Source organism: Paraburkholderia sp. GAS32 (assembly GCF_050434225.1).
Classification (GTDB): domain Bacteria; phylum Pseudomonadota; class Gammaproteobacteria; order Burkholderiales; family Burkholderiaceae; genus Paraburkholderia; species Paraburkholderia madseniana.
Map to the genome: position 1 here is coordinate 400,523 of NZ_JBNPVS010000001.1, position 46,676 is coordinate 447,198.

The 46,676-nt window shown below is 61.0% G+C and carries 45 protein-coding genes (1 of these 45 cut by a window edge); 17 read left to right on the forward strand and 28 right to left on the reverse strand.

Annotated features, from left to right (window positions below; translation table 11 throughout):
* Positions 1 to 1,194 carry the 5' portion of an undecaprenyl-phosphate glucose phosphotransferase gene (locus tag P3T25_RS01805; protein WP_429357327.1) on the reverse strand. It extends 222 nt beyond the left edge of the window, so the window shows 1,194 of its 1,416 coding nt (coding positions 1-1,194); the start codon lies at positions 1,192 to 1,194; the stop codon falls past the left edge of the window.
* A 917-nt stretch (positions 1,195 to 2,111) separates the two neighbouring features.
* Here P3T25_RS01805 and P3T25_RS01810 point away from each other — a divergent pair.
* The 3 genes from P3T25_RS01810 to P3T25_RS01820 all read left to right on the forward strand — a co-directional run bounded on the left by P3T25_RS01810 (position 2,112) and on the right by P3T25_RS01820 (position 3,937).
* Positions 2,112 to 2,267 (forward strand): DUF3309 family protein, encoded by a 156-nt coding sequence (locus P3T25_RS01810; RefSeq protein ID WP_154562399.1) that lies wholly within the window; start codon positions 2,112 to 2,114, stop codon positions 2,265 to 2,267.
* Positions 2,268 to 2,692: 425 nt separating this feature from the next.
* Positions 2,693 to 3,064, forward strand: coding sequence for a hypothetical protein (locus tag P3T25_RS01815; protein WP_154562397.1), 372 nt, complete (start codon positions 2,693 to 2,695; stop codon positions 3,062 to 3,064).
* Positions 3,065 to 3,463: 399 nt separating this feature from the next.
* Positions 3,464 to 3,937, forward strand: coding sequence for an Lrp/AsnC family transcriptional regulator (locus tag P3T25_RS01820; protein WP_429357328.1), 474 nt, complete (start codon positions 3,464 to 3,466; stop codon positions 3,935 to 3,937).
* A 118-nt stretch (positions 3,938 to 4,055) separates the two neighbouring features.
* Here P3T25_RS01820 and P3T25_RS01825 read toward each other — a convergent pair whose 3' ends face one another.
* The 3 genes from P3T25_RS01825 to P3T25_RS01835 form a co-directional block, all read right to left on the reverse strand.
* Positions 4,056 to 4,214 (reverse strand): hypothetical protein, encoded by a 159-nt coding sequence (locus P3T25_RS01825; protein WP_179839489.1) that lies wholly within the window; start codon positions 4,212 to 4,214, stop codon positions 4,056 to 4,058.
* A 68-nt stretch (positions 4,215 to 4,282) separates the two neighbouring features.
* Complete coding sequence (locus tag P3T25_RS01830) at positions 4,283 to 5,197, reverse strand: ATP adenylyltransferase family protein (RefSeq protein WP_429357329.1); 915 nt, start codon at positions 5,195 to 5,197, stop codon at positions 4,283 to 4,285.
* A 77-nt stretch (positions 5,198 to 5,274) separates the two neighbouring features.
* Complete coding sequence (locus tag P3T25_RS01835; protein WP_429357330.1) at positions 5,275 to 5,760, reverse strand: adenosine-specific kinase; 486 nt, start codon at positions 5,758 to 5,760, stop codon at positions 5,275 to 5,277.
* A gap of 292 nt (positions 5,761 to 6,052) precedes the next feature.
* Here P3T25_RS01835 and P3T25_RS01840 point away from each other — a divergent pair, with 292 nt between their 5' ends.
* Genes P3T25_RS01840 through P3T25_RS01850 form a run of 3 tightly spaced genes read left to right on the forward strand, consistent with a single transcriptional unit; the run spans position 6,053 to position 9,274 of the window.
* The gene (locus P3T25_RS01840) at positions 6,053 to 6,217 is read left to right on the forward strand and encodes an FmdB family zinc ribbon protein (protein WP_154562389.1); all 165 of its coding nucleotides are present in this window, start codon (positions 6,053 to 6,055) and stop codon (positions 6,215 to 6,217) included.
* Positions 6,218 to 6,227: 10 nt separating this feature from the next.
* Positions 6,228 to 7,517: an MFS transporter gene (locus tag P3T25_RS01845; protein WP_408516953.1), complete on the forward strand. Its 1,290-nt coding sequence runs from the start codon at positions 6,228 to 6,230 to the stop codon at positions 7,515 to 7,517.
* Complete coding sequence (locus tag P3T25_RS01850) at positions 7,514 to 9,274, forward strand: winged helix-turn-helix domain-containing protein (RefSeq protein ID WP_154562385.1); 1,761 nt, start codon at positions 7,514 to 7,516, stop codon at positions 9,272 to 9,274. Before P3T25_RS01845 ends, P3T25_RS01850 begins: the two co-directional genes overlap by 4 nt.
* A gap of 146 nt (positions 9,275 to 9,420) precedes the next feature.
* On the opposite strand, the gene P3T25_RS01855 is transcribed toward P3T25_RS01850, so the two are convergent.
* Positions 9,421 to 9,672 (reverse strand): hypothetical protein, encoded by a 252-nt coding sequence (locus P3T25_RS01855; RefSeq protein ID WP_266239106.1) that lies wholly within the window; start codon positions 9,670 to 9,672, stop codon positions 9,421 to 9,423.
* Positions 9,673 to 10,012: 340 nt separating this feature from the next.
* On the opposite strand from P3T25_RS01855, the gene otsA reads away from it, so the two are divergent.
* Positions 10,013 to 11,440, forward strand: coding sequence for an alpha,alpha-trehalose-phosphate synthase (UDP-forming) (otsA, locus tag P3T25_RS01860; protein ID WP_429357331.1), 1,428 nt, complete (start codon positions 10,013 to 10,015; stop codon positions 11,438 to 11,440).
* 46 nt (positions 11,441 to 11,486) lie between these two features.
* Here the strand turns inward: otsA and P3T25_RS01865 are convergent, their stop codons facing one another.
* Complete coding sequence (locus P3T25_RS01865) at positions 11,487 to 12,632, reverse strand: alpha-hydroxy acid oxidase (RefSeq protein WP_429357332.1); 1,146 nt, start codon at positions 12,630 to 12,632, stop codon at positions 11,487 to 11,489.
* Between the two features lie 87 nt (positions 12,633 to 12,719).
* The gene (locus P3T25_RS01870) at positions 12,720 to 13,955 is read right to left on the reverse strand and encodes a YbfB/YjiJ family MFS transporter (protein WP_429357333.1); all 1,236 of its coding nucleotides are present in this window, start codon (positions 13,953 to 13,955) and stop codon (positions 12,720 to 12,722) included.
* A 257-nt stretch (positions 13,956 to 14,212) separates the two neighbouring features.
* On the opposite strand from P3T25_RS01870, the gene P3T25_RS01875 reads away from it, so the two are divergent.
* The 3 genes from P3T25_RS01875 to P3T25_RS01885 all read left to right on the forward strand — a co-directional run bounded on the left by P3T25_RS01875 (position 14,213) and on the right by P3T25_RS01885 (position 16,346).
* The gene (locus P3T25_RS01875; RefSeq protein WP_429357350.1) at positions 14,213 to 14,881 is read left to right on the forward strand and encodes a nitroreductase family protein; all 669 of its coding nucleotides are present in this window, start codon (positions 14,213 to 14,215) and stop codon (positions 14,879 to 14,881) included.
* 127 nt (positions 14,882 to 15,008) lie between these two features.
* Positions 15,009 to 15,488, forward strand: coding sequence for a hypothetical protein (locus P3T25_RS01880; protein ID WP_429357334.1), 480 nt, complete (start codon positions 15,009 to 15,011; stop codon positions 15,486 to 15,488).
* Between the two features lie 12 nt (positions 15,489 to 15,500).
* Positions 15,501 to 16,346: a hypothetical protein gene (locus tag P3T25_RS01885; protein ID WP_429357335.1), complete on the forward strand. Its 846-nt coding sequence runs from the start codon at positions 15,501 to 15,503 to the stop codon at positions 16,344 to 16,346.
* On the opposite strand, the gene P3T25_RS01890 is transcribed toward P3T25_RS01885, so the two are convergent.
* From P3T25_RS01890 to P3T25_RS01910, 5 genes are all read right to left on the reverse strand, one after another.
* The gene (locus P3T25_RS01890) at positions 16,343 to 17,041 is read right to left on the reverse strand and encodes a 4'-phosphopantetheinyl transferase family protein (RefSeq protein ID WP_429357336.1); all 699 of its coding nucleotides are present in this window, start codon (positions 17,039 to 17,041) and stop codon (positions 16,343 to 16,345) included. The genes P3T25_RS01885 and P3T25_RS01890 overlap by 4 nt on opposite strands.
* Before the next feature lie 81 nt (positions 17,042 to 17,122).
* Positions 17,123 to 18,451, reverse strand: coding sequence for an MFS transporter (locus P3T25_RS01895; protein ID WP_429357337.1), 1,329 nt, complete (start codon positions 18,449 to 18,451; stop codon positions 17,123 to 17,125).
* Positions 18,452 to 18,638: 187 nt separating this feature from the next.
* Positions 18,639 to 18,875 carry a DUF2783 domain-containing protein gene (locus tag P3T25_RS01900; protein WP_154562371.1) on the reverse strand — a complete coding sequence of 79 codons (237 nt, stop codon included), beginning with the start codon at positions 18,873 to 18,875 and terminating at the stop codon, positions 18,639 to 18,641.
* Between the two features lie 50 nt (positions 18,876 to 18,925).
* Positions 18,926 to 20,635, reverse strand: a complete 1,710-nt coding sequence (locus P3T25_RS01905; protein WP_429357338.1) for an FAD-dependent oxidoreductase — start codon at positions 20,633 to 20,635, stop codon at positions 18,926 to 18,928.
* Positions 20,636 to 20,698: 63 nt separating this feature from the next.
* The gene (locus P3T25_RS01910; RefSeq protein ID WP_054035596.1) at positions 20,699 to 21,658 is read right to left on the reverse strand and encodes an MBL fold metallo-hydrolase; all 960 of its coding nucleotides are present in this window, start codon (positions 21,656 to 21,658) and stop codon (positions 20,699 to 20,701) included.
* A 285-nt stretch (positions 21,659 to 21,943) separates the two neighbouring features.
* Between P3T25_RS01910 and P3T25_RS01915 the strand changes: the two genes are divergently transcribed.
* The 4 genes from P3T25_RS01915 to P3T25_RS01930 all read left to right on the forward strand — a co-directional run bounded on the left by P3T25_RS01915 (position 21,944) and on the right by P3T25_RS01930 (position 26,548).
* Positions 21,944 to 22,801 carry an IclR family transcriptional regulator gene (locus tag P3T25_RS01915; RefSeq protein WP_168435779.1) on the forward strand — a complete coding sequence of 286 codons (858 nt, stop codon included), beginning with the start codon at positions 21,944 to 21,946 and terminating at the stop codon, positions 22,799 to 22,801.
* On the forward strand, positions 22,798 to 23,631 hold the full coding sequence (locus P3T25_RS01920; protein WP_168435778.1) for an IclR family transcriptional regulator: 834 nt from the start codon (positions 22,798 to 22,800) through the stop codon (positions 23,629 to 23,631). The genes P3T25_RS01915 and P3T25_RS01920 overlap by 4 nt, the downstream gene beginning before the upstream one ends.
* Positions 23,632 to 23,845: 214 nt before the next feature.
* On the forward strand, positions 23,846 to 25,384 hold the full coding sequence (locus P3T25_RS01925; RefSeq protein WP_429357339.1) for a Fic family protein: 1,539 nt from the start codon (positions 23,846 to 23,848) through the stop codon (positions 25,382 to 25,384).
* Positions 25,385 to 25,510: 126 nt separating this feature from the next.
* Positions 25,511 to 26,548, forward strand: a complete 1,038-nt coding sequence (locus P3T25_RS01930) for a MerR family transcriptional regulator (protein WP_429357340.1) — start codon at positions 25,511 to 25,513, stop codon at positions 26,546 to 26,548.
* A gap of 49 nt (positions 26,549 to 26,597) precedes the next feature.
* Here the strand turns inward: P3T25_RS01930 and P3T25_RS01935 are convergent, their stop codons facing one another.
* The 3 genes from P3T25_RS01935 to P3T25_RS01945 all read right to left on the reverse strand — a co-directional run bounded on the left by P3T25_RS01935 (position 26,598) and on the right by P3T25_RS01945 (position 29,508).
* Positions 26,598 to 27,461 carry a MurR/RpiR family transcriptional regulator gene (locus tag P3T25_RS01935; RefSeq protein ID WP_054035598.1) on the reverse strand — a complete coding sequence of 288 codons (864 nt, stop codon included), beginning with the start codon at positions 27,459 to 27,461 and terminating at the stop codon, positions 26,598 to 26,600.
* A gap of 84 nt (positions 27,462 to 27,545) precedes the next feature.
* Positions 27,546 to 28,628: an ABC transporter ATP-binding protein gene (locus P3T25_RS01940; protein ID WP_429357341.1), complete on the reverse strand. Its 1,083-nt coding sequence runs from the start codon at positions 28,626 to 28,628 to the stop codon at positions 27,546 to 27,548.
* 106 nt (positions 28,629 to 28,734) lie between these two features.
* On the reverse strand, positions 28,735 to 29,508 hold the full coding sequence (locus P3T25_RS01945; protein WP_154562355.1) for an SDR family oxidoreductase: 774 nt from the start codon (positions 29,506 to 29,508) through the stop codon (positions 28,735 to 28,737).
* A gap of 334 nt (positions 29,509 to 29,842) precedes the next feature.
* On the opposite strand from P3T25_RS01945, the gene P3T25_RS01950 reads away from it, so the two are divergent.
* The 3 genes from P3T25_RS01950 (at position 29,843) to P3T25_RS01960 (ending at position 32,964) form a co-directional block, all read left to right on the forward strand.
* A complete protein-coding gene (locus P3T25_RS01950; RefSeq protein ID WP_154562353.1) occupies positions 29,843 to 31,075 on the forward strand; it encodes an ABC transporter substrate-binding protein in 1,233 nt (410 codons plus the stop codon).
* Positions 31,076 to 31,225: 150 nt separating this feature from the next.
* Positions 31,226 to 32,116, forward strand: a complete 891-nt coding sequence (locus P3T25_RS01955; protein WP_154562351.1) for a carbohydrate ABC transporter permease — start codon at positions 31,226 to 31,228, stop codon at positions 32,114 to 32,116.
* Positions 32,113 to 32,964 carry a carbohydrate ABC transporter permease gene (locus tag P3T25_RS01960; protein WP_154562349.1) on the forward strand — a complete coding sequence of 284 codons (852 nt, stop codon included), beginning with the start codon at positions 32,113 to 32,115 and terminating at the stop codon, positions 32,962 to 32,964. The genes P3T25_RS01955 and P3T25_RS01960 overlap by 4 nt, the downstream gene beginning before the upstream one ends.
* 544 nt (positions 32,965 to 33,508) lie before the next feature.
* Here the strand turns inward: P3T25_RS01960 and P3T25_RS01965 are convergent.
* The 13 genes from P3T25_RS01965 to P3T25_RS02025 all read right to left on the reverse strand — a co-directional run bounded on the left by P3T25_RS01965 (position 33,509) and on the right by P3T25_RS02025 (position 44,820).
* Positions 33,509 to 34,222: a methyltransferase family protein gene (locus P3T25_RS01965; RefSeq protein WP_233464937.1), complete on the reverse strand. Its 714-nt coding sequence runs from the start codon at positions 34,220 to 34,222 to the stop codon at positions 33,509 to 33,511.
* Between the two features lie 70 nt (positions 34,223 to 34,292).
* Complete coding sequence (locus P3T25_RS01970) at positions 34,293 to 35,345, reverse strand: pilus assembly protein TadG-related protein (protein ID WP_154562307.1); 1,053 nt, start codon at positions 35,343 to 35,345, stop codon at positions 34,293 to 34,295.
* Between the two features lie 8 nt (positions 35,346 to 35,353).
* Complete coding sequence (locus P3T25_RS01975; RefSeq protein WP_154562309.1) at positions 35,354 to 35,827, reverse strand: TadE/TadG family type IV pilus assembly protein; 474 nt, start codon at positions 35,825 to 35,827, stop codon at positions 35,354 to 35,356.
* Positions 35,824 to 36,687, reverse strand: coding sequence for a tetratricopeptide repeat protein (locus P3T25_RS01980; protein ID WP_154562311.1), 864 nt, complete (start codon positions 36,685 to 36,687; stop codon positions 35,824 to 35,826). The genes P3T25_RS01975 and P3T25_RS01980 overlap by 4 nt, the downstream gene beginning before the upstream one ends.
* On the reverse strand, positions 36,684 to 37,634 hold the full coding sequence (locus tag P3T25_RS01985; RefSeq protein ID WP_154562313.1) for a type II secretion system F family protein: 951 nt from the start codon (positions 37,632 to 37,634) through the stop codon (positions 36,684 to 36,686). The genes P3T25_RS01980 and P3T25_RS01985 overlap by 4 nt, the downstream gene beginning before the upstream one ends.
* Complete coding sequence (locus tag P3T25_RS01990; RefSeq protein ID WP_154562315.1) at positions 37,631 to 38,608, reverse strand: type II secretion system F family protein; 978 nt, start codon at positions 38,606 to 38,608, stop codon at positions 37,631 to 37,633. The genes P3T25_RS01985 and P3T25_RS01990 overlap by 4 nt, the downstream gene beginning before the upstream one ends.
* Positions 38,605 to 39,981, reverse strand: a complete 1,377-nt coding sequence (locus P3T25_RS01995) for a CpaF family protein (RefSeq protein WP_429357342.1) — start codon at positions 39,979 to 39,981, stop codon at positions 38,605 to 38,607. Before P3T25_RS01995 ends, P3T25_RS01990 begins: the two co-directional genes overlap by 4 nt.
* On the reverse strand, positions 39,981 to 41,198 hold the full coding sequence (locus P3T25_RS02000; RefSeq protein ID WP_154562319.1) for an AAA family ATPase: 1,218 nt from the start codon (positions 41,196 to 41,198) through the stop codon (positions 39,981 to 39,983). Before P3T25_RS02000 ends, P3T25_RS01995 begins: the two co-directional genes overlap by 1 nt.
* A gap of 10 nt (positions 41,199 to 41,208) precedes the next feature.
* The gene (locus tag P3T25_RS02005) at positions 41,209 to 41,583 is read right to left on the reverse strand and encodes a CpaD family pilus assembly lipoprotein (protein WP_154562321.1); all 375 of its coding nucleotides are present in this window, start codon (positions 41,581 to 41,583) and stop codon (positions 41,209 to 41,211) included.
* Positions 41,584 to 41,601: 18 nt separating this feature from the next.
* Entirely contained in the window at positions 41,602 to 42,897 is a 1,296-nt protein-coding gene (locus P3T25_RS02010) for a type II and III secretion system protein family protein (protein ID WP_154562407.1), read from the reverse strand.
* A 118-nt stretch (positions 42,898 to 43,015) separates the two neighbouring features.
* Positions 43,016 to 44,023 (reverse strand): Flp pilus assembly protein CpaB, encoded by a 1,008-nt coding sequence (cpaB, locus tag P3T25_RS02015; protein ID WP_154562323.1) that lies wholly within the window; start codon positions 44,021 to 44,023, stop codon positions 43,016 to 43,018.
* 27 nt (positions 44,024 to 44,050) lie between these two features.
* Complete coding sequence (locus tag P3T25_RS02020; protein ID WP_154562325.1) at positions 44,051 to 44,536, reverse strand: A24 family peptidase; 486 nt, start codon at positions 44,534 to 44,536, stop codon at positions 44,051 to 44,053.
* Between the two features lie 98 nt (positions 44,537 to 44,634).
* A complete protein-coding gene (locus P3T25_RS02025) occupies positions 44,635 to 44,820 on the reverse strand; it encodes a Flp family type IVb pilin (protein WP_154562327.1) in 186 nt (61 codons plus the stop codon).
* Positions 44,821 to 46,676 lie beyond the last annotated feature (1,856 nt).

Sequence of the window (46,676 nt, forward strand, 5' to 3'; positions counted from 1 at the left end):
ATAAAGCTCGTCATGTTCAATCGCATGAGGCCGCGGCCCCACTACCGACATATCGCCGCGCAGTACATTGAAGAACTGCGGCAACTCATCCAGGCTAGTACGCCTGAGAAACGCACCCACTCGCGTAATACGCGGGTCCCCTCGTGTGGCCTGTTTCACCACGCCCGTTTCTACGGCGTGAGGACGCATCGAGCGAAACTTATAGATCTTGAAGATGCGTCCATCCGCACCCTTGCGCTTCTGCGTGAAGAACACGGGTCCACGCGAAGACAGCTTGACGGCAATCGCAATCGCGATCAGCAACGGGGCAAGCGCAGCCAGCGCGCAAGCCGCGAATGCACGATCGAAAATCTCTTTCTTCACTAAGGCGCGAGCCGGCACCGGCGACGCAACCAGGTTGATCGCGGGCATACCGATCAAATCGATCATGCCGCTATCGAACAGCGCAACGCTGCGCATATCAGGTACAAAGCGCACGTTCACGAGGTCGTCGCGAAACTCAGCCACAAAGCGCGACAGCGTGCGTTCCTCGGAAAGCGGTAACGCAAGCCACAACTCCTGCACATCGTTGGATCTCACGTAGGCGGCGAACTTGGTGATGTCGTCGTACACCGGCACACCTGAACCTATCGTCCCCATCACCGGCCGCACATCAAAGGCCGCCACTGCACGAAATCCACTAGTCGTCGAGCCCTCGATATTGCGCACGACCTGGTGGCAATGCGACCCACATCCCACAACCGCAACCCGGCGGAGATTCATCCCTGCGTGCCGGACGCGTGCGAGCACGGCGCGCACAGCCAGACGCGACCCAATCAGCGCACCGCCCGTCATTGCCATCCAATAGGCAAACCAGAGGCGCGAGATGAAATCCGTACGATGCAGCGAGAACATCAGTGCGAGACCACAGCCTTGAACCACGAACCACGCTAGCGATACCTGACCGGCCATGCGCAGCATTGCCCGTCCACGCCATGAGCCGTACACGCCGAATGCGGGGAACAGAACCAACGTAAACGCCGCAGCAAACGCAACGAAGGCGGTATCGATACGGCTTTGCATGAGATCTTCAAATCGCACTTGCGAAGCGGCCACCGCCCCGGCGACGACGAGCATCACGTCGAGCAAGCGCGCGATCAGGCTTTGCAACCCCGGTATCGTTCTTCTTTGCTGCGCAAAATTCGCCGTATCCATTTTTATCCCCCACGCTGGTCTCTCGCGCCAAACGTTCTTGTCGAGCTGCTCAACTTGTGTTCGCTTCAACAGCTCATGTCGCTCGTACTTCCACCACCACGCTCTTCGCAACAACACCACCCCGGCACGCGAAGAAGCACGCAATGCAAAACAACCTGGATGTCACTCATCCAGCGCGAAACCAAGCGACTGGACGTTCCTGAACAACGATGGGGGATTGACTACCAGCCATTCGCACCCGTCCAACCTGGGTACTCAGGCAAAACGCCGCCACGATGAATCCGAACAAAAGATCACACCGCTTGTGCGTTGAGGAAACCGACCTGATAACCCCCGACCAGGCCAGTCGTTGATTCGAACTTCACCAACACTTACTGCTTGTCTTGTCAGTCTTGTGCACCGCACACCCTATAAAGCAGCAAGCATGCCAATCTTTAAATTTCTTTCACAATTGGTCCGGGCACATCGGGCAAGCGCTTGTTAGATATAAGTTTTCGTCCGAACCAGTTGTTCGGAAAACGAGTGAAAAAAGACGCGGAATCGTGTGCGGTAACGCGCCCGTTACGTAACACCGCCCGTAACGGTCTCGATCGATTGGGGGACGTCAGTGGGAAGTTGCGAAGCGCGGTAAATGTCTGAGGAAAGGAGAGTGGAGAGGGGCTTTTGTGCAGCGCGAGCAGCGCTCTAAATGTGAGTCGAATCGCCTCGACGGTCGATTCATCAGAGCAGCACGCGTCGATACGGTCGCGAGCAGTCACCGGTCGTTTTAAACAATTCGCGTCAAGACTTCTACTTTGGGCACATGGTTTGCTCAACCCCAAGGCATCGATACTGCCTTTTCGCAAGCTCGCCTAAACCGCGTGCTCCATGGCTGTCGTGACAGGCGGGTCCTGTGAACCTAAGCGGAGGTTATTAATATGTTGGGAACCATTCTTCTGATTGTGCTGATCCTTATCCTCATCGGTGCGTTTCCGACGTGGCCGCATAGCCGTTCATGGGGTTACGCACCGACCGGTGGTATTGGCATCGTGTTGATCATTGTGATCGTGTTGCTCGTCGCCGGCGTGATATAGCCGAATTGAAGTAGTCAGGTCAGCAGTAAAACTGAACGGGCACGCCGGATGCTGAGTCACCATCGTATTCAACCGTTGATACGAAAGGAGATCACATCATGCCTTACCTACTTGGCTGGCTTCTCGGCGTCCCGTTGATCGTACTGGTCATCCTGTACCTCATTTTCCACTAATCCTTTGCAACATAAGCAGTTCACCTGAAGATCAATCCGCGCGGCCCTGCCTGTCCCGGCGGCCGCGCGCCTCCCGAGACGTTCGCACCCTGCGTGTCACCCTCCTCCCGTCAGCGCAAAAATCACGCGTCGACATACCTGCCTTTTCACTTGCGCTGTATAAAACGGTGCGTAAAACTAGGCCTGTTAGCCCGCGCAAAATGCCATATCTGCATACGCACGCACACGCTGCGTACGAGCAAGGAGGGACCGATGGCAAACAACGAATACACGCTGTCACACCAGGACGTGGTGAAGGCAGTGATCATTCATCAGAATATTCATGAGGGCTTCTGGACGCTGAACATCAATTTCAACGTCGCCGCCACGCATGGTCCGCTCGTGCCGGACCCCTGCCTCGCCGTAACGATCAAGGGCATCGGTATCATGCGGGCCTCGCCTGCCGATCCACTTGCCGTCGACGCCACCCTCGTCAATCCGACGGCGCCTGAACCCGTTGTGAGCGCTGTGCATATAGCGGCCGCCGTCAATGGCGCGCACGAAGGCGGCATGCAGTTCTGTCGCGACGTGTATCGCAATGTCGCCGTACAAAGTGCGACCAGAGCGCCGACCAAGACAAGCTGAAGAGCGGGAGAAGTTGTTGATTTGCTGGCGTTGCGCGTCGCCGCCGCGGCACTCGAAGATCGTTCAAGGAACGCGTACGGACGGTTGGTGTCGGCAAGAATTCAGTTAAGAAAATGCACCATGCCCGGCGAGCGCGTCTTCCGGCGCGGGTAACACCGGAATCCGCCCGCGTGCTGCTTTTCCTGTGAAGGCAGCGAGACACCGGATGGCAGCTTGTGGCCGCGCAAGACCGCAGGCCCGAGGCCGGCGACCCGGACGGTTGTCCCGGGCACGGATGCACCCTGAAAATATACCCGGACGCAGGCTGGATATGCTTCCTAAAGCGATACGCCCACCCGTCTGACGCAGGACGATCTTCCTTTAAAATGGCATTTATCTGAATAAACTTCCGAGAATGCCATGACCGCCCGAAATCGCCCACTGGACAACCAGGATCGGAAGATCATGCGCGAGTTGCAGAAGAACGCGCGCCTGAGCAATGCCGAACTCGCCGAACTGGTCGGCATGTCGACCACGGCGTGCTGGAATCGCACGCGTCAGTTGGAGACGGAGGGGTACATCCGCGGCTACGTCGCGTTGCTCGATCAGCAGAAACTGGGCTTCGCCGACGTGGTGCTGCTCGAAGTCACGCTCGACCGTCACGACGACGACGCCCTCGCCCGCTTTGGCGCCGAACTGGCGACGTTGACCGAAGTGCTGGAGGCGTATCTGGTGTCAGGCGATTACGACTACCTGGTCAAAGTGGCAGTCGACGGGACGGCCGGCTACGAGCGGTTTCTGCGCGAGAAGCTCTATAAAATCGCGGGCATTCGCCATAGCCGCTCGATGTTTGCCCTCCGCTGCATGAAGAGCATTCCGTCGATTGCGATCTAGTTCGGTTTGCGGAAGAAACAGCATAGAAGCGCCGCGCAGTCCGATGTGGACCGCCACGCGATCGCTGCCTCCACAGCATTCGCGCGGCCCGGCGCTTCCAGACATCACGTTGCGCCATTCAGTGCTTATGGTGCAGCCAGTCCTTGATCGGATGCGCGTGCAGCCAGCGGGCGACCGGCCGGTCGTTGTGTTCCCGCCTGTAACGTATCGCGGTAAATATCACGATGCATAGCACCACCGCGATTCCCACTACAAAACTGGTCATCGACTCGGTCATGGCAACCTCCTTTGAGGTCAGAACCATGCCTGTATTTTAGGTGACCAGAGAAATAGCGACTGCCGTTCTCATTCGTCTGCGGGGACCGCGACTCGTCGCAGCACGGTCATCGGACCGAGCCTCTTGATGACTTCCATCTGGGCTGCGTCTCGCACGAAGAGCGATCCCGCGAACCCCAGCGCATTCACCGAAATTCCCTCGACACGTTCCGAAGACCTTGGCACGAGCAGCATCCATCGAGGAGCGACAAGCAGGTTGTACGGTGCCGACTGATGAAGTTCTCCGTTCGCCTCAACCGCTTGCAGGCCAACCGCTTCGAGCAACGTGTGGTAGCAATCGAAAGCGGCGTGTGCGGCGTGCCTTGAGGCGGCAGGCGCCAGTTCCAGATGGGCGAACGCGTGCCTGAAATCCAGACCGGGTACCTTGCGAATCGGACCGTCCATGCACGCGGATGCAAGAACGGACTCAATAGGGAGCGGCGGGCCTGATTCTCCAAGCGGCAGCGGCACGATCTGCAGATGCTTGTGGAGTTGACTCGCGCCGGCCTCCACGCCGCCGTTATAGAAACCCAGACCATCGAACTCAGCCATGCACTCGACCAATGCAGCAAAGTCCGTCAGATCGAGCAGCGTGTCCTGCGACTTGAAGCTGCGGGTGACGATCAGGAGATGATGGTCGATGACGTTGAACTTGTTGAGCAAGGCGACGTGAGTGTCCGAGATATCGGCCACAAAGAGGTCCGGGTCATAAGGCAGGAACGGATTGAACGCACTGCGCGCCCCGGCGTTGGGCTTAGGCGCTTGCCGGGCTTCCTCCTTGCGAGTGAGGCTTGAGACCTCGCGGACCAGGAAGCGTACGCCACCTTCTTCGATCAGCGTCTGGGTTGTCTCGATCGGTCGCAGCGCACCACGACGCAGCGCATGCTCAGTCTGGCGCAGGATGGCCGGCCACAGGGTGCCAGACTGGAGATGTAGAGGCTCCATGGATCAGGCCAACCGGCGTGCATCTCGCGAACGCGCACGTCGCAAACGCGCACGCCGCGGAATAAGCGTAACCACACCTACGCTTTGTAACCAATCGCGCGTAACAGGTCCTTGCGCCATTGAACGTCCTCCTCGTTTTCCACGCCGAGCGGCGGGAACCCGTCGACCACACCCAGGATACCGCGCCCCTGATCTGTCTCGGCAACCAGAATCTGCGTGGGATTCGCCGTCGCACAGAAGATCCGGCATACCTCCGGCACAGCCTTTATCGCGTTCAGCACATTGACCGGGAAAAAGCCATCGCCCAAAAAGATCAGGAAGCTATGGCCTGCCGCGATGGTCATGGCATTCCGGCACGCCAACTCGATCAGTTCGGCGTCGGTGCCGGACCGGCGCACGAGGCGCTTGCCCGATGCTTCACAAAAGGCCAAACCAAACTTGATACCCGGAACGGTACCCACAAGGGCCTCGTGCAGGTCCTCGACAGACTTGATGAAGTGGCTTTGCCCCAGAATGAAGTTCATCGCCTCGGGTTTGTCGATTGTTACCGTAAGCATTTGCATATCGGACCTCGCTCTGTGGCGTCAGGAACACCGGGGGAAGGTTGCCTTCGTCAGCGAATGTCAACTCGTCCAATTTCGCCAGACAGCGGATGCCTTCCACAATCAAGCCTAGTACGAACCCGTCGTCAGCGGAAGCGCGGGTCGCGGGTGGCGCCGTAGTACCAGCGCGAACTGGCTGCGATGAGGCGTATGTCTGCGCATTTGCTGCACTAGAATTAATTTTCAGACTACCGGAAAGCGCCGGCGAGCCGTAGCTGGCCAGCGCAGGTGGAATTCGTGTTGGAGAAGCGCAATGCCGACGTACCAATATCGTTGCGAGAAATGTGGCGAGTTGTTCGAACACGCTGAACATCTCGCGGAACATGAGATCGCCCATCCGGTTTGCCCGAAATGCGGAAGCGAGGCGTGTCAGCACGTACCGACACCATTTGTCGCCAAGACGTCGAGAAAGAGCTGAGATCTGCTCCTTGAGCCCCCGCCAACGCTGGATGATTTTCGTCGCAAGCACAGGCGGCGCGCTCGAGGTATTCGATTTCGCCGTCTATGGTTTTTTCGCACAAAGCATCGGCCGCGAATTCTTCCCGGCACGAATGGGCGTGCCCGCAGAGACACTGTCGTTCGCGGTCCTGGCGGCCGGTTCCATGTCGAGGCTCGTGGGCGGCATCTTTCTCGGCCGGCTGGGCGACAAGTACGGCCGGCGCATTGTTTTCGCCTCGTCGGCGATGGTCGCTGCAGTGTCGACGTTGCTCATCGCAATACTTCCTTCATACGAATCACTGGGCGTTGCCGCGCCAATGCTCTTGGTTCTGCTACGAATCACACAGGGTTTGTGCCTGGGCGGTGAATTGCCGGGAGCAGTTATCTATGCCGTTGAAACAGCGCACGCGAAACCCGGGATCTTATGCGGCATGGTGTTTCTCGCTGTCAATATTGCGCTCATGCTTGCTATCAGCATCAATCTCGGCGTGCAGATGATTTTTACTTCAGATCAGGTCCGCGCATTCGGATGGCGGATCGGCTTTCTGGTTGGCGGTCTTCTAGGTCTGCTGAGTTTCGTTGTGCGGCGCACGTTGGCGGAAACCGATGAATATGCGGGGAGAGTGAGCGCCCGGCACCGGGAGCCGCTTGCTGTACTGTTCCGCAAGCATGCCGCGTCCGTGCTGACGGGCGTCGCTGCGGCGTCACTGGTGGGGGCGTCCAGTGGTCTCTTCGTGGCGCACATGCCAGCCTATCTTCAGACGCTGCACTATGACCCGCGGAAGATTGCGAGCGCCCAGACCCTGTATGTAACCGCCATCTCGGGCTGCATCCTAGTCACAGCGTACTTAGGCGATCTGCTGTCGCGACGTTACGTCTTCATGTCGGGGGCCGTACTGTCAGCGCTGTTCGCCCCTTTCTTTTACGTTGCGGTGACGCGTCATCAGGCCAGCTTGCCCCTGCTGTTTCTGATGGCCGGTGTCGTCGCCTCGTGTGCAAATGGAACCTACGCGTGTGCGATTGCGGAGATGTTTCCCGTCGACGTGCGATTCAGCGGCCTCGCCACCACTATGAATGTCGGTCTGGCTGCGCCGATGGCAATAGCGCCGCTCGCCGCAAGCATTCTTGCATCCACAACGAACTGGACATTTGCACCCGCGCTTGTCATGGTGCTTTGCGCGACATTCGCATTCGTTGCGTCGTTCCGAATGAAGCGTCACCGCCAGGAGGCCATAGGCGTCAAAATGGGCAATGAGTCGCTGTTGCAGGAGCGCAAATGAATCCTCAGGAGTTCGTCAGGATTGGCGACACCGAACTCGATATCCAGCGCTACGAATTGCGTCGGGCTGGACAGCAGATCCCTCTCGAACGCCTGCCGATGGAGTTGCTGATCCTGATGGCGTCCCGCGACGGACAACTCGTGACGCGCGCAGACATCGTCAGGGCGCTATGGGGAGGTAACGCTTTTCGCGAAACGGACAACAGCATTAATACAGCAATTAGAAAAATCCGGATTGCGCTAGACGAAAATCCCGATCACCCATTGCATCTGACAACAGTCAAGGGGAAGGGGTATCGCCTGAACGGCACGCGGACGTTGTCCGAAGAGCCTTTGCATATTCCCGCGGAAGCGGTCCGCGTGCTGGTGCTGCCCTTCGAAAACAAGACCGGCGATTCAAGCGAAGACAGTCTCTGCGACGCGCTCGCGGACGAGACCTCCGCCAACATCGGGGTGCTCAATCCCGAGCAGATTCTCGTCATTGCCAGGACAACGGCCGCCCGCTACCGGCGGGTAAATAAGAGCATCGCGGAAATCGCGCACGAGCTGTCAGTCGACTATGTGCTCGAAGGTTCGCTGACACGGGACGGAGGAAGGGTTCGCATCCTGGCGCACCTGATCCGCTGCGTCGATCAGGTGCAGATCTGGAGCCGTGCGCATGAACCGATGACACGGGGCGCACTGGATATCCAGAAAGAGGTCGGAACCGCCCTTGCTCAGGAGGTCTCGCCGGCGCTCGCGCAACAGCAGCAACACATGCTCGCAAGGCGTCTGCCGGTCGATCCGATGGCGCACGATGCCTACCTGCGTGGCCGATACTACTGGACCCGGCGCGTTCATTTCGATGCGGGGTTCGCCGCACATCATGCGTTAAACGACGAGGACTTCATTCGCGCGCGGAACTACTTCGAAAGTGCTGTCGATCGGGACCCGACCTACGCGCTCGGCTACGTCGGCTTGTCGAATATCTTCGGCTCGACCGCCACGCATGGGTTCTACGCGCCGTCGCAGGGTTACCCCAAAGCGCGCGAATCGGCACTTCGCGCTCTGGAACTCGACGCAAATCTTCCGGAGGCTCACCAGGCGCTTGCCGGTGTGCACTACTTCTACGACTGGGACTGGCTCCGTGCGGAAGCCGAGTTTCTGAAGGCATTGCGGCTCAACCCGAGCCATGCGGAAACCAGCCGCCTGTACGGACGGCTTCTACTGGTGCTCGGGCGAGAAGCGGAGGGAAGAGCGCAGTTCGAGCTCGCCGAAAGTGTGGACCCACTGGGGTTCGAAGGTTCGCGCGTGTTCGGTCTTATACAGTCGGGCAGATACGAGGAGGTCATCCGCGAATATCTCGACACCGGGCACGGGAATAGATCGCCGTTGATCTACCAGTTGCTGGCTACTGCATTCGAAGTCCAGGGGCGGCACGAAGAGGCGATCGAAGCGACCGTCGATGCGTTGACACGGTGCAGCGAGTTCGCCCGGGCGGCGTCCATTCGGGCGATCTGGGACTCTGGTGGCTATCAGAAGGTTCTGCAGTGGTATCTGCAGGATTTACAGGCAAGGAGCCGAAAGCGCTATACATCGCCGCTCCTGTTTGCGGAATTGTACGCACGCCTCGCACAACCGGACGAGATGTTTCACTGGCTCGAGGCCGCGGTTGCCGAACGCTCGCCGCGATTGTGTGAACTGCGCACTAACCCATGGTTCCAGCACTATCGGTCGACGGGACGGTTCCGGAAAGTCGAAAAGCATGTTGGTTACTGATCGGGCGGTCGTGGCAAAGCCCGGAAGAAGCCTATGCATGCGGCTTGTCGACTTGGTACCGTTGGGCCTCCACTTGCACCGTCATACGTTGCGCGTATTACGCCCTTCGACGTGAAGGCCGGCGGGCGGCGCACGGCGCCGGTTCTTCATTGGCCGTGGTAGAGGTCGCCCCACAGGCGGCTTTGTTCTCCGCTTTGCCGTGAACGAATAAGGTCCTGGTAAACCTGTTGTCGCGTGAGCTTCGCTGCGGATCCTGATTCGCCTGCCGACGAGCTGGTTGTGCCGCCGACGTCCTGAGCGGCAGGTGGTGTTGCAGACTGCACCGGGTTGTCTTGCGCCCACGCTTGTCCAAAAAAGAGGGCGACGGCGCACGTCGCCACGAGTCGAAGTGTTTTCATGTTGACTGACTCCAGCAAGGTAATGCGGGCACGGTCAACAGACGAACAAGCGGTTGGCCGCAATGGCGTTTCGAACGACTTCGCACACGGCGTCTCGTTCGTAGCGCTTGTCTCATGTTGCGGTCGGACTACCGAAATCACTATCGAGGCAATCTGAAGAAATCGTTAACTTGCACGGGCCCGCACACACGCGAGGCGGTAGGAGCGAAGCGTACGGGCGAAGCGCAGTCGTAAGCATGTGCTGACGACATAGTAAACTGCGTCAATCAGGAAGTGATCCTTGTCCGGCACGGCTGGCCGCGCCGGATATCGCATGTGAACGCAACAGCACAAGGACCTCATGAGTCGTCTCGTCGTCGTTTCAAATCGCACTGCCGACCCTCGCAAGCCTGCAGCCGGCGGACTCGCCGTAGCAGTACGAGAAAGCCTGCAACAAACTGGCGGGCTCTGGTTCGGCTGGAGCGGCAAGATCCGGGAAGCTGCGGATGGCACGCAATCCGGCCAGGGGGAAGTTCATGTCCAAACGGCCGGCAACGTCACGCTTGCGACGCTTGATCTGAGCCGCGAGGATCACGACACGTATTACCTGGGCTACTCCAACGATGTCCTGTGGCCGGTATTCCACTACCGGCTGGACCTGGCCAATTTCGACACGCGATTCGCAGCGGGCTATCGCAGGGTCAACCAGTTATTCGCGCAAAAACTGCTGCCGCTCCTGAAACCGGACGACCTCATCTGGGTTCACGATTACCAACTGATCCCGCTCGCGGCCGAATTGCGCGCCATGGGATGCACCAACCGCATTGGCTTCTTCCTGCATATTCCGATGCCGCCGCCGCTGATCATGGCAGCGATTCCGGAACACGAATGGCTGATGCGCTCGCTCTTTGCATACGATCTGGTGGGCTTCCAGAGCGAAGCCGACCTGACGCATTTTTCTCACTACGTCGAATCGGAAGCGCACGCGCAACGCTTGAGTCCGGATCGCCTTCGGGCATTCAATCGAACGCTGCGGGTCGGCGCCTATCCCATCGGCATCGACGTCGACGATTTCAAGCGTCTTGCCGACTCGAAGGAAGGCCGCGACATGTTCGTCCGGATGCGTGACGAGTATTCGCGGCGGCGTTTGCTGGTAGGCGTCGACCGGCTGGACTATTCGAAGGGGCTGCCGCAACGCGTCCATGCTTTCCGCGAGCTGCTGACCTACTACCCGGAAAACCGCGATAGCGCGACGCTGATCCAGATCGCTTCCCCGAGCCGCGAGGACGTCGGTGCCTACGACGATCTGCGGCGTCAGATGGATAGCCTGTGCGGCGCGATCAACGGCGACTTTGGTGAACTGGACTGGATGCCGGTACGCTACATTCATCGGAACGTGGCCCGTAAGCGCCTGCCAGGTCTTTATCGCGCGAGTCGGGTGGCGCTCGTCACGCCCTTGCGGGACGGGATGAATCTGGTCGCAAAGGAATTCATCGCGGCGCAGGACGCTGCCGACCCAGGCATGCTGGTGCTTTCGCGTTTTGCCGGGGCCGCCGAGCAATTGAAGGAAGCGCTGCTGGTCAATCCCTACGACACGCAAGGCACGGCGCAGGCCATTCAGCGGGCGCTAACCATGTCGCTCGACGAGCGGATCAACCGGCATGAAGCGCTTCTTAACCGCATCCGCAAGTTCGATGTGCACTGGTGGAGTTCGACGTTTCTGCAAGCGTTGGAAGACTGCGAGCCGAATGAAGTGACGGAGAACGGCATAGGCCGAACATCTGGCTGAACACCGGCGACTGCCAGACGCCAGACGTCGCGCCTGGCGTCCGCCTTCAACGCCTGTCAGGCAGCAGGATCCGCTCGTCCACCTGACGGATATCCCTGTGCCCGCAGAAGGCCATGGTGATGTCCAGTTCCTTCTGGATGATCTGCAGGCACCGGGTAACACCCTCCTCTCCCATTGCACCTAACCCATAGAGGAAGCTGCGGCCGATCAGCGTACCTTTCGCGCCGAGCGCAACGGCTTTCAGCACGTCCTGTCCGCTGCGGATGCCGCCATCCATCCACACTTCGATGCGCGAGCCGACCTCGCGTGCGATCTCGGGGAGCACCGAAATCGAAGAAGGCGCACCGTCGAGTTGACGGCCGCCGTGGTTGGAGACGATCAACGCGTCAGCACCGCTGTCGGCAGCAAGGCGCGCATCTTCGACATCCATGATGCCTTTCAGAATGAGTTTGCCGCCCCACATCTTCTTGACCCACTCGACATCTGCCCAGCTCAGCGCCGGATCGAACTGCTCGGCGGTCCACGAGCTCAGGGACGACAGATCGCCCACGCCCTTCGCATGACCGACGATGTTGCCGAAGGTGCGCCGCCGGGTGCCGAGCATGCCGAGGCACCAGCGCGGTTTGGTCGCGAGGTTGATGAGGTTCGCAGGGGTCAATTTGGGCGGCGCCGACAACCCGTTCTTGATGTCCTTGTGGCGTTGGCCGAGGATCTGCAGGTCCAGCGTCAGCATCAAGGCGCTGCACCGTGCCGCGCGAGCGCGCTCGATCAGCCGCATGATGAAATCGCGGTCGCGCATCATGTAAAGCTGGAACCAGAACGGTTGGGTGGTCTGGGCGGCCACGTCCTCGATCGAGCAGATGCTCATCGTGGACAAGGTGAACGGGACGCCGAACTTCTCCGCCGCGCGCGCCGCCAGGATTTCGCCGTCGGCATGCTGCATGCCGGTCAACCCCGTCGGCGCGAGCGCCACGGGCATGGCGGCCGCCTGACCGATCATTTCCGTGCGCGTGCTGCGGCCCGCCATGTTGACCGCCACGCGCTGGCGCAACTTCAGGCGTTGGAAGTCGCTTTCATTGGCGCGGTAGGTACTTTCGGTCCACGAGCCACTGTCGGCGTAGTCGTAGAACATGCGCGGCACACGCCGCTCGGCAAGCACGCGTAAATCTTCGATGCAGGTGATGACAGGCACGGTTTCTCTCAGCGCAGGGAACAAGCGATGAGTGTACGTGCTTAAGACACTCGCCTGGAACTCCGGGAATACCTGGGGATCATTCAGTCAGGCTCCGCGTAACGGCTTCTGGCAAGCCGCCAGCACCGCGCCGGCCGCGAGCAGCAAGGCGGAATAGACCAGCCCGCGTGCGAGACCCGCGCCATCCGAGACCCAGCCGATCACCATCGGCCCGACGATCTGTCCGAACGCGAACACGATCGTGAATGCGCTGATGCCCTTGCCCCAGTGGCTCGCCGGCAGATTGTGGCGCACGAAAGCCGTGGTCGACGCCACGGCCGAGAGAAACGTCGCGCCGAACAGCACGCCGGAGACAAACGCCACCCACGGTTGCGTGAACAACGCGGGCAACAGTGTCGCCACCGCGAGCAACGCGTTGAGTATGGCGAGCGCGTGGCCGCCGCGCATGCGGTCGAGCAGACTGGACCACAAGCGTGCCGAAACGACCGTCGCCACGCCTAGCAACAGGTAGAAGCCTGTCACCACCACCGCGCTCATGCCCGCATTGCGCAGCAGCGCGACGATGAACGTCATGTAGCCGATATAGCCGACGCCGAACAATCCGTAGCCCGCCAGTGCGGGGCTGAAACGCGGCCAACGTGGCGCGTCGGCGGTATCGGAAGCATGCGCGGTCGAGGACCCCATCGCGTGCACGCTTTCGATTTTTCTAGCGGCGCCGATGGCGATCGCGGAGAACACCGCGCACGCAACGGCCAGCGCGAACCACGCAAACTGCCAGCCATGCACGACGTTGAAAATCGTCAACGGCACGAGTACCGACGAAGCGACGATGCCCCAACCGGTCCCGCCGTAATACAAGCCGAGGACAAGCCCCGCATCGTGCGGTCTCGCCGACGCAAGCCGCGCCGCCAGCACGCCGCCGCTGACGAAAACCGCCGCACTGCTCACGCCGGTGATCACGCGCAGCGCGAGTAGCGAATGCGTGTCGTCCAGCAAACCGCTGATGGCCATCAGCAGCGCAGTGGCCACGCAGCCCGCGCCGAACAATGTCCCGGCCGACCAGCGGCGCGCGAGCCGCGGAAAAGCCAGCGCGCCCAGCAGATAGCCCAGCGCATTGGCGGTATTCATCGCGCCGGCTTGAGCAAAGCTCCAGCCGAGGTCGAGTTTCATCGACGGCAACAGCAACGCGTAAGCGAAGCGCGCGAGGCCCAATGCGATCGCGCTGCCTAAGGACAGGCCGGCGGCCAGCATCAAGGTGGGGAGGCGCTGCGCCGCTTCGGTGGGCGTGGCGGTCGATGCGGCGTCGAGAGATTTTGTCGGCATTGGCTAGCGTGGGTAGACAAGGATGCGGCAGGCTTGCTGCGGCATTTCGCCATCATATCTGGGGGCGCTCCCCTCGGCTGACGGTTAGTTGCGGATCAGGCGCCCGACGCCCAGCTGCAAGGCCTTCTGGCCGCGCGCAGCCAGTGCCGAACCTCAGTTCAATACTCTGTCAAATTCATTTTCTAAATGCGAATGATTTGCATTTACCTTGAAATTGGCTCATCATGACACCCATGACACCCGCCGACTCCGAAATCATGATCACGCTAGATATCAGCCGCCCAGAAACCGAAAGCCAACGCACAGCCGCCACCGCGACGCCTGACACCGCCGCCGGATCCAAGACGACGGCCGCACTTGAAGTGCTGCTGTCGCGCCAATCCCAATGGCCGCTCACCGAACCGGCCCCGGCCGACGCCGAGCTCGATCTGATCTTCGATGCGGCCTTGCGCGCGCCCGATCACGGCAATCTGCGGCCGTGGCGCTTCGTGACGATCCGCGGCGACGCACGCGGCCAGCTCGGCGACGTGCTGGTCGACCTCGCCTGCGCCCGTTCGCCGGGCGACCCGCGCTCCGCGCATGCGCATCGGCGGCAGAAGGCTTACGCGGCGCCACTTGTGATCGCGCTCGGCGCGGCGCTGTCGGCCCATCCGAAGATACCCGAGGTCGAGCAATTGCTGGCGGTCGGCGCAGCCACGATGAACATGCTGAATGCGATCCACGCGCTCGGCTACGGCGGCTTCTGGTCCACGGGACCGGACAGCTATGAAGCGCAACTGCACGACGCGTTGGGCTTCGCACCGAATGAGCGGCTGCTCGGCTTCCTGTTTGTCGGCACGTCGAAAAACTCGGACCAGGCAACGGCACGTCCGGCACGCAGCGAACATGTGCGCGAATGGCTACCGCCGCAGCCGGCCAAAAATTGAAGCAAGCACCTGGCGCACGCACCGCGTCACCGCCTATCCGTCGCGAGCGACAAGCGCTGGCCTGCGACGTGGCCTCCTCCGATCAGGCCGGCGCGACTCATTGGACCGTGTCCATTCAGGAGTCTCGATGAACTTCCGCTCTCAATACAGCAGCCGTCCTGAACTGGTCGACGATCACGTCACGGATTCCACCGACGCGCCCGATCGCACGGTCCTCAGCGCCGTGCGCACCTGGCTGCGGCCGGCATGTGAAACCGTGCGCGGCGGGGTGCACTGGCGCGACATCCTGATCGGCGTGGGCTTGCGGCAGGACGGCATCGAACATTTCGATCTGCTGATGCGTTCGCTGATGCACGTGTCCTATCGTCCGCTCGACATGCGATGCCGCTGCGCCAGCGATCTCGGCAAGGACGAAGCCGTGATCCTGCAAACCATCGCGCTGCTGCAAAAGACGCACAGCGGCGCTGCATTGCGCATCTTGAGCGAATGGCTGCCGGGTCCGGCCGTCAGTGGCGTGTTGAAGCTGATCCGCTGGTTCGCTATCGATCTGCTCGACGCCGGTGTCGAACTCGACGTGCAAGCGCGCCGCGTCACCTATATGCATTGAGGACCCGAGCGTATGCCGTCGGAACTCGCTTATCTCGCGCCGCCGCGTGTGCGTGACAGCATCGACTCGCAGGCGACGAATAGCGCTAACGCCTTGCAAGCCGATCAACCTGCTCGACCGGTTCAACCTGCTCGGACCGCACGCGCGATCGTCAGCGCGGCCGCGCCGCAATTCGTGTCCCATCCGCTAACGCGCCACTATCCGCACAGCGTCGCCGCGCCACGCGCGGGTGAGTTGCATCTGTGGCGGTTCCGCTGCGAATGGTTGCCGGTGCCGGTGCAGGAAGGCGAGACGTGGCTGTCGAAGGGAGAGCGCGAACGCGCACGGCTTCACCCGAACGCGGCGCTACGCAAACGCTTTATCAGCGCACGCGTGGTGACTCGCTGGATCGTCGCGAATCTGTTCGACTGCGAGCCGCATGCGGTCGATCTGCAGGACGACGGCAACGAGAAGCTGCGCGCGCGACATCCGCACGACGGCCGCGGCATCACGATCGATATCGCGTACGCCGGCATCTGGATCGTGATCGGCATTGCGTCGACGACGCTTGGTCTGAGCGTCGCCGTACCCTCGCCGGGCGCCGCGCTTGACGACACGCGGGAAACCTCACGCCAACGCGTGCGTTATGGCAGCTTGTGCAATGCGTTGCGCTATGCGCCGGTCGATATCGATCTGGATCTGCTCTCGAGCGATGCCGCATCCTGTGCGTTCGATCTTGCCGAACATGGCCGCTGGCATGTGCTCGATCTACCGATGTCGGGCAAGATTCGCGCGGCGGTTGCACTCGCCCAGCCCGTCACGCAAGTGCATGCGGTTGGATGGCCGAAGGCGCTGGTGTTTGGCGAACGAAACGTTTAGCGGGTGAACGTTTTCGTCGACCACGCCACACATGCCGCATAGGCTTCAGGCGCCGCGATCCAGCGCGCGGCAATCGCGCGCATGTCCTCCGGAATCTCATTGCGTAGCGTCACCTCGGCGCTATCACGCGGCAGCACCGTCAGATGCTGCAAGCCGCGCGTGATGCCCACTCCCGTGGTTTTGACGAGCGCTTCTTTGGCGACCCATGCGTCGTAAAACGCGGCGCACTGCTCTTCAACATCGAGGTGGTCGATCCATGCCGCCTCGCTTGCATCGAGCGTCAATGTCGCGATGGAATGCCAATCGAAGCTGTCGCTGCGATGTTCGATATCGACGCCGACACGCCGCTTAGGCGACATCGCGATGAGCCCATGCGAGCCTGCATGCGATACGTTGAAGTCGAGCGCGTTGGAATCGGCTAGATGCGGGCGATGGTTTTCGTCGAGTTCGAACCGGACGGTGTGTGCCGCGATGCCGAGACACTGCGCGAGTTGCTCGCGCAGCGCCACGCGCACGGACGCGAAACGCAGCGCGTCTTCGTGGCGGAGAAATTTGCCGGCTCGCGCGCGTTCGTCGTCGCTGAGCGCGGCGAAGGCGGCATCCTCCAACGACGCGTCGAAAGCGAAATCGACTCGCCACAATGAGACATCGGACGGGCCGTCATGCGGCAAGGGAACAGGTTCGACGGAATGCATTGCAGGTTCGGGCCTCACTCGTAAGAGTCGCAAGGAATATGCGCGACTCTACCCGATATGACGTCCGAACCCCTTCGATCTTTAGATTCGCTTCGTTTCCTTCGGCACGCCAATCAGCAACGCCACGCCGCTGACGAACAATAGCGCGGTCAGTACATACAACGCATTGTCCATGCTGCCCGTGTGCGTCTTGATCAGACCGATCACCCACGGGCTGACAATCCCGCTCGTAATGCCGATGCTGCTGATCAACGCAATGCCGGCCGCCGCTGCAGTGCCGGACAGATAGCCCGATGGCACGGTCCAGAAAATCGGCAACGCGGCGAAGATCAGCACGGCAGCCAGCGAGAGAATCGCGAGCATCGCCGGGAAGCTGCTCAAATGCAGCGTTAGCAGAGACAACGCGATGCCGCCGCCGATCGTGCAAACTGCAAAGTGCCTGCGCCGTTCGCCACGACGATCCGAATTCCGCGCAATCAGAATCAGGCCCACTGCGCCGACCGCATTCGGAATCACGGTGTACAGGCTGATCGCCAGCACATCGTGAACACCGAAGTCGCGAATCATCAGCGGCATCCAGAAGTTCAGCGTCAACGACGCGCAGGTCAGCGAGAAATAGATGAACGCGAACAGATACACCCGCGGGTTACGCAGCGCCTGCATGACGGAACGCGATGAATGCGCGTCCGATGAAACGCGGCGGTCTTCATCGCGCTGCACGATCAGTTTCGCCTTCTCAGCGTCGTTGAGCCACGTTGCATGCTGCGGACCGTCAACCAGATAAAACGCGGCAAGCAGGCCGAGTACGATGGCCGGCGCACCTTCGATCACGAACATCCACTGCCAGCCGAACAGCCCCATCACGCCGCCCATATCGCGCATTATCCAGCCGGACACCAGGCCGCCGAGCACACCCGCCACTGCGACGCCCGCGAAGAAAATCGACAGCACGGCTGCGCGCCGCCGCGCCGGATACCAGTAGGTCAGATACAGCACGATGCCGGGGAAGAACCCCGCTTCGAACACGCCGAGCATAAAACGCAGCACGTAGAAGTGCGTGGGCTTCGACACCAGCATCATGCCGACCGATGCGATGCCCCACAGCAGCATGATCCGCGTGAAGGTGCGGCGCGCGCCGAAGCGCGCGAGCAGCATATTGCTCGGCACTTCACACAACACGTAACCGATATAGAAGACCGCTGCGCCCAAACCATACATGGCGTCGCTGAAACCGAGGTCATGCTTCATCTGCAATTGCGCGAAGCCGATATTAATGCGGTCGAGAAACGACACCACGTAACACAGAAACAGAAACGGAATGATCCGCGTCGAGACCTTGCGATATAACAAGTCGTCGTGCACAGCAGCGGATGCGCCCGGCGCGAGCGTGGGGGCGAGGGATTGGCTCATGGGTCATCTCCAAACGTGAGGGTCCAACGGACCCGCTGGGTCCGGCGTCTTGATGCGCCGCGTTTCGGTTTTCTACTGGAACGGCATGCGGCGGTATCGATGCGCCGCGCGCCGTGGTGGATTGCGCGTGGCTCGAACGGCCACGCGCGTGCAGCGTTTTATCGTTACTACTCGCCGCGCCGCGTGTTCAGGCAGCCAGCGAACGCGTCTGCGCACCTTGCCCCGAAGCATCGGTCACGCCTTCACGTGCATGCCGCATCGCTTCGAGCAGCGTCGCGTGATCGCCAATATGATTGGCGAGCAACAGGATCAGTTGCGCGTTGGCTGACTGACTTTGCGCATCGTCCAGATCCCGATGCATGTCGATCAGTGCCTCGTAGAAATCGTCGGGGCGGGCGAGATTGGGTTGCGTGTTTAATGCCATCACTGTCTCCTGCTATTTTCTTTTGCCGATGTGCTGCGTTTGCCCTACCTTCAGGCCGTGCCCTCAACGCACAACGCTCGCTTCAACGCACCTTCCACAAAGCTCGCGTCGAGTTGCCGACGACGCGCGCACACATGCTGGTCCGGCCGGATCAAATAGAACGTGCCGGGTTTGCCGTCGTAACGAGCGGCTGCAAGACCGTCGACGTCGTGCACAACCTTTGCACCCAAAGCCGCATCGATCTGCGCATCGTTACTCGTCACCACGACAAGCTTCAGCGGAATCGGCCCGCTTCGCAATGCATCCAACGCAGCTTGCGTCGCCTGATCGATACCTTCCGAGCCACAGAACAACACGCCCGTGAACTGCTGACCGAGTTGCTGTAACAGCCATGCCGGTTGCCCGGCGGCATGAACCGGCGCATCGACGCACGATGCCCCTGGCACCATCAGACCTTCAAAACTGTCGTTGTCCGACGTATTCAGCGGGGAATCACGCAACACCGCCGGCACCGACAGGCGGCCGCTATTCGTCAACTGCCGTGCAAACGGATGATGCCGCGCGAGCTTCAGCACAGCGTCGCGAAACACGCGGCTAACCGGGCTCTTCGGCGTGATGAAATCGGTCGAGCGGGTGGAGTTGCGGATGTTTTCGTCGGCGGCGAATTCGCGCTCGCTTGCATACGTGTCGAGCAACGCGTCGGAGGCTTTGCCTTCGAGCACCATCGCCAGTTTCCATGCGAGGTTTTCCGCGTCCTGCACGCCGCTATTCGCGCCACGTGCGCCGAACGGCGACACGCCATGCGCGGAATCGCCCGCGAACAACACGTTGCCGTGCCGGAAACGATCCATCCGCAAACACGAAAACGTATAGACGCTGACCCATTCCAGCTCGAACTTCGCCTCCGGTCCAAGCAACGCACGCACGCGCGGGATCACGCGTTCAGGCGTTTTTTCCAGCACCGGATCGGCGTCCCAGCCCAACTGGAAATCGATCCGCCACACGTTATCCGGCTGACGATGCAACAGCACCGATTGATTCGGATGGAACGGCGGATCGAACCAGAACCAACGCTCAGTCGGAAACTCCGCTTCCATCTTCACGTCCGCGATCAGGAAGCGATCTTTGAACGTGACGCCGTGGCTGTCGAGTCCCATCAGATTGCGCATCGGACTGCGCGAGCCGTCGGCGGCCACCACATAGCGGCCGCGCAACGGGTACTGACCGTTCGGCGTATCGACGGTCAGCGTCACGCTGGCTTGCGCAGTGCCAGTCGTGCCGCTCTGCTGCACGCCGACCACTTTGCTCTTCCAGCGGATCTCGAGATTCGGCATCTCCTGCGCGCGTTCGAGCAGAAAGCCTTCGACGTAGTACTGCTGCAGGTTGATGAATGCGGGCCGGTTGTGGCCCGCTTCAGGTTGCAGATTGAACGTGTACACCAGTTCATCTTTCAGGAACACCTTGCCGACATTCCAACTGATGCCCTTGTCCACCATGCGCTGCCCGCAGCCGAGCCGGTCGAAAATATCGAGCGAGCGCTTCGAGAAGCAGATCGCTCGCGAACCGGTGGACAACGAACAATCGTCGTCGACCAGCACAACCGGCACGCCCTGTTGCGCGATATCGATCGCGGTAGCGAGGCCCACCGGCCCCGCGCCGACCACGATCACGGGATAGGCCACCTGTTCCGCATCGCCCTGCCCGGCCTGCTCCCGGCACGGCTTATAGTCGAACGACAGCGTCTGGTAGTTGATGCTCATCTTGTGTCTCCGTCCTTCTCCGCTCTGCTCTGCTTGACGCTTTCCGGCGTTTCGATGCTGTTATCAGGCTTGCAGCGCGTCCCACATTTCTTTGTCGCGTTGCGCGGTCCAGATGCGCGGATGCGTGATGCCGCTCGCTTCATCGAAAGCCCGCGAGACGTCGAACGGCAGGCAGTGTTCGTAGATGAACACATGGCCGAACTTCGGATCCATTGCCTTGCGCGTGTGCGCCATCGCGGCCTTCAGATCGAGCTTCTGTTCGACGGCTTCGCGGCCCTGCTGCAACAGCGTAGTGACGAAGTCCTTCGTGTAGTCGAGGCCTTTGTTGACGTCTTCCGGCGTGGTCAATGCAGGACCGCGACCCGGCACCAGCTTTTCCGCCTTCAGCGCGCGCAGCGCTTCGAGCGTGGCCGGCCATTGTTCGAGTTGAGCATCGCCGCAATAGCAGGCTGCGTCGTATTCGACCAGGTCGCCGGAGAACAGCACCTTCTGCGACGGGAGCCACACCACCGTATCGCCCTTCGTGTGACCCGCGCCCAGATGCGCGATACGCACTTCGAGCTTGCCGAGGAACAGCGTCATTTCTTTTTCGAACACGAGCGTCGGCCACGTCAGGCCCGGCACCGTTTCGACACCGGCGAAGAGACGCGGGAAGCGCTCGATTTCCGACTTCATGTCCTGCTCGCCGCGCTCGACGATCATCTCGTACGTGCCGCGGCTCGCGATCACCTGTTGCGCGCCTTCTTCGAAATACGCCGACGCGCCGAGCACGCGCACGGCGTGGTAGTGCGACAGCACGACGTATTTGATCGGCTTGTCGGTGACGCTGCGAATCTTCGCGATGAGGTCTTGCGCCATGGCCGGCGTGGCGGTGGTGTCGACGATCAGCACGCCGTCGTCGCCGATGATCACGCCCGAGTTCGGATCGCCTTCAGCGGTGTACGCGTAGGCGTTCTCGGATAGCTTGGTCCACGTGACTTTCTTGACTTCCAGGTCGGCCTGGGATGCGAATGCCTTTGCCATGCTTGTCTCCCTCAAATGTTGGACGTGAGGCGAGACGGCCGGCTGCGCGTTCGGATTTCAGAGGCGCGGGCTGACGGTATTGGAGGCTTGTCTCGCCCCGTTTTGACTCTGTGACTGCACCGGTATGTCGGGGTGAATGCATCTTATGGCCGGGCCGGTTTATTTGTCAATAGCGAAATGTATCGCTATACGCAAATCCCTGGCAGCCTAAGATAAGAACAGGAAGGCGCGGCTTTCGCGCGGGGCTTCGGCTAACATGGACCCTTTTTACGGACGAGCGCGGGCGTGAGCAAAGCAGCGAAATCGGCCACCGGCAAAGGCTCAGGCGGCAACGAGACGGCGGATGGCGGCAAAACGCAGCGCGGGATTCAAAGCGTTGAAGTAGGCGGCCGCGTGTTGCTGGCGCTCGCGCAGGCGCGCAGCCCGCTGGCTTTGTCCGATCTCGCCACCGCCGCGCAGATCGCGCCGGGGCAAGCGCACGCTTATCTGGTGAGCTTGAGCCGCTTAGGTCTGATCAAACGCGACGAATTGTCGGGCCGTTATGAACCGGGTCCGCTGTCGTTGCGGCTGGGTTTGATGCATCTGGAGAACCAGCCGGCGTTTCGCGCCGCCGTGCCGCGCGTCGTGGCTTTGGCCGAAACGATCGGGTTCAGCGTCGCGATCTGTATTGCCGGGCCGCAAGGGCCGACCATCGTCCGCTATGAGCACGTGGGATTTCCGTTGCATGTGAATCTGCATGTGGGCACGGTGATGTCGCTGCCGGCGACGTCGACGGGTCGCGTGTTTTGCGCTTTTCTGCCACGCGAGGCGTTGGCGGGGATGTGGGCGAATCAGTCGGGTGCTGCGAGTAGCGCGATGACGCCGCCTGATGAACGTGCCACGTTCGAAGCGGCTTTAGATGCTATCCGCGCACGCAGATTGGAATGCAGCGTCGATGCGCCGAGTCCAGGTATCAGCAGTTTGAGCGCACCGGTGCTCGATGCGGACGGCCGCTTGTGCCTCGCGCTGACCGTGATCGGCTCGACGGGCGCGATCGACGTTGCCGCCGATGGCCCGACGGCTCGCGCGCTGCTTGCTGCGGCTCATGACATCAGTGCTGAACTTGCGGCAGCGCCTTCCTTGTTGGCTTCTTCAGCATCGTGACCGACTCTCTCGACACCTCTTACGCTGCCTCCGGCGCTTCTGCCACTTCCGCCGATGCGAAACCGCAGCGCGGTATCCAGTCGCTCGATAGCACGGGCGAATTACTTGGTGCGCTGGTTGCTGCTGCGCGGCCGTTGAGCTTGCGCGATCTTGCGGCCGCTGCGGGCATGCCCCCGGCCAAAGCGTTTCCGCATCTGGTAAGTCTGCTCAAGATAGGTTTGCTGAACCGCGATGCTGCGGGTTGTTTCGAAGCCGGGCCTTTAGCGCTTGAACTGGGGCTGATCGGCTTGCAGCGTTTGTCGCCGACGCGGGAAGCCGAGCCGGAAGTGGTCGAACTGGCGGTATCGACGGGAATGAGTGTCGCGATGGCGGTGCTTGGGCCGCTCGGGCCGACCGTCGTGCGACTGGAAGAGTCCGCGCGGCCGCTGCATGTGAGCTTGCGGGTCGGCACGGTGATGTCGCTGGTGAATACGGCGATTGGGCGTGTGTTTGCTGCTTATGTCGCGGACGACGTGCGTCATGGGCTGCTGGCGCAGGATCATTTGCGGCTGGCGGGGGCTGAGGCGGGGGAGACAAAGGCCTATGCGCAGCGGCTCGCGCAAATCCGCGCGGATGGCATCGATACCGCGTTAAGCCGGCCTGTGCCGGGTATCAACACCTTGGCTGCGCCGGTGTTGGACCATACCGGCAGCATCTGTCTGGTGCTCGCGGTGATGGGGCCGAGCGGCAGCTTCGATAGCGAGCTCACGGGCGGTCCCGCGCATACTTTGCGAGCCGCGACGCTGAGGTTGTCGCGGCGGTTCGGGTGGATGGCGCTGTCCGGGACCTGAATCAGCGGCCTCGAGAAGGAAAAGTAATCGTTTTTTTGAAAAACAGGCGTTTTGTAATCGTTTTGAGGGCCGAGTAATCGAAACGATGTGCAGACGCCGTATAATCGTTTTTTTAGAAAACAGGCGTTTTGTAATCGTTTTGAGAGTCGAATAATCGAAACTGAGCGAAACAGCGCGCCCTCGCCCGCGCCCCAGCCACCCCGGATCGAAAATCATGCCGCAGATCGGTTATCAATGGCTATCCAATACGTACGGCGTCGTACCGGTTCACCCGTTCGCCGTACAAAGCGAAATCGGACGGATTCGCTCCACGTCCACCGACGGCGACATCCGCCGGGAGGTCTACCCCGAACCCTATCGCCCGGCCGCCAGCCTGACCGATAACCTGACTTTCGCCTTCCGGCACGAGGGCATCCATCTGGAATTCCTCGCTCGGCTTTATGCACTGCAGCCGGTACGCCATGAGTTAGAGGCATGGATCGCCCGCGAGCCCACTGGCGCGTACGCTCGCCGCGCCTGCTTCTTCTATGAATGGCTGATGCCGGCGCCGTTGGACGTGCCGGGCGTCTCCCGGGGAAACTATGTCGATGCACTGAATCCCGAGGACTTCATCGTAGGTACCCCGGTCAACAACGCGCGTTGGCGTGTGCGCGACAACCTGCCGGGCAATCGGGACTTCTGCCCGGTGATTCGACGTGTCGAAGCGGTTCAGCGCGCCGAAGCTTATAACCTTGCCGCACCGCTTGCCGAACTGGAAGCGGACTATGGCATCGATCTGATCATGCGCAGCTCCGTCTGGCTGACGGTCAAAGAGAGCCGCGCGAGCTTTCTGATTGAACACGAGCAGGACAAAGAGGATCGAATCCGCCGCTTTGCCGCGGTCATGGAAAGCGAATGCGGACAGCATGCGAATCCGTTCGACGCCGAAACGCTCGACGTCTTGCAACGCGGCATCCTGGGACAGTCGGCCCTGCGTTACGGCATCCGCCGCTCCCCGGTGTATGTGGGACACATCGCACGTTATCAACCGGTGGTCGACTACATCGCGCCGCATTGGGAACACATCGAAACGATGCTGGCAGGACTCAGCCGCTTTCTGGAACGGACCGAAGGGGGCGCGTCTATCGTGCGTGCTGCCGCGGCATCGTTCGGCTTCGTCTATGTGCACCCTATGGCCGACGGTAACGGCCGCATTTCACGCTTCCTGATCAACGACATTCTGCGTCGCGACGGCGCGGTGCCTGCGCCAATTATCTTGCCGGTATCCGCCACGATCACCCACAGCACGCGCGATCGCGCCGCTTATGACAAAGTGCTCGAACGCTTTTCGCGCCCGTTGATGAATCACTATGCCGACCAGTACACGTTCGGCAAGACCGAGATCGCGGACGACGGTGTCGAATACAACCTGCACTTCCGCGCCTATGACGACGCACTGCCCGCGTGGCGCTATCCGGATCTGACCGCGCACGTCATCTATCTTGCTGACGTGATCGACATGACGCTAACGCATGAAATGCGCACCGAAGCGCGCTTTCTGCACGCCAACGACTCAGCACGGCGCGCCATCAAGGAATTTCTCGAGGCGCCAGACAACGATCTGGACGGCATCATTCGAAGCGTCCGGCAGAATGACAACAGCGTGTCGAACACACTGCGCAAGCGCTATCCGCTGTTTGACGAGCGGCCAGAGTTGAGTGCGCAAATCGTGCAGGCGATTACCGAAGCATTTTCGGAAGAGAACAACCGTTAGTCATCACCGGCGCACGGCTGACGCGAAACAAACACGAAAGCGGCGCCGCACCGTTCAATATCTCGTTGACTCGGCCCCAAGGGCCAACTCCATGATGTGAGTGGTCAGCAAACGAAGAGGTGACTCATGCGTTGTTCCACTCCATTTTTAAGTGCTTCCGAAGCGGCGGGACAGCTCGGCGTCTCGACTAAAGCCCTGCGGCTCTATGAACAGCGAGGCTTGGTGACGCCGGCACGCACGGTCGCTGGGTATCGTACCTACGGTCCCGAGGAGATGAATCGTGCGGCGGAGATCGTGGCCCTGCGCGCGCTCGGCCTCAGCCTCGCCCAAGTGGCACAAGTGTTGGAAGGTGACCCTCAGAGTCTGGAACCCGCGTTGGCTGCCCACGAGGCGAGGCTTGAAGCGGAAATTCGCCAGCTCGTGGGCGCGATAGCCAAGGTCAGGGGGCTCCGGTCCGATCTTGCACGAGGTCAGGCACCTGCCGATGGAGAGCTGGCACGCCTGCTCAATCCTTCCTCGGAATTCACCACAGCTTTTGATCTCCCGTGGCCGTGGGGTGGCGAACGGTTCGAACTTCGCGACATCCGACCGCTGAACTACATCATCGGTCCGTTGGGAAGCGGCAAGACGCGGCTGGCGAAATGCCTGGCTGAGAACATACCGAATGCCGCTTTCCTGGGCCTCGAGCGGCTAAACGATGGAAATGCCGCGACCGTAGCCCGCCTTGAAGCCGATGCAGGGCTCAAATCGCGAGTGGATCAGACTCTGGCGTGGCTCATCGGAGAAGGCGCAGCAGAATCGGAAGCGTTAATCGCTCTACTCGTCGAACTGGAATCCGAAGGTCCGGCTGCCCTCGTCGTCGACATGGTGGAGCAAGGGTTAGATCAGGCGACGCAGGAAGCATTAATCATCCATCTTCGCCAACGCGCCAAAGTGGGTGGACGTCTGCTGTTTCTGATGACGCGCTCTTCAGCGATCCTGGATCTGGCAGCAATCGGTCCAAATGAATCGATCATCCTGTGCCCAGCCAATCACAGTCCGCCCACTCTCGTCGCCCCCTACCCAGGCACGCCGGGATACGAAGCCGTTGCCACCTGTTTAGCCTCGCCGGAGGTTCGTGCGCGGACGGCGGGCATGATCGCCTGGCGTCCTCAAGCAGCGTGACTGTTCACGCGTTCGTCGCAGGGTTCGTGAAGCGGACCACCCTTCCCGCTCAATCCCCCGCCGCTTCCGGCTCATGCGACGACAACCGCGCCTTCGCGTGCCGCATCTTTTCAAGCGTCTTGGGCCGCGCCTTCAACGCGACGCCAATCGCCAACGCATCCATGATGCACAGATGCACGAGCCGGGACACGCCTGGCGTATTCGGATCGATCGGACTCGGCACGCGCAGCAGCAGCGGAATATCGACGAGCCACGCGAGCCGCGAACCCACATTCGTCAGCGCAATCGTCGTAGCGCCACGCTCCTTGGCGATCTGAATGCTTTCATTCACTTCGACGCTGCGCCCCGAATGCGAAATCGCAAACGCCACATCACCGGGTTCCATGAGCCCCGCATAAAGCCGCTGCAAATGACCATCAGTAAACGCAGTAGCCGCAATATCCAGCCGCAAAAACCTCAAAGCCGCATCTTGCGCAACAAGCCCCGAACCCGACCCAACGCCAAAGAAGAAAACCCGCCCTGCACTCGACAACGCCGCAATCGCACTCTCAACCACCGCCGGATCCAACGCAGCACACGCATGCGTGATCCCATCGACAGCAGCCTCACCCACCTTGTCCATCAACGTCTGCACGTCATCGTCACGCGCAACCGCTGTCGACGCATACGGCACCCCGCCCGCCACGCTCTGCGCCAATTGCATCTTGAAGTCGCGCAGACCATGCGCGCCGATCGCGCGGCAAAAGCGCGTGACGGAAGGCTCGGACACGTCCGCACGCTGGGCGAGTTCGGTGATGCTCGCGCGCATCGCAAAGTCGACGTCGCTCAGCACCATCTCGGCAACCTTGCGCTCGGCGGGCCGCAGATTGGCCAGCGCGCCGCGGATGTGGGGAATCAAGTTCGGTGCGGACACCCGGTGTTCCTTAAGGGTTAAATGAATCCGCGTCGCATCGCAGCTTCAATCAGCTTGAATCAGCCTCAAGCGGCAACACGCGGTTCAGACCAGCCTGCGTCCACTCTCCGTATCGAACAGATGAATATGCTCGGCCGGCAGACGCAGCGTGACGCGCTGACCGGGCTCGACTTTCGAGCGCTGGCGAGTCGTCACGCACCACGTGTTGCCGCCTATTTTCCCGTACAAATGGGTCTCCGCGCCAGTCGGCTCGACCACTTCGACTTCCATCGTGGTGTCCGGCTTGTCAGCCATCGTTTCAATGTGTTCGGGTCGTACACCGAGTGTGATCTTTCCTCCGACCACCGCCGAGGCCGGCGTGCCTTCCAGCACGATCTCGCCACCGTCCGTGAGTTTTAACGCGAAACCCTGCCCATCCGTGCGATTGACCAACACGCCTTCCGCAAAATTCATCGACGGCGAACCGAGGAAGCTCGCGACGAACAGATTCGCCGGACGGTCGTACAGGTCGAGCGGACGGCCGACCTGCTCGATCCGCCCGGCGTTCATCACAACGATGCGGTCGGCCATCGTCATCGCTTCGATCTGATCGTGCGTGACGTAGATCACCGTATTCTTCAGACGCTGATGCAGCGCCTTGATTTCCGTGCGCATCTGCACGCGCAGTTTGGCGTCGAGATTGGACAGCGGTTCGTCGAAGAGGAACAGCGACGGCTCGCGCACCACCGCGCGGCCCATCGCCACCCGCTGACGTTGACCACCTGACAGCGCACGCGGCAAGCGATCCAGATAACTGCCGAGGTTCAACATCTTCGCCGCAGCTTCGATCCGCGGCTTGAAACTCGCCGACGATTCCTTGCGAATCCGCGGCCCGAACGCAATGTTTTCGTAGACCGACAGATGCGGATAGAGCGCGTAGCTCTGGAACACCATCGAAATATTGCGCTGCTGCGGTGCAAGCGTATTCGCGCGCGTGCCGCCAATCATCAGATCGCCGCCGCTGATTTCTTCGAGCCCCGCCACCATGCGCATCAGCGTGCTCTTGCCGCAACCCGACGGGCCGACCAGCACGACGAACTCGCCGTCGTCGATATGAAGATCGATGCCGTGCACCACTTGCGTGTCGCCATAGCGTTTGAAGATGCCGCTCAGTTGCACTGCTGCCATGCTGTCCTCATCGTCGTGCTGTCATGCGAACGTGCTGCCTTGCTTCATCGAGCAAAGCACACGCCGCGCCATCGGGTCAAAGCAGTTCAAAGCGAATCCAATCCATTCAAAGCGATTCGAGCGTCAACTCTTCCGCCATCAAACGGTTGCCGGCCATCAATCCACCGTCGACCGGCAACGCAACACCGGTAATCACACGCGCCATCGGCGATGAGAGGAACAGCACCGCATCGGCGATGTCGTCCGGTGTCGCGAAGTCGCGCAACGGGTACCACTTCTTAAGATCCTCGAAGACCTGCGGATTCTTGTCGACGCGCGCCTGCCACGCCTGCGTCTTCACCGTGCCCGGACAGACGATGTTCGCGCGGATGCCATAGCGGCCGAGTTCGATCGCCAGCGCTTTCGTGTAGCTGATGAGACCCGCTTTCGCCGCGCTATACGCCGGATGCCCGAGCGCGGCCATGCCGTTCACCGAGCCGATCAGCACCAACGTGCCCGTCTGCCGTTCGATCATCGACGCGCGCACCGCTTCCACCGAGTGATACGTACCGTTCAGATTCAGATGGATATCGCGCTGCCAACTGGCGGCGTCCGTCGTGGCGAGCGTCAAACCATTGGCGGCACCCGCGTTGGCAACCAGCACGTCCACCGGACCGCGCGTTTTCACCGCATCGGCAACCGCTTGCTGCACTGCGGCAGCGTCACCCAGGTCGACCGCGATCGGCGTGACATGCGCGACGCCGAGTTGCGCAACCAATCCGTGAAGCGCGACCGCGTCGACATCGAGCGCCAGCACCGTGTCGCCCTGCTCCACGAAACGCTTGCACAACACGCTGCCGATCCCGCCGCAAGCGCCTGTCACCAACACCACACGATTCATGTCTACCCTCGCCCTTCAACCTCGTTGCAGCGCCGGTTTAGCGTGTAAATTTCCTACAAAACCGGCATCGAACAGTTGTCTAGTCATCCCGAAGATTGGGTATCCGTGACTTCGCGTTATGCAGAATACCCCTGCTTTACAGCATCTTATGCACAAAACTGGCTGAGAAAAAATATGGCAGACCCTACGTGACAAGCTATTTTGCGTCATGTAGGATTTTTTCAAACAATTTAACCCAAAGCGGCCGGCGACGGCAGCAGACCACCCCCCACCATCGTTGGATGGGACCGGAGTAAGCGTAAAGCGCTAACTCCGATCGACACAGGAGAGAGAAATGTCGTTGCATGCCCGTGCTTCCCTCGCGCTAGGCAAAGTTGCCGTGGCGCTCGCGTTTGCAGGTATCGCCGTCGCGGCTCACGCCGACACGGTCCGCGTGACGGTCGCGCATTACAGCGATGCGACCGCGCCGTACTTCGAAAAGATGGCCCGTAACTTCGAGAAGGCCAATCCCGGCACCACGATCAAGATCGAAGACGTGAACTGGGACACGCTGCAACAGAAACTGCAAACGGACATCTCCGGCGGCGCCAACGCCGACCTGGCGATTGTCGGTACGCGCTGGCTGCTCGACTTCGTGAAGGACGACGTCGCCGAGTCGCTCGACGGCTACATGGACGCCAGCTTCAAGGGCCGCTTCATCGGCCCATTCCTCGCACCGGGCGAAATCAACGGCAAGGTGTACGGCCTGCCGATCGCCGCGTCTGCACGCGCGCTCTACTACAACAAGGATCTGCTCGCGAAGGTCGGCTATCCCGACGGCCCGAAAACGTGGAATGACGTGATCGATGCGTCGAAGAAACTGAAGGCACAGGGCGTTGCCGGCTTCGGTCTGCAAGGCAAGGAAATCGAAACCGACGTCTACTATTACTACGCCCTGTGGACCAACGGCGGCGACGTCGTCGGCAAGGACGGCAAGGCGGCGTTCAATTCGCCGGCCGGCATCAAGGCGGCCACGCTGTACAAGACCCTGATCGACGACGGCCTGACGCAGCCTGGCGTGACCGGCTACAGCCGCGAAGACGTGCAGAACCTGTTCAAGCAGGGCCGCGTTGCGATGATGATCTCCGCACCGTTCCTCGCCAAGCAGATCAAAAAGGAAGCGCCGAACCTGAAGTACGGCATCGATCCGATCCCGATGGGCACGACGCACGCCACCTATGCGGTGACCGACTCGATCGTGATGTTCAAGAACTCGAAGGTGAAGAAGTCGGCCTGGAAGTTCCTCGACTATCTGTTCACGAAGGAACCGCGCGTCGAGTTCACGACGACCGAAGGCTTCCTGCCGACCACCAAGGCCGAGGCAACCGATCCGGCGTTCAACGATCCGGACACCAAAGCTTTCGTCGCGCTGCTGCCGACGGCTCACTTCGCGCCGACTGTGACCGGTTGGGAAGACACCGCGAAGGCTGTGACCGATTCAATGCAATCGATCTACCTGGGCAAGGCGAAGCCGGCGGACGCGTTGACTGCCGCAGCGACGCAAGCGAACAAGTCGCTCGGTAAGTGATCGCGTAGTCTCGTAGTGATTTGGTGAACACGGAACGCGCGCCGCCGTTGCGAAAGCGGCGCGCGTTTCGGTTGTCATATCCGTAATGCACTATCCGGCCCATCCCGTCGCGTCCGCTTTAATGTGGACGCGTCTTACGATCGAGCACGCATGAGCCGTTCCGCTTCTTCGCGCCTCCAGGCGCCCTGGTTGCTGATTGCGCCGAGTCTGGTGTTGGCGCTTTTCATCATCAGCTATCCGATTTTCAACATCGTGTGGCAATCGCTGCACGAGGTCTCGCGCTTCGGCGCGATCCGCGATTTCACCGGTCTGCAGAACTTCTATACGATTTTCACGGACCCCTCGTTTCTCGCTGCTGCTAAGCGGACGATTGTCTGGACCGTGTTCGTGGTGGGCGGCACGGTACTAATTTCGGTGCCGGTTGCACTGGTGCTGAATCAGGATTTCTATGGACGCGGCGTGGCGCGCACGATTGTGATGCTGCCGTGGTCCGTCTCGCTGACGATGACCGCCGTGGTGTGGCGCTGGGCCTTCAACGATGACTACGGCATGGTCAACGTCACGTTGCAGCGGCTCGGTTTTATCAACGGTCCGATACATTGGCTCGCGACGCCGGAGCTCGCGTTTCCGGTGGAGATCGCGGTTGGCATTCTGGTGTCGATTCCATTTACGGTGACGATTCTGCTGGGCGGGTTGTCGTCGGTGCCGGGTGACATTTATGAAGCGGCGCGGATGGATGGCGCCAGTGCGTGGCAGCAGTTTCGCAAGCTGACGATGCCGCTCTTGCGGCCGTTCATCAACATGACGATTCTGTTGAACGTGATCTACGTGTTCAATTCTTTTCCGATCATCTGGGTGATGACGCAAGGCGGGCCGGACAACGGCACGCATATTCTCGTTACGTATCTCTATGAGCTTGGGTTCCGGCTGGGGCGTCCCGGCGAAGCCGCGGCGGTGTCGCTGATCATGCTCGTCATGCTGTTCGTTTTCTCGATCGCCTATCTGCGTCTGCAGCCCGCGAAAGAAGGAGAGACGTCATGAGTCTCAGCATCAAGATGAAGCGCTCGCTGTGGTGCTGGTTGGCACTTTCGCCGCTGATTGTGGCCGTGCTGTTTCCGTTTGCTGTGATGTTGTTTACTGCTTTGAAGCCGGCTACGGAGATTTTTGTTTATCCGGCGAGGTGGTTGCCGGTGCATTGGCAGTGGAGCAATTTTTCGGATATGTGGGTTGCGGCTAACTTCGGCGTGGCGCTGAGGAATAGTTGCGTGATTAGCTTTTTGTCGACTGCGTTGGCGTTGGCAGTGAGCTTGCCGGCGGCTTATGCGTTGGCCAGGTTTCCGTTTCGTGGGAAAGGGTTGTATTCGCAGTTTCTGCTGGTGACGCAGATGCTGTCGCCGATCTTGCTGGTTGTTGGGTTGTTCCGGCTCGCGGCGATGATTCCCTATGGGGATGGGAATCTGGTTGACTCCAAGATTGGGGTCATCGTTTCTTATGCGGCGTTCAATATCGCGTTTGCGGTTTGGATGTTGTCTTCTTACTTTCAGACTGTGCCAAGGGATCTTGAGGAGTCGGCGTGGCTTGAGGGGTGTGGGAGGACTCGGGCTGTTTTTAAGGTTTTCTTGCCGTTGGCTGTGCCGGCGATTGTTGTTACGGCGATCTTTACGTTCATCAATGCTTGGAATGAGTTTGCGGTTGTTTATACGTTGATTCGGTCGCCGGAGAATAAGACTCTTACCGTGCAGGTTACGGATATGGTGGCTGGGAAGTATGTCGTTGAGTGGCATTTGGTGATGGCCGCTACTCTCTGCGCGACGTTGCCGGTTTCGATAGTGTTTGCTTGGTTGCAGCGGTTTTTGGTGAAGGGGTTGGCGTTGGGGGCGGTGAAGTGAGGATTGGGAGTCAGGGAGGGAAGTTGGCCCGCCGCCGCGCAACCATTCTGAAGAACTAGCTCCGCCTCCCGCCGCCGCTATCTGTGGCACGAATCGTCAAGTCCATTCGAAGTTTGCGGACGGCTGATTCTCGGCCAGAGCGGTCCCTCGTACTTCACCGAATATGACCTACCGCGAATGGCCGGTTTAACGCGCTCTTGACGGGCGCTATCTACCTGAAACGGAGATATATTCTTCTACAAATCGGACGCTCAGTTCCAGTCAGCCCTTGCATCGTGGCGACCTATATCCATTACGGCGCGTCCAGCCCAAGGCGAAAGCAATGAGTTCCGCAATGGCATCGGTAATAGGCTTCGCGGCACAAAAGTGCTCGTCGTGCGAGCGGTTTTTCTTGTGACAAGACGCAAATGCTTCGGCTTGGACTGGCGCTTACCGAGCGGCCACATCTTTCGCCTCTGTCGCCGGTTCCACCGAACGGAATGTCACGTACATCAGGTCCCCGGCCCTACTTCGCTAGCGTGGCGGCCGCTGCTCTCGTCGGCATTCAGAACACACCGAAGATCAACCGATACCGAACGCGGCTCATGAATTCGCGGTAGCTTCTATCCTTGGACAGCACGCGTTCTTCCCGAACGATTCGGCAGATCTGTACGCAGAAGTGCAGCGCGAACACGATGACATTCTGAAGTCCGAAGTTCGGAAGCAGAAAACCGACGTTTCTAATCATGTACCCGACGTACATCGGATGGCGCAAGACGCGATAAGGCCCGCTCACAACAACCCCTCGATTCGCGGGCAGAAGTCCGAATGAGCGCCGCAGCGCGAGCTTCGCCCAAAGCTGGATGACGATGCCGACAATTTGCAATCCGACGGCTACCCCCTCAGGAATAAGATGGATGCCGGGCTCCATCCGAAAAGCGACGTAGTAGAAGGTCCCGGTCACAGACATCACCATGCTGACGGGAGTAAAGTCCCGCTCGCGCGCAACACGTGCGAAGACCACCAGGCCGATGTCCAGGAGTGAGGTGAACAAAAAGAGCAACAGCGTGATTCGCGAAGGGTCCTTCAGAACCTGGAGGATCGCGGAAACGAGAAACACGGAAAGTGCCGACACGGTGCAGACGCGCAACGCAATCTCGATCACCAGTTGTTTGGGCGTCAGCCGCGCGGCAGATGAAGGAAGCGATACGGACGCCGGGGCATCGAGGCTGATCGAGGCGGTGGGCGCGCCTGGCCACCCCAGGTTTTCTTGTTCCATTGGCGTTGCGTGTCGATGTTAGGAAAGGTCGTCGCGCAGCTCGCGAGCCGCGTGCCAGACAGCATCGGGATCACTGCGCGAGGCGCGGTTCAATGTACGCTCCGTAGTTGGGTCCGACGCCGCTCGCAGATGTCGGTATCCTGTAACCCGCGACGAAATGCCCCTGAATGTATTTGTCGCTACCTCCAACCGATGCGTCGACGTAGAACGCGGCGAAAGCGACGATCGGAACATACGCCTTAATGTCGATTTGCGCCGCGACGGGAATGACGATTGTGACGTTCGTCGGCACCGAACTGTACAGCGTCGTTTTCGCGCCGGGTTCGACCCAGATGCTGTCGCCGATGCTCAGCGGCGTTGGATTGCCGTTCGCGATCAGCGAGCGAACGGTCGGCACGTTGTTCGCGTTGATCAGGAATGACGTCCACTGGCCGGCAGAACACGATGCCCCATAGACTTGACCGTTCGTAATGTTGAATTCGTAAGGCTGACCCGTCGATGGGTCGATCATGGGTTGATTGGTCTGCGCGTTCCAGTACTGGTTGAAAATGCACTGGTCCAGCACGACGGGAAACAGGCCGCCCGCGCCGACCGTCCCTGGCGACGCAGCCACGGCTACGGCAGTGGCGCTGCCGGGCGTGCTCAGCAGGTTCAGCAGGCCGCCCAGAAACAGATTGATCGCACCCCCGTTCTGGTTTGCCGCGCGCGTCACAATTACCTGCACTGCGGGCGCATCGTCGAGGCCCGGCGAAATCGTTGTCGGCTGAATGCCGGCTGGGCTGCCCGACAGGTTCCAGTAACCGGTCTGAATCGCGCCCGTCGTCAGCTTCTGCTGATCGGAGCGGTTTAGCGAGACGCTGTTACTTGCTGCGGTTTGCGCCAGAGCCCAGTTCGGCCCGCTAGTGCCGGCAGCCAATAGCGCGGCCGCACCGCTCAGCGCCGCGGCGTCGGCCGCATTTTGCAGTTCATTGCGCACCACGCTGACACGCGCAAGGTCGACTGCGAATGCGCCGAAGCTCAGCAACGCTACGAGGAACAACACGAAGAAGAGCGCCACGGAGCCGCGTTGCCGACTCAGGGGGCGGGATGGCTGAATTCGCGACGGGTTGGCAGTGCGCTTCATCTTCACCCTCACTCGTAATTCATCGCAGTTGTAGCCGTCAGCGTGACCGGGCCGGTCAGTGAACTGAAAGCAGAACCCACAACAAGGCCCTGGTACTGATAAGTCACCGTGACCGTCAATGGACTGCCGGGAGACGTGCCGCCTGACTGATCTACCGTAACGGTGGGTGTTGTAGCCGTGCCTCCAGTGACAAGATTCTGCTGCGTGTAATTCAGCGCGACATTGCTGATCTGGGTAACCGACAACTGGGGAATCCGCACTACCACCCCGGCGCGGGCCGCTTCCCGACTCGCATTGGTAATGACCGCCTTGTCGCACAACAGCAGGCTGACGTCGATAATGCCGAACAGCACCAGCATGAGGAACGGAAACACCAGAACGAATTCGAGCGCGATCACTCCGCGCTCGGCGCCGGCACGCGACCCACGTTGCGCCCGGACGGGGCAACGCGACGGGTTGACGGCGAGCGCGCGCTGATTCATTTCGGCGCCTCTGCGGGCGGCGAAACGCTTGCCGCTGTGGCCTTGCCGTCTGTACGCCGGGTATCTGAAGGATACCCGGCGAGCCTGTCGCGCAGCGATTGATAAAAGCGCAGGTTGTCGTCGGCCGAAGACGGCGGCAGATCGACCAGCAGGATCTTCTTCGCCGCCTCCGCGTTGCCGAGCATCCCGTACGCGAGAGCCAGGTTCTGGCGCGCCTGCAGAGGTGCATCCGGCAGGCCTGCGACGTCGAGCAGAGTGTTGGCGGCCTGACGGGGCTTATTCTCAAGAATGAAAGACAGGCCCAGGTTGATGCGCAAACCCTGTACCTCCGGGTGCGCCGCGAGCGCGCTGCGATAGATTGCCTGCGCGTCCGCGTGGCGGCCCTGAAGGTCGAGCACCGCGCCGAGACCCTCGCACGCCACAGGATCGTCAGGCTGGCTGGCTAGCAGCCCGCGATATAGCGCCGCTGCATCGTCAAGCCGGCGCTGCCGCAACGCCACGCGTGCGAGACCGAGTTGCGCTGCCGGCTTCACCAGGGTCTGCAGCGCGGCGAGCTGGTAAAGCGCTCGGGCTCGCTCGAGGTCGCCGGCCAGGTACATTGCATCGCCCAGACCGAGTTGCGCCTCGGGCGAGTTCGGGTTTGCCGCGAGCGCTTTTTCGAACAGTGTGCTCGCAAGCTCGACATCACCACCTCGCAAAGCACTGTCGGCGACGCGCAGATCGCTCGTTCCGTCGATGTTGCGCGACGACGAGATGGGGCGCGGGTTAAAACTGCCGCCGTTGGCGCAACCCGTCAGCAAAACGACGGCACACGGCAGCGCTATGACGATGGAGCGCAGCAACGTTGGGGAAATTTTCATTTGAAGACCGCTATCAGGCGAATCACAGCCGGGCCGGCCGCTATCAGGCCCACCGTCGGCAGGATGAAGAACATCATTGGCAACGTCATCTTGGTTGCAAGTTTCGCGGCCTTTTCTTCGAGCGTCATCATCTGCGCGGTCCGCTCGGCACGTGACAGCATGCGCAGCGAGTGGGTGATTGGAGTGCCGTACTGTTGCGACTGAATCAGCGTGGTCACGAGCGCGCGCACCGAGGGCAAACCGATTCGCGCCGCCAGGTGGCGCAAGGCGCCCGCACTGTCGCCGCTGACCTGCAGTTCGTCGCCGGTTACGGCAAACTCGTCGGCAAGCGGCGGACAGATCGTCTTCAGTTCTCGTGCGACGCGCTTCACGCCGACCACCAGACTGTTGCCCGCGTTGGTGCAGATCACCAGCAGGTCGAGCGCGTCGGGCAGACACGAAGCTATCGCCTTTTGCCGGCGGCTGATCAGCGTGTTCAGCGCAAGCTCGGGCAGCATCATCCCAACGATGAACACGCCGCCCATCATCAGTGCTCGAAACACAAAATACTCGCCAATGCGTGGCACATACGGACCGAGCACAATTGCCACCAGCGCGAACAACGCGCCGACCAGCAGCTTGAAGCCGATCATCATCGAAACCGCCCGGCGCTCGCGAAATCCGGCCCGGACCAACTGCTCGCCCAGCTGGTTGCGCTGCGCCGCACCGCCCACTGGCACGCGTTCGCCGAGCGATGCAAAGCGCTTCAGCAGGCGTTGCCAAAGGTCCGCTACGTGCTCTTCCGCGCGCAATGGTGGATGCGAGTCCGCGCGCATTGCGGCGATACGCGCGCGATGTGCGATGCGACGGCGGGTGCTGCGCGGCCGCATCAGCGCAAGCAGTAGTCCGCCGCAGAGCAGGAGCACCAGCGCAAGGTCGCGCACGGCATCAGAGTCAATAAAGTTCATCGCGACGTGTCCAGATTCGATATTTTTTGAATCAGCGAAAGACCGATGACAAGTAGCACCGCGGCAAGCGTCAGCATCTTGTGGCCAGCGCGTGTGTGAAACAGCAGGTCGACATACGGCCGGTTGATGACGTACAGGAAGCCCATAATGGCGAAGGGCACCGCGGAAATGATCTTGCTCGCGATTCGGCCCTCCGCGGTCAACGCTCGGGTCTTCAGACGAATGTCCCTGCGGGTGCGAATGATTCCAGACAAGTTCTCCAGCGTTTCCCCCAGATTTCCACCTGTCTCACGTTGCAGCAGCAGACACACTGCAAAGAACGAAAAATCGGCGATCTGCAGGCGTACGACTGCTTTGTCGAGCACTTCTTTCAGGTCCGCACCCAGCCGCAGGCTGTCGCCCATCGTGCGGAAAGTCGAGCGAACCGGTTCCTCGGCCTCCTTGCCAGCGGTGCTGATCGCCTGCACGACCGGGATGCCGGCACGCACCGCCCGGATGATGAGGTCGAGCGTATCGGGAAATACCAGCAGAAACCGCGCGCGGAAACGGGCGATCAGAAAGCGATAGGTGAACCGTATCGCGGCGAGCGACATGCAGGAATAAATAAACAGATGCGACCACCCAGGCAGCGGGGCGAGCCGCACGACGATGAACGCGACCACAGCGCCGGCTATACCACTCGCGCATACGAGACGGATGCCGCCCCCGCCGCTTACCGCCCTGATCCGCTGCACATATTGCTGGAACCACCTCTGGAACGCGCCGTAGTCCTTCGGCCGTTCGAATAATGCGCCGCTCGTGTCTGCTGGCGCAGACTGCTGCCTTGCGGCGCGCACCTGCTGAAGCTCTCTCATGCGCTCCTGAATACGCCGCCGCGGCCGACTGCGTGCGAGATCGCGCAGCGAAGATACGAGCATGCCTGTCAGCACGATCGCGACGAACGCACCGGCGCCGACGATGTCCGCTGGTGTCATGGCCGCATCGCCTCCATCAGGGTCGTCTCGAGGCCGTAGTAGGCAGCGCGTGTCGCGAACACAGGACGCAACGACGACGACTCGAAGGTGCCTTTCACGTCTTCCTGATAGGCGCTGGCATCGTAGCGAAACGCGAACAGATCTTGCGTGATGATCACGTCGCCTTCCATGCCCGCCAGCTCAGTCACGCGGGTAACGCGGCGCACGCCGTCGCGCATGCGTTCGACCTGCAGGATCAGATGTACGGCGCTGGCGATCTGGCGCCTGATCGCCGTAAGCGGCAGGTTCCCGTTCGCCATCATCACCATGCTTTCGAGCCGGGTGATCGCGTCGCGCGGCGTATTCGCGTGAATGGTCGTCATCGAACCGTCGTGACCGGTGTTCATTGCCTGCAGTACGTCGAATGCCTCGGGACCGCGTGTTTCGCCCAGAATGATGCGGTCGGGACGCATCCGCAACGCATTGCGCACGAGATCTCTCTGCGTCACCGCGCCGAGTCCCTCGCTGTTCTCTGGGCGCGTTTCGAGGCTTACGACGTGGGGTTGCTGCAATTGCAGTTCCGCGGCGTCCTCGATAGTCACGACACGTTCGTGTTCGTCAATGTGTTGCGACAGAGCATTGAGCAAAGTCGTCTTGCCCGAACCTGTACCGCCCGAGATGATGATGTTGAGACGGCACGCGCCGGCGATCTTCAGCAAGCGGACCATCTCCGGCGACATGTTGCCTTGCTGGGCCATTCTTGCAAGCGTGATATTGCGCCGTGAGAACTTCCGGATCGAGATCGATGCGCCGCGTAGCGCGATCGGCGGCAGCACGACGTTGACCCGGCTTCCGTCGGCCAGTCGCGCGTCGACCATCGGGCTGCTTTCGTCGACGCGTCGGCCAACCGCAGCTGCAATGCGCTGCGCGACGTTAGTCACATGCGCGTTGTCGCGGAACTTCAGCGACGTCAGTTCAAGCCGGCCATGCCGCTCGGCATAGACCTGATCCGGACCGTTGACGAGGATATCCGTCACCGCATCATCGGCGAGCAGCGGTTCGATGGGGCCGACGCCAAACATGTCGTTGAGGATTTCGCCGACGATCTGGGCCTGCTCGCCAGGCGTGATGTGCAGCTGTTCGCGTATCACCGCGTCGGCAGCGATTTCCTCGATGCCTGCGCGCACCTGGTCGCGCGTTTTCATCAGCGCGGCAGACATGTTCATCGATGCAAAAACTACCGCGCGGATTTTCCTGAAGTTTTCCGAGCGAATCACGGTCTCGTAGCCGTCAGGCGGCGTGCGCGGATGCGGATGCGCAGGCGCCGCGGGCTGCACGGTTTCTGCGTCGGCGAGCGGCAAAGGCTCCGGGATGGGTTTTTTGGCGCCGAACATCAGCCGCTTCTCCGCATTTTGAATAACCGCAGGTGCCAGGGAGCGGGCGCCGGAGACTCACGGCCGGTGAGGCTGTTTGCAACGCGTTCGATAGCGGCGGCAAACCCCAGAGGCTTCCTGCGATCGCCGAGCGGTTCGCCCAGGTTTTCGGCCCGCGCAAGGGGCTTTGGATCGTACGGCAATTCGTGCACGACGGCGCGTCCCAGCGCGCGCTTGAAGTCCAGAGGCTGGACGCGGTCCGCGACGGGTTCGAGCGGATTGTTCAGCAGCACCGAGATCACCGGTTCGCCCGAGCGATCTTCGGTGAAGCGGAGCAGGCGCATGCACTCGCGTGACGCATACACGGAAGGATCCGCCACGATGCAGATGACCTGTGATGCGTCGAGCGCCTCTTCGACGATGCGGCCGCTCCGGGCCGGCAGATCGAGCAGCACATAATGGAAGCGGCGCTTGAGCGTATTGATCAGGTCGGCGAGCGCACCCGGACGCACGGTGAACTCGGTTTCATAGGGAAGCTCTGACGACAGCGTGAAGAGCCGTTCACCGGCTGCCACCACCGCTTGATCGAGTGCCTGCGGATCGATGCTGCGCGTGTCCTGCAACAGATCAGTCAGCCCGTTGCCTCCGGGTAGCCCAAGCGTGGAACCGGCCGCCCCGCCGTGCAGGTTCAGGTCGACGTACACCACATGTCTGAGCGTTTCATCCGTCAGATGTCGCGCGAGCGAGACGGCGATCGTCGTCACACCTACGCCACCTCGTGCGCCAATGAAGCTGATCACCTTGCCGGTGCGTGCCTGGGCGGACGGATCACGAGCCGACAGTGCGCGCAGGAGCAGTTCGACCGTCACAGGCTTGACGAGATAGTCCTGGATCCCAATCTCGAGCAGGCTGCGATACAGACCGACATCGTTGCGATCGCCGATCACAACGACGGCGACCGACGGCGCACACACGTCGGCCAGTCGAGCGAGGTCCGACAATGGCATGTCGGAGCCGGACACGTCGACCAGCAACTGGCGCGGCGGCCGCGTGAGATTCTGCAGCAGACGGATCGCGTCGTCGATGTTGCCGATCTGCGCGTGCGCATTCGATATCGCCTGATCGACAATCAGGCTCTTCACGGCATCGACGCTGGTTGCATCAGAGACAACCGCAAGCAGGTCCGCCGCGTGTGCTGCGGCCGAACTCGCGGGACGAAACATGTCGAGCGCATTCATGAGGGGCGTGTCAGTGTGTCAATGGACTTGTCGTCGACGTGGCGTTCGGCTGCTTCACGCGGCCTTCGTCATAGCGGCGCACCGCGCCTGCGGCCGTCGTTGCGTCGGCGCCGGCGTACGGCAGCGGATCGACGAGATCCTCCGGCCGGGCGAGCATCACCGCGAGATTCGTATACGTCGCGCAGCCGAATGGCATGCTCGCGCGCGCGACGCCCGCATCGACCAGATGCGACGGCTGGACCAGCGTCGCGCAGTCCGGCGCGATCGCGTGGCGGCTGTCGAAGCCGATGACCGATGCATCGGGAAGTCCGAGTGGCGGAGTTGCGGACATGCAGCCGGGCAGCAAAAGCGGCAGCAGTCCAATACCGATCAGTCGAAGGAGCATGGCATGGTTCCCGATAGGTCAATAGACGAAGCCCGCGGCCCCGACGAGGCGCGGCACGTTCCCCGACAGCGGATCGAGCCCGAGCTTGCTCTGCAGCACATACTCGATGTCGCTGCTCGGCCGCACGATGGTGTCGATCGGTTGCCGCAGACGGCCGGGGTCAGCGGGCTGCACGATGTAAGGCGTCACGATGACCACCACTTCGGACTTGTCGTTGAGATAGTTCTTCGACGAGAACAGCTTGCCCAATACCGGAAGCTTGCCCAGGCCCGGCAACTCCGAGAGGACGTCGCTGGTCCTGCTCTGCAGCAGTCCGCCAATGGCGAAGCTTTGTCCACTCGACAATTCGACGGTGGTCTCGACGCGGCGCACGGTGAGCGCGGGCACCTTGATGCTGTCGATCGTCACGCTGTTGGTCGGATCGATCTCGCTGACTTCGGGGCGCACCTTGAGGCTGATCCGGTTATCCGACAGCACCGTGGGCGTGAAATCGAGCGACACGCCATAGGGCTTGAACTCGATCGTGATCGAATTGGTCTGGCCTTGCGGAACCGGGATCGGAAACTCGCCACCTGCGAGGAAACTGGCGGTTTCGCCAGACATCGCGGTGAGGTTCGGTTCCGCGAGCATCGTGATCAAGCCTTCCTGATCGAGCGCGTCGAGCACCCCGTCAATCGCCCATTTGCCGGCGTGGAACGCCCCGAGGACCGAGAATGCGCCGGTTGACGAAAGCGTCGTCGTGGCAGCGGACGCACGGCCGTTGAACAGGCCGCCGATGAAGTTTCCGCTTTGGCCGAGTGCGTTCCAGTTGATGCCCAATTGCTGCGTCACGTTGCGGTCCACTTCGGTGATGCGCACGCGCAGATTGACCTGGATTGGCCGCGTCAACGTCAGCCGGTTAACCAGCGTCTCCTTGTCGTGCAGATACGGTGTAAGGGACTGCATCACGGCGTCCGCGGCCGCCGCGTCGGGCACGCGCCCAGCGACCATCAGCGAACCGGGAGCACCCGTCAGGTTCAGCTGAAAGTGCGGGAAGCGGGCGTCGAGCATACGCTGTATCGAAGGCGTATCCGCACTGACCACGACGGTTTCCCGCAGGATCGTGCGATTGTGGGCGCCGAGCGCGAACAAGGTCGTCGTGCCCGCCTTCTTGCCGAGCACAAATACCGTTTGAGGCGTCGGTACGTGCACGTCCGCGACACCCGGATCGGCGACGAACACCGCGACGGCTGGCTCGGGCAGGTGCAGCATTTCGCCCCCGCCTGCCGCGACCGCCAGCGACGGATCGATGCTCGCAGCGAGCGCGCCATGCATCAGTGCGACCGTCAGTCCGAATCCGGCGATCAACCGCACCTGCACTGCCGAATAGACACGATGCAACATGAATCCTTCCTGTTAATTTCGGGTCTCACCGCCTGGGCAAGCCGAAGGGTCAGCGTTGTGTAGTGGGCTGTTCCGGCAACGGGTTCTGCCCGGCAACCGTCGTCGGCGGGTTCGGCGGCAGTGGTGGCACACCCGCGGCACCGGTACTGCCTTGAAGCCTTGCATCCCCGCCTGCGTCCGATACCTGGGAGCCGCGGTAGACGATCACCGGATGCGGGGCAGCCGGGACCGACCCCGCCGTGCCGTGCGCCGATACGCGTACCGTTGACAGGGCACGCGAGACGTCGCCGGCCCACACGGGTGGTGTTTGCGGCAGCGTCTCATTGCCGGTGACGGGCGGATTGCGATCGCTAGTCGCAAAACTGCGCAGCGCGAGTGACAGCGAACCCAGGTGCGTCGCGACGGCGATCACCTGCGCGGTATGCGGCGTCACCTCGAACGTGACCGTTCGCGCACGCGTATTCGCGTCTGCCGTATCTGCCTTGGGTCGCTGGAAGACCGAACCGACTGCGAGCACGCGAACGCGGTTGACCACCGTCTCGCTTTCCACAGAGCGAGCGGTGTTCTCCGGCGCACGGGCCGGCCCGTCGAGTTGCTGCGTGAGCAGCACGTCGACGTAGTCCCCTGGCTGGATCAGGCCGGCGTTGCCCGAAACGTCGTCGATGGCAACTGAAGTTGCACGCATGCCGGGCTTCAATGCAGCAGCGAGAAATCCCGGCGCATTGGGCGGAATGACATCCGCAGTGCCTAGCGGCGTGCCGGCTGTCACCGCGTGGCGCAGCACATCGCCTTTCAGGTCCGTTGCATCTGCGCTGTCAGCGTCGCTCTTTACAAGCGCACCCTGCTGGAGCTGCTTGTGAGGAACATCTTTCCAGGCGAGGTCGCTGTCGCGCAGCAACATCCCCTCTGGCAGATCAGCGGCTGCGACGCGCACCCGATCCATCGCCGGCGGCCGCGCCTGGCCCGGCTGCGATGCGGCGACGAACAACGCGCGGAAAATGATCGCGCCGACCGAGGCGAGTATCACGAGGATGACGATCTTTAAAATTCTGGGCATGGGCGTGGCGATCGGCTGTCAGATCGGCTACAGAGAGTTCAAGACGGGCAGCCATACGGCCGCGATGCCGCCGAACGCAAGAGGGACGCCGTAGGGCACGCTGCACGGCGAAGCGGGCTGCGTGGATGCTGGCGCGGAATGCGTCGCATGTCTGCGGACGAGACCTATGATCAGCGCTGTCAAGCCGAGAACCAGGCCGCCGGAAGATACGATGAAAAACACCGGCCATGCGTAGGCAGGACCTGCCCACAGGAAAACGGCGGCGGCCAGCTTGACATCGCCTCCGCCCATCCAGCCGCAGCGGAACAAAAGCGCGAACAGTGCAAAGCCGATGGCAGCAGCACCGAGGTGATCCGCGAGCGACGCGATGCTTACTCCAGCAACAGCAGCATCGATCCCGTAAAGACAGGCCACGAGCAATACGGCGCGTGTCGGCAAGCGGCGCGAGCGGATATCGCGCACCGCCAGTGATGCCAATACAAGACAAGCCGCTGATTTCGCCGCGTACAGCATGGGTGGCTTTTCCTTATTTTCCGCTGTGCCCGGGACGCCCGGCGCCCCTTGGGGAAGCCGGGCTGGCCCACTGATCCCGCAATGTCTGGAGATATCGATTAACCGTTCTGTGCGTTCGTAACCTTCGTGACCATGTTCGTGAACAGCGCAGGCAGACCGCCAGCGCCACCGAAAATAGCGCCGGCCGCCACGACCGCAATGACTACGATGCCGGCGAGCACCGCATACTCGAGCGCACTAACGCCGCGCTCGTCGCGCGACAGAGACTTGATAAATTGAAGCATGAGGACTCCGTAGGTGAGTTTGACTTTTGTAAGGATGCCGAAAGAACGAAGCTGCGTTAAAACGCGATGCGACGGGTTTCTGAGTCAATTGTTGAAGGCGCAGACGTGTCAGACCCGGGAGCGAAAAGATCGCATCAGTTTCAGACTCGTCACAAAGGTGAAACGTTTGCGTGCGAGACGGCATGCAGACAACATCCGGATCCTTCAACACTGCTGAGGATAACGATGGCCCCACACCGGCAAACCGAAGAAATGAGGCTAGAAACCCTCGCTATTCAAAGATTTTTTTGATCAGACAAATAGAGGACTGTCATTTCGGCTAGGCCTCGCCATCAAAGTGATCGCAGCATGCAAGGTTGAAAAAGAAACCATTCGTTTCGCGACAGAATGAATTTGCAGTTTCACGTGATTATCAGCGTGCATCCCGCACGATCGCGCCTCGCCATACCGCCGTCGCTCGATCTATAGCGGCCGCTCGTTGCTGGATACCCCTTGCGATGAGACTCGCCAGATCGCTCGCCTGCGTAGCTGTCAACAGGCCGGCAAGCGGGCAGCGATGCTCGACATGGAAGCGTTGAAGGTACGTGAAGGGAAAGCACTGAGCCCGCAGGCCGGACGCTTCCGCCGAGCTGGCCGCTGATGCGCGGCCGTCATACCACGGCGACCCGTCACATACGTCTGTGTCAGGCCTTTCGTGGGGCGCCTTCATGGCGATCCAATACCAGGTTGCGTACTCGGGCTCGGTAGTCGGGGCAGGCGTGGTCGTCGGCGGCCGTAGTCGGAGACAATTTCTATGCGAAGACTAACTACAACTACTGGGCCGACACGAACAACATCGTCGTCCTTCACCCTCAGGCGATTGCGCCCACGGTTCCTTTCAGTCCGGAAGATTGCTGCGACTGGTTCGGTTATACCGGCCCCGACTATGCGCTGAAATCGGGTTCGCAGCTTACTGCGGTCCATGCCATGATCGGCCGGCTGCGCGCGAACCCGTAATCCACAGGCGCGTGCGCGTAGAAAGGTACGGAACGATAAGTTCAATGCCAGACAGAAGAATCTAGACGCGGCGAGATGTGCCATGTTCGCGAGCCGGTTCGCGCCCCGGCGACAGGTTCTAAACGTCCGTATTGGACCGAACCTAAGTCCCCTGTGCGCCGATACAGATCATTCGAGTTTCTCGACAGCCGACGTTCGCGTCCGACTCAATTTCGACGCGCGCGAACGACCGCTTCGGCCGATGAACCGTCATCGACCGCCAAGCCCGGACATTGGCGAAGCCCAGATACGCCTGCGCACTGACTGTGAACGTAGAGACGACTAACCGCGCGCCCTCTGCGACCTCCGAAGTCGCAGCAACGCTCCAACGTCCGCCGACAACCTTATCCAATCAGCCAAACGCAAAGACTTAGCCCGCCTGGTTGAACGCTACGCCGCTACCTTGATTTATAATCATCAAGGCATCGGGAAACACCCGGCGGTCAGGTGTGGAAGCCTGTGATCGTAACCGCACCCCCGCTCAGGCGGGGCGTGCGTCTACCTCTGCACGTCTATATTTCTATGGGCGGGCTGTGGTGGGGGAGCCGCAAGGCTCGCCGGTTCGTTACGATCCCGGTCTTCCAAACCCGCCACGTGCCCGCTCACCTATAAGGACTTCCCCTTTTTAGCAAGCTCGGTTTTCATTCATCCATCGATTGGACTCCGAAGTTGTCAGGGACCCAGCCAGCATTGAGCGGCGAGACAGACTGCACACCTATAAACGGCCTTCTATGAGCAGGAAGTTGTCAAGGCCTTTCACGACCTGACTCACGAATCATCGACCAGGTCCTTCGGGCGGGTCCAGTTCGGAAGCGCCGTAG

Excerpts from the sequence above, each read along its gene's own strand:
- P3T25_RS01995 (WP_429357342.1), bottom strand. The coding sequence starts at position 39,981 with ATGTTCGGCGCCAAAAAACCCATCCCGGAGCCTTTGCCGCTCGCCGAC.
- P3T25_RS02020 (WP_154562325.1), bottom strand. The coding sequence starts at position 44,536 with ATGCTGTACGCGGCGAAATCAGCGGCTTGTCTTGTATTGGCATCACTG.
- P3T25_RS01820 (WP_429357328.1), top strand. The coding sequence starts at position 3,464 with ATGACCGCCCGAAATCGCCCACTGGACAACCAGGATCGGAAGATCATG.
- P3T25_RS01975 (WP_154562309.1), bottom strand. The coding sequence starts at position 35,827 with ATGAATCAGCGCGCGCTCGCCGTCAACCCGTCGCGTTGCCCCGTCCGG.
- P3T25_RS01815 (WP_154562397.1), top strand. The coding sequence starts at position 2,693 with ATGGCAAACAACGAATACACGCTGTCACACCAGGACGTGGTGAAGGCA.
- P3T25_RS01885 (WP_429357335.1), top strand. The coding sequence starts at position 15,501 with ATGCCGTCGGAACTCGCTTATCTCGCGCCGCCGCGTGTGCGTGACAGC.
- P3T25_RS01880 (WP_429357334.1), top strand. The coding sequence starts at position 15,009 with ATGAACTTCCGCTCTCAATACAGCAGCCGTCCTGAACTGGTCGACGAT.
- P3T25_RS02005 (WP_154562321.1), bottom strand. The coding sequence starts at position 41,583 with ATGCTCCTTCGACTGATCGGTATTGGACTGCTGCCGCTTTTGCTGCCC.
- P3T25_RS02025 (WP_154562327.1), bottom strand. The coding sequence starts at position 44,820 with ATGCTTCAATTTATCAAGTCTCTGTCGCGCGACGAGCGCGGCGTTAGT.
- P3T25_RS01965 (WP_233464937.1), bottom strand. The coding sequence starts at position 34,222 with ATGGAACAAGAAAACCTGGGGTGGCCAGGCGCGCCCACCGCCTCGATC.
- P3T25_RS01940 (WP_429357341.1), bottom strand. The coding sequence starts at position 28,628 with ATGGCAGCAGTGCAACTGAGCGGCATCTTCAAACGCTATGGCGACACG.
- P3T25_RS01930 (WP_429357340.1), top strand. The coding sequence starts at position 25,511 with ATGCGTTGTTCCACTCCATTTTTAAGTGCTTCCGAAGCGGCGGGACAG.
- P3T25_RS01840 (WP_154562389.1), top strand. The coding sequence starts at position 6,053 with ATGCCGACGTACCAATATCGTTGCGAGAAATGTGGCGAGTTGTTCGAA.
- P3T25_RS01950 (WP_154562353.1), top strand. The coding sequence starts at position 29,843 with ATGTCGTTGCATGCCCGTGCTTCCCTCGCGCTAGGCAAAGTTGCCGTG.
- P3T25_RS01835 (WP_429357330.1), bottom strand. The coding sequence starts at position 5,760 with ATGCAAATGCTTACGGTAACAATCGACAAACCCGAGGCGATGAACTTC.
- P3T25_RS01830 (WP_429357329.1), bottom strand. The coding sequence starts at position 5,197 with ATGGAGCCTCTACATCTCCAGTCTGGCACCCTGTGGCCGGCCATCCTG.
- P3T25_RS01960 (WP_154562349.1), top strand. The coding sequence starts at position 32,113 with ATGAGTCTCAGCATCAAGATGAAGCGCTCGCTGTGGTGCTGGTTGGCA.
- P3T25_RS01925 (WP_429357339.1), top strand. The coding sequence starts at position 23,846 with ATGCCGCAGATCGGTTATCAATGGCTATCCAATACGTACGGCGTCGTA.
- P3T25_RS01890 (WP_429357336.1), bottom strand. The coding sequence starts at position 17,041 with ATGCATTCCGTCGAACCTGTTCCCTTGCCGCATGACGGCCCGTCCGAT.
- cpaB (WP_154562323.1), bottom strand. The coding sequence starts at position 44,023 with ATGCCCAGAATTTTAAAGATCGTCATCCTCGTGATACTCGCCTCGGTC.
- P3T25_RS01895 (WP_429357337.1), bottom strand. The coding sequence starts at position 18,451 with ATGAGCCAATCCCTCGCCCCCACGCTCGCGCCGGGCGCATCCGCTGCT.
- P3T25_RS01875 (WP_429357350.1), top strand. The coding sequence starts at position 14,213 with ATGATCACGCTAGATATCAGCCGCCCAGAAACCGAAAGCCAACGCACA.
- P3T25_RS01825 (WP_179839489.1), bottom strand. The coding sequence starts at position 4,214 with ATGACCGAGTCGATGACCAGTTTTGTAGTGGGAATCGCGGTGGTGCTA.
- P3T25_RS01910 (WP_054035596.1), bottom strand. The coding sequence starts at position 21,658 with ATGGCAAAGGCATTCGCATCCCAGGCCGACCTGGAAGTCAAGAAAGTC.
- P3T25_RS01870 (WP_429357333.1), bottom strand. The coding sequence starts at position 13,955 with ATGCCGACAAAATCTCTCGACGCCGCATCGACCGCCACGCCCACCGAA.
- P3T25_RS01990 (WP_154562315.1), bottom strand. The coding sequence starts at position 38,608 with ATGACACCAGCGGACATCGTCGGCGCCGGTGCGTTCGTCGCGATCGTG.
- P3T25_RS01905 (WP_429357338.1), bottom strand. The coding sequence starts at position 20,635 with ATGAGCATCAACTACCAGACGCTGTCGTTCGACTATAAGCCGTGCCGG.
- P3T25_RS01945 (WP_154562355.1), bottom strand. The coding sequence starts at position 29,508 with ATGAATCGTGTGGTGTTGGTGACAGGCGCTTGCGGCGGGATCGGCAGC.
- P3T25_RS02000 (WP_154562319.1), bottom strand. The coding sequence starts at position 41,198 with ATGAATGCGCTCGACATGTTTCGTCCCGCGAGTTCGGCCGCAGCACAC.
- P3T25_RS01855 (WP_266239106.1), bottom strand. The coding sequence starts at position 9,672 with ATGAAAACACTTCGACTCGTGGCGACGTGCGCCGTCGCCCTCTTTTTT.
- P3T25_RS02010 (WP_154562407.1), bottom strand. The coding sequence starts at position 42,897 with ATGCATGGCGCGCTCGCTGCGAGCATCGATCCGTCGCTGGCGGTCGCG.
- P3T25_RS01955 (WP_154562351.1), top strand. The coding sequence starts at position 31,226 with ATGAGCCGTTCCGCTTCTTCGCGCCTCCAGGCGCCCTGGTTGCTGATT.
- P3T25_RS01850 (WP_154562385.1), top strand. The coding sequence starts at position 7,514 with ATGAATCCTCAGGAGTTCGTCAGGATTGGCGACACCGAACTCGATATC.
- otsA (WP_429357331.1), top strand. The coding sequence starts at position 10,013 with ATGAGTCGTCTCGTCGTCGTTTCAAATCGCACTGCCGACCCTCGCAAG.
- P3T25_RS01900 (WP_154562371.1), bottom strand. The coding sequence starts at position 18,875 with ATGGCATTAAACACGCAACCCAATCTCGCCCGCCCCGACGATTTCTAC.
- P3T25_RS01985 (WP_154562313.1), bottom strand. The coding sequence starts at position 37,634 with ATGAACTTTATTGACTCTGATGCCGTGCGCGACCTTGCGCTGGTGCTC.
- P3T25_RS01970 (WP_154562307.1), bottom strand. The coding sequence starts at position 35,345 with ATGAAGCGCACTGCCAACCCGTCGCGAATTCAGCCATCCCGCCCCCTG.
- P3T25_RS01810 (WP_154562399.1), top strand. The coding sequence starts at position 2,112 with ATGTTGGGAACCATTCTTCTGATTGTGCTGATCCTTATCCTCATCGGT.
- P3T25_RS01980 (WP_154562311.1), bottom strand. The coding sequence starts at position 36,687 with ATGAAAATTTCCCCAACGTTGCTGCGCTCCATCGTCATAGCGCTGCCG.